Below are 57,671 nucleotides of genomic sequence, written 5' to 3'. Positions count from 1 at the left end.
ACCGCGCTGCGGCTGGGCTGGGAGAGCTACGGAACGGGTGACGACACCCTGTGGTTCGACGACGTGGCCGTCGACTCCTCCCCCATCGGCTGCTGACCGGTCCTGGGGAAGGACCGGAGGGAGGCACCCGGGCAGCGAGAAGTGACCGGAGCCGTATCACGCGGTCGGCGCCGAGTGTTCCTCGGCGTCGACCTGACCCCCACGTCCGCGGCGCGCGGCAGTGCGCGCCGCGGCTACGGTCGGCATGCGAGGGGCCTCGGTCCTCAGCCGGACTCCATCAACTCCTTGAGGCGGGCCAGGTCGGCGGCGACCATACCGGCGTCGCGTTCGAACTCGGCGTCACTCATCTCCGGCCGGCGGCGGAGGGTGAACACCACTTCGCTCCCCGCGCCGTCGGCGATCACGCGGACCGGGTTGTAGACGGTCTCCCCCGTAGGCAGGGTGACGTCGTGGTCGAGCACGCCCAGCTCGTTGCGCGGCGCGAAGGTGACCACCACCCGCCCCATGGGCGAGGATTCCGCGACCCAATGGTCTCCGGCCCTTTCGATGTTCCCTCCCAGGCCGTGGGCCCAGGCCGGCAGGTTGACCGGGTTCGACGCGTAGGCGTAGACGTCGTTGGCGGTACGGTCGATACAGGTGCTGAGATGACGTGATGTCTCACCGGTGTCGTTCATGGCGGTGACGATAACGGACCGCTGCCACCCTCCTCTTGTACGAATCAGACACTCCACGCTCGGTGACGCGGCGCGGGTGCTGCCCAGCGAGGTCAACGGCGTCCGAGCCGTCCTGGCCCCCGAGCCCGGCGCGTGCTGCGTACGACTGGGCCCGGACGACGCCGACAGCGACGACCGGGCGCCCCAGGACCGCTGACCGCTGCGGACCGGCGGCCCCGAGGCCGTGGGCCCGGATTCACCGGTCCGAACCGGGAGGGCGGGCCCTTCGTCAGCCGTGCCGGCGGAAGTCCAGCAGGTAGAAGACCTTGTCGTAGCGGCGTTCGCCCACGGCGACGAAGTCGGGCAGACGACCGTACTCACGGAAGCCCAACGACCGGTACAGGCGCAGGGCGTGGGTGTTGTCGCCACGGGCGTCCAGGGTGAGGACCTCGATCCCCGCCTCCCGGGCATCGGCGACCAGGGCAGCCACCAGCGCCCGGCCCACGCCGCGACCATGGACAGCGGCGTCCACCGCGACCTTCTCCAGATCGGCGTGCGGCCGATGGGTCGGCCGGGTGTAACGCAGCCAGTACCCCAACCCGACCAGCCGGCCGCCGAGATACGCGGCCCGCAGGGACCCGTCCCCGGCCCGCACGGCGCGGACGACTTGGGCGACCAGGTCCGCGACCTCGTCCGGCGAGGGCGGCTCGACCCAGCCCAACGCGGCGCCCCCGCCGACCAGATCCGCCAGAATCCGGTGGGCCGACTCCGCGAACCCGGCCGCCGGCTCCGGATCGGACGTCAGCTCCGCGACGTCGAGGATGGCGGGTTCAGCGGTCGCACCGCTGGTCATGGCCGAATGCATGATCAACAGCCTAGCCAGCCCCAGTTCCCGCGCTCCAGCCACGCCCCCCGGTGAAGGGCGGCCCAGCCGTCAGGCCCGTCGGCGCGCGAACCGCGCCGGTGTCGTCCGGTACTGCATCCCGAACGCGCGGACGACGTGGCTGCTGTCGGTGAAGTGCCGGGTCCTTGGCCGCTCGGGCGAGCGCCGGGGTGAAGGTGGGCTCGCGCGGCCCGGCCGGGATCAGTCGATCCTCTTGATGACCCGGGCGGGCACTCCCGCGACCATGGTTCCGGCCGGGACATCACGGGTGACCACCGCACCGGCGGCCACCACCGCACCGGCGCCGATGGTCACCCCCTGCGTGACCACCGCAGCCGCCCCGATCCAGACGTCGTCCTCGATGACGATCGGCGCGAAGGAGAGATACGCGCGACGCTCGGCCAGGGGCAGTGGATGGCCTCCGGTGATGAGGCTGACCTTCGGGGCGATCATGACGCCGTTCCCGATGCGGATGCCTCCCCTGTCCATGAAGGTGCACCCCTGGTTGACGAAGACGTTCTCCCCGAACGTCGTGTTCAGCCCGTACTCGGTGAAGAACGGCGGGTAGATCGTCACCGATTCCGCGAGCGGGCCACCGAACACAACAGACAGTAGTTCCGCGCGGCCTTCGCTGTCACTGAACGGAAGGACGTTCAGCCGGGACGTCGCATCGGTTACTTCCATGACCCGCTCAACATAGCGCGCGGATTCGGGGGTTTTGACATACATGATCTGCTCGGTACGGGTAGACATGCGCTCATCCCACCACCGTGCGAAGCGCTCGATCAAACAACCGCGCACCGCACCGAGCACAACCAGCGGTTGTGGACGCACGGTGACGAGCGTGGATGTCGAAGCGCTGCGGACTTTCGTGGTCGTCGCCGGGTGGACCGCTTGCGCGGTCAGCGGTGACCCGGCACGTCGATTGATCACGGCTGTCCGACAGCGGGAGGTTCGACCAGCCGCAGTCGGCGGGCAGTTCGGCAACGGGCCGTGACCGGGGACTGCCGCGCCGGGCTGGCTCACCCGGCCATGCCTACCTCCGGGACCACGATCGACGGCCCTGTCCGTCTCGGAGAAAAAGACCTCCCGGATCACCTGTCGATGATCGTAAACTCACTGGCATGGCATTCATGAGCATTCCGCACTGCTGCTTCCTGTGACCGGAAGACGCTGAGGGCGACGCCGGACGGCGCCGCCCTTACCGGTGTGCCCTTCGCGCGCACGACGCCCGCGACGCTGCCCTGCTGTCCGCCGAGGCAGTGATGTCCTGAGCGCGCGTACCGGCACGGTCTCGTCCCTTCACCGCCCTTGCCAGGAGTGCCTCGTGCCCGTGTCGCTTCCCCCTGCCCTCGAACTCTCCCTCGACCTGCTGCGCTGCCCGACGTGCCAGGCACGCCGCCTGCGGCCCCAGGGCGGCGCGCTGTCCTGCCCGGTGGGCCACAGCTTCGACATCGCCCGCCACGGCTACGCGGGTCTGCTGACGGGCGCCCGCGCCACCAGCGGCGACGACACGGCCATGGTCCGGGCCCGGGACCGGTTCCTGTCCACCGGCGCCTACGCGCCGCTCCGCGACACGGCGGCCCGCCTGGCCGCCGATGCCGGGGCCGAGCGGGCCACCGTCGTGGACGTGGGATGCGGCACGGGCTACTACCTGGCCGGTGTGCTGGACCGTCTGACCGACGCCCGTGGTCTGGGCCTGGACACCTCGATACGCGCGCTGCGCTCGGCCGCCCGGGTCCACGACCGGGCCGCCGCACTGGCCTGGGACGTCTTCCGCCCCTTCCCCGTGGCCGACGGCGTGGCCGACGTCGTGCTGGACGTGTTCGCCCCGCGCAACCCGGCCGAGTTCCACCGGATACTGCGCCCCGGCGGCCGGCTGATCGTGGTCCGCCCCACCGGGCGGCACCTGGCCGAACTGCGCGGCACACTGCCCGCGATGGTCACGATCGACCCGGCCAAGGAACAGCGGCTGCACCGGGCGCTCGACCCCTTCTTCGCCGTCGCCGTCACCGAACAGGTGGAGTACTGCGTGGACCTGACCAGGGCCGAATCCCTGGACCTGGTGGCGATGACGCCGAGTGCCCGCCATGTGAGCCGTGCGGCCCTGGAAGGTGAGGGGTCCGTGCCCGGCCGGGTCACTGTCTCCGTGCTGGCCACCGCCTACCGGCGCCGCTGACCGGCGGGGCGGACAGCGCGGCGGATGAAACGCCGTTCGCGGGCGGAGAACCGACGGCGCCTGAGGCGCGGCCGGCGGGGCCGACCGACGGCCGTGGTCAGTCGGCCGCTGGGCCGCCGGGCCGCTCAGGCGATGGCGCGGTCCCGGGCCGAGCCGGTGAGGCGTTCCCAGTTGCGGTGGCCTATGTCGGCCTTCTGCTCCTCGGTGAAGGGCGCGTTCTCCAGGAAGGACCGGGCCCGGCCTTCGCTGGTGTCGACGTAGGGGAAGCCGCCGGGGCGGAAGCCGTAGGTGAAGGGGTAGTCGGTGGAGTACAGCATCCGGTCGGTGCCCATGACCTCGGCGGTCCACCTCAGGTACCGGGGGCTGTTGGTGCCGCTGCCGGCGACCCAGAAGTTCTGCCGGAAGTAGTCGGCGAGCGGCTGGCGCAGACCGCCGGCTTCGGCGAAGAAACCTATGTGGTCGAGGTAGAAGAGGACGACCTCGCCCCAGTGTCCGGCGATGACCTGTAGGCGTGGGAACCGGTCGAAGGTCCCGTTGAAGATCATGCGCAGGTACTGGACGCCCAGGTCGTAGTACCAGCCGATGCCCGCCCCTGCCAATGCGGTGCCGATGGGCCCGAGGCCGGAGTAGTAGGCGTCGATGACCGGCTCAACCGGCATCTGCGGGTGGAAGTGCAGGGGGACGCCCAGGCGTTCGGCGGCGGCGTACAGCTCGTCGTTGGCGGGATCGTCGGCGAGCCGGTTCCCGGTACGGCCGTACAGCATGGCCCCGGGGAACCCCAGTCGCGTCACGGCCCTTTCCAACTCGGCCGCGGCCGCGGCGGGCGACTGCACCGGGATCGCGGCGAACGCCTGGAAGCGGTCGGGGCGGGAGGCGACGATCTGTGCGAGCTGGTCGTTGGCGTCCCGGGCCACGGCGATGGCCTCGGCCTCGGGCAGGTCCTGCACACCAGGGCTCGACAGCGACAGCACCGCCACATCGATGCCCTGGTCGTCCATGTGTGCCCGACAGGGGCGGCACGGCCCCCGTCCGCCACCCCGCCCGCGTGCATCCGTCAGTGATGTACGGCCGGCGGCCTCGCGCGATCCGTCTCGTCCTGCACCAGCAGGGACAGCAGGGAGGCGACGGTGAGACCGGCCTCGGCCGGATGGCGCAGCACCTTGTCCGGCTGGATGCGGTAGGTGTTGGTCCGCCCCTCGCGCGTGTGGGAGAGGTAACCGTCCTGCTCCAGGTCGGAGATGATCCGCGCCACGGCCCGCTCGGTCAGCCGGCAGTGGGCCGCGATCTCGCGGATGCGTGTATTCGGATTGTTCGCGATAGCTGCCAGGACGCGCGCGTGGCTGGTGATGAACGTCCATCCGGTATGTGATTCAGGCACTCCGACCATGACCAGCATCTTAGAGGACATGGTTTGCCAGAAGCTATTTACATGACATAGTTTTCATGCAATAAATGACAAGCGCTCTCGCGGGAGAGCCTCGAGGAGGAGTGGCGAAGGTGCCCTGGGACGAGGCCGCGGTGCCGGCCCTCACGAGCAGCCCCGGCGGAAACCCGTCGGCGGGACCGAGCACCGGTCGCGCCTCGCACCGGCCCGAGGTGTGGCAGCGTGAACAGCCCGGGGGGTTCGTGATCACCGCCCGCGGTTCCTTCGACCTGGAATCCATCAGACCCCTGGCGGACGCGGTGGGCGCCGCGGCCGGGAAGCACCCCGTGGTGGTCCTCGACGCCTCGCAGGTCACCTTCGCGGACTCCTCGTTCCTGAACCTGCTGATCCTCACCCACCGCGCGGGCACCCTGCGGCTGGCCGCGCCCTCCCGCCAGGTCCTCCGCCTCTGCGAGATGACCGGGGTCAGCGGTCTCCTGGACATCCGGGACACGGTCGAGGACGCCCTCGCCTGACAGTCGCGTCACCGGGGCTCGGCCGACCGGTCCGCGACCCCCTGCCGCTGTGCCGGTGTCACGGCGTCGGCGGCTCCTTCCCGTCCGTCCGGGCGCAGGCACTCGATCAGATAGTCGCCCGAGCCGGACGCGCGGGTCACCCCGTGCGTCTCGCTGCCGAAGCCGGGGAAGCGGCGGTCGAAGGACTCAAGGGCACCGAGGTAGCGCAACAGGGGGCCGTCCTGCGCCCCGATGCTCTCGCCCGGCATGAGGACCGGGATGCCGGGCGGTGTCACCGTGACCATCGCCGCGGCGATGCGGCCCGGTGCGTGGGCCAGGGGGACCTGTTCCGTGCCGCCGCGGATCAGGCGTTGGAAGCACGCCTGGGGCACGGCGACCGGTTCCGGCAGATCGGTGAAGGCTCCTTCGAGCAGCTCGGTCAGGCGGGCGCCGCGCAGATGGTCGTGCATCTCCTGGCACAGGGCACGCAGACTCCCTCCCGAGTAGCGCTGCGGGTGCGCGGCGACCAGGGCGGGCAGCACCCGCTCCAGCGGGACGTCGGTGTCGTAGAGGTCCTTGAAGTCCATCAGGGCGTCCAGCAGTGTGCCCCACTTGCCCTTGGTGATGCCCATGGAGAACAGCACCAGCGCGGTGTAGCTGTCGGTCTTCTCCACGACGATGCCGCGTGTGGCGAGGTAGGCGGTGAGGACGCGCGCCGGGATGCCCCAGTCGCCCATCACGCCGGCCGCGTCGAGTCCCGGGCAGGTCAGGGTGACCTTGACCGGGTCGAGCATGCAGTAGCCGTCGGTCAGGCCGGGGAAGCCGTGCCAGTCCGCGTCGGGTTCGAGGTGCCAGCAGGTCGGCTCGGTGCCCAGCAGCTCCGCCGGGGCCTCGTCGAACGGCATCCGTGTCCCGTCCGAGGGATCGGTCACCTCCTCCGGCTGCCACACCCCGAAGAACCAGGGCGGCCGGTCCCCGGCGGTCGCGATCCGGCGCCCGATGCGCACCATCTCCTGGCGGAACCGGACCGCCTCCGTGATCGCCTCGTCGACCAGCCACCGCCCCTGCGGGCCGTCCATCATCGCCGTGGCCACGTCCAGTGAGGCGATCATCGGGTACAGCGGCGACGTCGTGCCGTGCATCATCATCGTCTCGTTGAACCGGTGATGCTCCACCGGTGCCCGCTCCGCGGCCCGGACGTGCACCATCGCGCTCTGGGACAGCGCCGCCAGCAGCTTGTGGGTGGACTGGGTGGCGAAGACCGTCGGCCGGTCGGGGCCCGGGAAGCTCTCCTCGTCCACCGACATCCCGTAGCGGCCCGCGTACAGCGGGTGGAAGCGGGCGTACGCGAACCACGCCTCGTCGAAGTGCAGGCGGGGCGTGCTGGCCGCGAAGGCGCGGGCCACCGCGACCGCGTCGTAGCACAGCCCGTCGTAGGTGGAGTTGGTGAAGACCGCGTACTGGGCGCGCGACGACACCGCCTCTTCGGTCAGTGGGCTCGCCGTGATCCTCGCCGCCGCCGATTCGGCCGCGACCTCGGCGGGCGGCAGCGGGCCCGCCAGTCCGTAGCCGTTGCGGGACGGGACCAGGTACACGGGGCGGGCGCCGGAGACGACCAGGCCGTGCAGGACCGACTTGTGGCAGTTGCGGTCGACCAGGGCGATCTCGTCGCGGGCCACGCTGAAGTGGCCGACCAGGCGGTTGCAGGTGGAGTCGCCGTGCAGGACGAAGTACGTGTTCTCGGAGCCGAAGACCCGCGCGGCGTTGCGCTCCGCATCCCCGATCGGTCCGGTGTGCTCGAACAGCGAGCCGAGTTCCTCCACCGAGACCGACAGATCACTGCGCAGCAGCCGCTCACCGAAGTAGTCGTGGAAGGCCCGGCCCACGGGGGACTTGAGGAAGGCGACACCGCCGGAGTGCGCCGGGGTGTGCCACGAGTACTCGTGGGCGTCGTCGAAACGCCGCAGCGCCTTGAAGAACGGTGGCAGCAGGGCGTCCTGGTAGGCACGCGCGGCGGAGGCGATCCGCCCCGCGAGGAACACGGGGGTGTCCTCCAGCGGCCACACATAGCCCACCACCGTCTGGGACACCCACAGCGGCAGCTCGCACACCCCCTCCCCCGCCATGACCAGGAACACCGGCAGTTCACGGAACCGGCGCCCGATGCGGCGCAGCACCGTCGCGCCCCCCGGTTCGTCCTCTCCCGTCCCGGACCGCAGGTCCCAGGCGACGACCGCGGCGGACACACCGGCCTCCGTGCGCAGCACCGCCTCGGCGTCGGCGGCGCTCACCGCCCACCGCACCCGCAGGCCGCCCGCCCGGATCTCCTCCGCGATCCGCGCCCACTGCCCGGCCGCCGCGCCCCCGTCCTCCGGACGCTCCGCCACCGCCATCAACACCGTGCCGCCGGCCATGCCGCCCCCCTTCCCCGGTGGCCTGCGCCACCTCCGGCCAGTGTTGGCGCTCCCCCTCCCCGGCAGCGGTCCCGGCTCGCGTAAACCACCCCAAGGGGGTATGACCCGCCTCGCTCCCTTGACGCGTCGCCGCCCCGCCCACATCCCGCCCGACGGTGATCGCATACGATCCCGGGATGAGAGACGAGTTGCTCCGCCTCACGGTCCTGGGGTGCGCGACGCCCTACCCGAGCGCGGACAACCCGTGCTCCGGTTACCTGGTGTCGAGCGGGGAGACCCGGATCTGGATGGACGCGGGCAGCGGGACGCTCGGCCCGCTCCAGCGCCATGTGCGGCTGGACCGGCTCGACGCGATCTGGATCTCGCACCTGCACGCCGATCACAGCGCGGACCTGCTCACCGCCTACTACGGTGCCCTGTACGCGGACATCCGCCTCGCCGCGCCCATCCCTCTCTACGGCCCGCCCGGCATCGCCGACCGGCTGGCCGGCTTCCTCACCAACACTCCGGCTCGCAGCCCCATCGAGTCCGCGTTCGCCGTCACCGAGTTGTACGACGGGCACCAGGCAGCCATCGGCTCGCTCCGGCTGACCAGCCGGGCGGTGTCCCACGGCATCCCGGCGTTCGCCGTGCGCGTCGAGGCGGCGGGCGGGTCGCTGGTGTACTCCGGGGACACCGCGCCGTGCCCGAGCCTGACGGAGCTGGCCGAGGGCTGCGACGTACTGCTGTGCGAGGCGGAGAGCGCGCAGGCACCGGCCGACGGCGAGCAGGTGCACCACACGCCCGAGGACACCGGCGACACGGCCCGCGCGGCCGGGGCGGGCCGGCTGATCGTCACGCACGTCGGCCGCTCGCTCACCCCGCGGCAGGCGGTGGCACGGGCCGCCGCGCGGTTCGGCGGGCCCATCGACCACGCCGCCCCTGACGCCACCTTCACGATCGGCCGGCGCCCCTCGGCCGACTGATCCGGCGGAGTCCGAGCACGGCCGGGTCCGGCTCCCGGGCCGGTCCCCGTCGGCCCGGCTCCCCGCGGCGCGGGCACCGCCCCTGCCGGGACACCGGTGGTTTCGCCGATGGCAGCCCCTGGCGTTACGCGGAGACTGCGGTCGGCCCACTGGCACACCTCTTCCGGAGGCATCCCGTGCACATATTCGCCCGGTTGACTCGGCGGTCCGTCACCGCCACCGCTCTGGGGACGCTGCTCTGCGGCGCCCTCCTGGGCACCCCGCTGGCCGCCCCGGCCAGCGCCTCCTCCGCCGCGGCCGCGGCCGCGAACCCCACGATCACGGTTCCGCCGGCCGGCAGCCGCGGCTTCCCGTTCCTCGCCGCGGCCGAGGACCTCGGCTCGTTCGGCTACACCGAGAGCGAGTACTTCTTCTCGGGCACCGCCACCTCCTACGCCAAGTCCAACCTGTGGGCCTCGGACGGCCGCTGGAACGTCCGCGCGTCCGGCACCGCCGCGTACAAGAGCCGCATGCTGGTGCGCCGCCCCGCCGACCCGGCGAAGTTCAACGGCACGGTCGTCGTGGAGTGGCTCAACGTCAGCGGCCAGATCGAACTCTCCCCCGACTACTGGTTCCAGCGGGAGGAACTGCTGCGCCAGGGCTACGCCTGGGTCGGCGTCTCCGCCCAGTCCGTCGGCGTCAACGGCGGGCTCGGCGACATCAAGGGCCTCAAAGGCTGGGACCCCGCCCGGTACGGCACCCTGGTCCATCCCGGCGACGCCTTCGCGTACGACATCTTCTCGCAGGCGGGCCAGGCGCTGCGCAGCCCGAACGGACCCGATCCGCTCGGCGGGCTCCCGGTGCGCACGGTGCTCGCCGACGGCGAGTCGCAGTCGGCGGGCTTCATGACGACGTACGCCAACGCCGTCCAGCCGGTGTCCAAGGTCTACGACGGCTTCATGGTGCACAGCAACAGCGCGGTCGCCGCCCCGATCAGCGGTGAGCTCGCCGACACCCTGCTGATGCCCAACCCGTCCCGGATCAGGACGGATCTGCCGGTACCCACGTTCGTGGTCCTCACCGAGACCGACGTGCCCGGCGCCGCGATCGCACGGCAGCCGGACACCAGCAGTGTCGTGCACTGGGAACTGGCCGGCACCGCGCACGGCGACCAGTGGGCGTACGACCTCGGCCAGCCCACCGTGGTGAAGTCGGCGGGCTCGGCCGCACCGTCGGCCGACTGCGCCGGCGGTTCCGCGCCGTTCAACGACGGCCCCGGCCACTGGGCGATGAACGCCGCGCTGCGCCACCTGGCCTCCTGGGCCCGCGGCGGGGCCCGGCCGCCCAGCGGTCAGCCGCTGAGCACCGTACTGCGCGACCCCGCCACCGGCCTGGCCACCGGCGGTGTGCGCCTGCCGGACGTCACCGTGCCCACCCGTACCCTCACCGGCTTGCGCGACACCACCGACAGCGGCGTGTTCTGCGGTCTGTACGGCGCCCGCGACCCGTGGAACGGTGACAGCGACCCGTGGGACCGGCACAACGACGGCGACCCGTCCGACCCGAACTTCCCGCTCACCGCGGAACCGGACCTCAGCCGCCTCTACCCCACCCACACCGACTACGTGAACAAGGTGCGCACGGCCGCGCAGAACTCCGTCACCGCCGGATACCTCCTGCCCGAGGACGCCACGGCGATCGTCACCGCCGCCCAGGACTCGGACATCGGCGGCTGACCCACCGCCCGGCCACCACCCCGGCGCACCCGGGCCGCACGGGCCACCAGCCCCCGGCCCGGGTCCTCGCCACCGCCCGCCTGTCACCGCCGGCGGGCCGTCGGCTTCCCTGAGGTGCCTCGCGGTTCAGGTCCTCACGCCTGCCACCGCGCCGAGTCGCAGAAGCGGTCGTCACCGGAGCCGGAACCGTCGTGATCGAGACAGACCCGGAAGGTGTAGTAGTCGCCGTCGCCGAGGTTGTACCGGCCGCCGTCGTCGGCGCTGCGCTCGGCGCAGTTGCCGTTGCCGCTGGCACGGAACGCGTAGCGGGTGCTTCCGCTGGAGTCGATGACGTAGGCGACCGCACTCCAGCCGTCCGCCTGGATGTCACATACCTCGGCCCGGTCACCGTCGCTGTCGAACGAGAGCTTGCCGCCCGGGTTGCCGTCGTCGGTCTTCATCTCGTAACCGGCGGCCCGGGCGCCCGTGGCCACGGCCACACAGACGGCGAGGGCCGAGGCCGTGACACCACCGGCCTTGAGCATGCTCCTGATACGCATCGATCTCCGCCTTTCCTGCCGAGAACCCGTCGTCGGCGGGGCCGGCACGGCCCGGGGGCCCTGTCCGCACCCGCCCTCACCCATGTCCGACGAAACAGGCCGGCGAAGTGTGAAGGCTCCCGCCCCCGCACAGGGCCCGGACGGCAGCGGTGCGCGCGAAGGCGGTGGGGCCCCGGCTCCGTGTCGGAGTCGGGGCCCCACCGCTGTCGTGCGGGCACGTCCGCGCCGCTACTTCCCGGACCGGTCCCGCTTCTTCGCGCTGCGGGTCCGCCAGACGCCGATCAGCGCGCAGCCGATGACGATCAGGACGATGGTGACCACTCCGGTCGGCCAGAAGCTGCCGTCACCCTCCGCGGCCAGGTAGAGATTCTCCACGTCTCGGTCCTTCCTTCCTCTCGTCGAGCGTCTATGTCCAGTCCCATCCGCCGATGGCCGCGCCACCGACGTAGCTTCCCGCCTCGTAGCCGATGTCGACGGCGGTGGCGGTCTTGCCGACCGCTCCCACGGCCTTCATGGCCACCCCGACTCCCCCGCTGGCCGCGCTGAGGATTCCGGTGGCGGCGACCTGGCCCGCCGAGTCGCCCTCCAGGATTCCTCCGGCGACGCCGAGGCCGGTGCTCAGTGCCGCCGCGCCGACGGCCACTCCGAGCCCGCCGACGGGTGCCATGGCCGCCACGCCCACCGCGGTGCCCGCGATGCTCAGGGCGTTGCCCCAGCCCTCCTTGTCGAGCCCGAGGAAGTCCAGGCCGCTCGGGTCGAAGTGGTTGACGGGGTCACCGGCGGCGTACGCGTAGGGGTTGCCCTCCTTGCCGGACGGGTCGGGCTGGGTGAAGCGGCCGAGCTGGGGGTCGTAGTAGCGGGCGCCCATCTTGTAGAGGCCGCTGGGGTCGAGGTAGGTGCTGGTGTAGCGGTAGGGCTGGTCGGTGCCGGTGGTGGTGCGGGCCTCACCGTAGGGGCCGTAGCCGTAGGTGGCCGTGCGCTTGCCCGACGCGTCGACGAGGCCGATGACGCTGCCCTGCACGTCGGTGAGGTAGTACTGGCTCGCCCCGCCGGTGGTCATGGCGGTCAGAGTGCCCGAGGGTTCGCGGACGAAACCGGTGGTGTTCTCCCGGGTCATGCCGGTCGCGGCGTTGGTGAAGGCCGAACTGCCCCGGGTGAGGCGGTCGTTGTTGTCCGTCCCGGCGTAGGTGTACCGCGCCGCGGTGCCGGCCGCCGTCAGGTCGGACATCTGGGTGAAGGGGGTCCACTGGCCGTTCGTGCGGGTGCCGGTGGGCGAGGCGGCGGAGGTTTCGTTGCCGTCGCCGTCGTAGGAGAAGTTCGTGTTGCCGTCGAGGGAGGTCAGTTCGTTGGCGTTGTCGTACTCCCGGACGGACTGGGCGTTGTCGCAGGCGGGCAGGCTGGTGCCGGTGGAGCGGCCGGTGATGTTGCCGGCCTTGTCGTAGCAGTAGGCCCAGCCGGCGGTGGTGGAGCCGTTCTTGGTCTCCACCGCCTTGGTCAGGCGGCCCTGGGAGCTGTAGGTGTAGGCGAGGGCGGCGCCGTCCGTGGTCCGCTTGTAGATCTTGTCGCTGTCCTTGCCGGACTTGTTGTAGTCGTAGGTGATCGTGGACAGGACGGTGGAGCCGTTCTTGACCTCGATCTTCTGGGCGCGGCTGGACTTGTCGTAGTCCGTCGTCTGCACGGTGCCGCCGGGGTACGTGGTGGTGGTGCGGTCGCCGTTCTTGTCGTAGTCGTAGGTGGTCCGGGCGCCGCCCGGCTGGGTGAGGGCGGTGAGCTGGTTGGCGTCGTCGTAGTCGTAGGTGACGGTGCCGCCCGCGTCGGTGGCGGTCTTGACGTTGCCCGCGGCGTCGTAGGTCACCGAGGTACCGCCGCCGGCGGGCAGGGTGCGGGTGCGCTCGCGGCTCTGCTCGTCGTAGGTGTAGCCGCTGACGCCGGCGGGGGTGGTGCGGGTGATGATGTTGCCGTCGGCGTCGTAGGTGAAGGCGGCGGTCCTGCCGTCGCCGGTCTGGCTCTTGAGCCGGTCGCGCCGGTCGTAGGCGTAGACCGTCTCGACACCGCGGCCGTCGGTGACGGTCTCGGGGCGGCCCAGGGCGTCATAGGTGTACGTCACGTCGCCCTGCGCGGAGGGCCGGTCGACCTTGACCAGGTTGCCCCGGGTGTCATAGCTGAAGGAGGTCTTGTTGCCTTCGGGGTCGGTGGCCGCGCACCGCTGGCCGGGCAGTCCGCCGCAGTCCATGGTGCCGGACTCGGGGTTGTAGTCGTAGCTCCACTTGGCGCCGTCGGAGCCGTCCGTGGTGTCCGTCTGCGAGGTCATGTTGCCCGAGGTGTCGTACCCGTTGGTGACCTTCTCGCTGCTGGCGGAGGTCAGGGTCTCGGGGTAGTGGCCGCCGGCCTTCTGGGTCCAGGCCATCGTGGCCTGGGCGCCGGTGGGCTGGGTGGCGGTCTTGGGGTTGAAGGCGTCGTCGTACTCGAACTTCACGGTGTTGCCCGGGGTCGTGCCCACGCCCATGCCGTCGACGGCGCTGGTGACGTTGTTGTCCGGCCCCCAGGTCTTGGAGCGTTCCCGGCCCAGGGGGTCGGTGGTCTTGGTGACGCGCCAGCGGGAGTCCACCGTCTTCTGGGTGTTCTTGCCGCGGGGGTCGGTGATGCGGACGACGCCCTCGGCCTCGCTGCCGGGCTGCGGCAGGATGTAGCGGAAGGCGGTGGTGGCGCCGGTGCCGGCGGTCTTGTCGACCACCCGGGTGATCGAGGCCAGCCGGTTGGTGTCCCAGGTGAAGCGGGTTTCGCGGCCCTCGGGGGTGGTCGCCCTGGTCATGCGGTGCGAGGTGTCGTACTCGAAGACGGTCGTCTTGCCGTCGGTGTCGGTGAACGTCTTCAGGTCCTGCCCGGACCATGTGTAGGACGCGAACCGGCCCGTGTTGTCGGTGACCTTGGTGATCTGCTGGCCGTCGTTGGCGAAGGTCAGGGTGCGCCCGGAGGCGGCGGTGATCTTCGAGGTGAAGGCGCCGGAGTACGTGATGGTGGTGGCGTTGCCGTTCTTGTCCTCGACCTTGCTCACCCGGGCGTCACCGGTCGTGCCGGACCGGGAGAACGTCGTCTTCTGCCCGTTCTTGCGCGACGTGAGGGTGAAGGACTTCTTGTCCGAGGACTCGGTCAGGTCCTGCTTGTAGCCGGGCGCCGGGGTGAACTCGGAGCCGTCCCGCTCGAACACGGCGATCGTGCTGGAGGGGCCCTGCACATAGACCGACGTCGTGTTCGGCTCGTGGATCAGGTAGTCGCTGCCGGTCGTGGCCTTCCAACTGGTGTTCAGGCCGTTGTAGGCGTGCCCCAGGGACAGGCCCGGTCCCGCGTCGGCGATGTCGAAGGCGTTCACGGAGACGAGCAGGTTGCCGTTGCCGTAGTTGAGCTGTGCGCCCACCGAGTCCGACAGCGGGGCCTTGAAGAACTCCGACCAGGGGACCTGGCCGAGGCCCAGGCCCTGGAAGGTGGACTGCAGGATGCCGGCCGTCACCAGCTTGCGGTCCTTGCCCGCCGTACCGATGGGTGTGCTCGCGGGGGCCTTGGTGCGGCCCACCGGTGACGCGGCGTCCGGTGGCGGGGACGGTTCGCTGACCGGCGAGGCCAGCGCCTGGGCCGGCAGCAGCGCGACCAGCAGGGCCGAGCCCGCGGCCACGGCGACCACGGCGGTGGCGGCGGAACGTCTGGCGCGTCCGGTCCGCGGGTTCTTGGGCATGACGAAGTGCACGAGGGACTCTCCTCGGAGATCGGAAAGGGGTGCTCGGGGCAGGGTGACGCGGGAGCGGGACCCGGCGGGTGGCAGCCGGTGGACGACTGCCACCCGCGGTCGTTCCGTTGCCCGCGCCGCTGCCGGGCGGCGTCGGGACGGCGCGGCAGTACGGCGCCGCGCCGGCGCGGGTCCGGCCGGCGCGGGGCGCGGTGCGGGGCGCGGGCAGGCCGGCGGCGTCAGGCCGTCAGCAGCGCTTGGACGTCCTGGCGGCGTAGGTGCCCTGCTCGCCGGCGACGGTCAGCGCGCCGTCGCCGGAGGTGCAGTCGTCGACGGTGTCGGCGCCGTTGCCCCAGAACTCCTGGTTGTGCGTGGCGAATTCGTAGCGGGCGCCGAGGAGTGCCTCACGGTCGTAGGACCAGACGCCGACCTGGAGGTCGAAGTCGATGTTCTTGTCCAGGAAGGACTTCCACACCCATACGTAGCCGTAGTTCTCGTCGCACTGGGGCGAGTAGAACTGCTTGACCGAGGCGATCGTCTCCGTGCCCCGGTACGCGTAGGAGGTCGTGCCGATCTGGTAGGCGTCCGAGCACACACCGGCGGCCTGGGCCCGTGCGGTCAGCGGGTTGCCCGCTTCCGAGGGCTCCGCCGAGGCGAGCGGCCGGGCGGCGGGAGCGGGGCTCGGGCCCGTACCCGCGGACGCGGTGCCCGCGCCCGCCAACGTCAGGGCCACGGCGCCGGACGCGGCAACCGCGCACACGGTCGATCTCAGCTTCTTCCGGGCACGCGAAAGGTGCGCACCTTCAGTGCGTCGCATCAAGGTTTTCCCCCCACGGGAAGACAGACCTCGCAGACCCCAGCGGTCACGAAGTAGACACAACCTGTCACAGGAGACACACAAGTTGGCGGAGCTGCCCTCGAAGTCATGATCCACACGGGCAGGAATAAGCCCCTCCCCTTGAGGTGCGAAACCTCTTCGCATGCGGACGAACCATCCTTCTGGCAGCAAGGAAGTCACGTGTAGTACGCACATACGTGGCGGAAAGCCGACGGGGAGTCAGCCGAGGGTGAGGGTCCGCTGTGCGGTGACGGCACGGGAGGAGCGTGCCGTCGCGAAGGTGTAGCCACCTGGGACGAGTGTCGTCGCTCCCGACCTCCGGACGGTGAGGTCCTGGACCGGGATCGTCAGGCCGAGCCGCTTCGTGCCGCCCGCGGGGAGGGTGACCTTCTGGAAGGCGACCAGGCGGCGCGGTTCCGCCGCGGCCGAGGCGGGGATGAGGGACTGCCGAAGAACTCGGTCTCGGCGACGTAGGTCGTCCGCCCGATGCGCCGATGCGGTCGGCCTGCCGGATGCGGCCCGGGAAATTGTGGTGGGTGCCGGGCGCCGTCCCGCGAACCCGTGCTGGGGTCAGACGCCGTCCTTGTGGCCGTTCGCGGCGAGCAGTTGCTCCATGCTCTTGTGGGCGGGGGCGGCTTTGGCGTTGCTCCCGTCGTGGAAGAGCCTGAGGTACTGGAAGAGGACGCGCACGCATGTGTCGCGCTTGTCGTACTCCGCGTTGCCGACGAGGCGGAAGTCCTCGGAGATCTCCAGCGTCCGCCCGTCCGGACCGGTGTAGAGGGGGTGCCAGATCATCTGGACGTTCGGGTTGAGCCGCTGGACCAGCCGCAGCTCCGGGACCTCCAGCCGGATGAGGATGCTGTCGGGATCGTAGGCCCGCACGAAGATGTGCACCGGGCCGGTGGCCAGCGACACGAACGCCTTGGACAGGATGCTCCACATCGGCCCGGTCAGCTTCCAGTCCGGATGCAGTTCCAGGACGTTGAGCACGCTGCCGATCCGGGTCCGCGCCAGCGGTGTGTGGCCCTTCGCGTGCGCGTAGTCGTTGACCTCGATGCCGCCGGCCCACAGGGCCATGGTGGGCGTCTTGATCTCCAGGTGCTTGGTCATGAGCTTGACGAACTCCTGGTACCACGTGTTCGTCGCACGGATCTCGCGCTGCTTCTGGCGGTCGCCCGTCCTCGCCGCCGCCTCGGCGTTCAGCGCGCCCTGTGAGTCGATCCCACCGAGCAGCAGTTGCCACGCGTCGTCGGCTTCGGCCTGGGGAATGCCCGCGGCCTCGGTCAGCTTCTGGTAGGTGTCCCACTCGGGGTGTTCCGTGGGCCTCGTGGCGTAGTGCTCTTTCAAGGCGTCGGCCGGCTTGCGCTGCACCCAGCGGGTCACCGCCGCGTTCCCCGCCTGCTGCTGAAGAGCGGCCAGGCCCGTGGGCGGCGCCCCACGCCGGGCAGCGGTCCGGGGCGCCGGCCGCGGCTCCGTCGCTCTGCGTAACTCGTGCACGCTCTTTCCCCACCCCTCCCGATCGACGCCACGGAGCCTAGAACGGCGGCCACGACAGGGCGATGTACAGGAGGGCAGCCTCGAAGGCACATCACCGAAAGTGACTGTCCCGCTGCCACCACCAGGGGTGTCACGCACCCCGCTCCGGCTGTCACGCCGGGGTGTCACTCGCCCGCCCTGCCCGCGGGACCGCGTGCGGGGGTCAGAAGCTGCGCGGAGTCACCAGGCCGGATTCGTGGGCGAGGACCACGAGCCGGGCGCGGTCGCGGGCGTGGAGCTTGGCCATGGCCCCGTTGATGTGGGTCCTGGCAGTCGCCGGGGTGATGACCAGGCGGTCGGCGATCCCCTCGTCGGACAGACCGTGCGCGGCCAGGGCGACCGCCTCTCGTTCGCGGCCGGTCAGTTCCTCCGGCCCGCCGCCGATGCGGGCGGGCGGCGGCCGGGTCCGTCCGTCCTACTCGATGTCCTTGGCGGAGTGCCGGGGCGTCTTCTTGTCGCCCTCGTCCGCACGCCGGGCGGGAGCGGTCCGGGAGCCCAGGAGCCGGGCGACGGCGTTGTTGCCCGCCGAGCTCTGCAAGGAGAGCGTCCGGGACACCGCGGTGGGGTCGGTCGCCCGCTGTACGGCGCCGAGTGCCGAACCGCCGAGCCGGGTGGTGAGGGAGGGGGCCGTATCGGCGCCCGCGGCGAACGCGGCTCCGTCGGCTGCGGCCGTCCGCTCGGAACTCTGTCCGGGGGCGGTGACGCGGACTCCGGCACCGTTGTCGTTGCCTGTTTCCCGGTCTCCTCTCAAGTTCTTGTCGACGTGCCCGAGTTCGTGGCCCAGGACCTCCCGGTCGGCGGCCGCGCCCCGGCCCAGGAAGACGTGGGTTCCCACCGTCATGGCCTGTGCGCCGAGCGCCTCGGTCGCACGCTGGGCGAGGGGGTCGTCGTGGATGCGGGCCGGGGAGAAGTCGTTCCGGTAGAAGGAGTCCGCCTCGGCACGCAAGGCCCCGGACAGGGGCCGGCTCGGCGAGGACAGGGCGGAGTTCAGCAGCGCGCTCTGCGTGGCGGGATCGGGACCCCCGGTACCGCCGTGGCCGCACCCGGCGTCGTGGACGTGCTGGTCGCCGGCGGCGGCCGTGGGGCCTGCCAGACGCTGGATCGATGTGAGGTCCGCAGAGGTCAGCGGATGCGGCGCGGGCGCACTCCGGGAGGGAACCCCCCGGCGGTCACCCGGACTTGTGCCGTCTGTTTCTTCCGATCGCGACCGCATGCGGTCCCACTTCCTGAGTCTGAACGGAGTTTGGCTCTCCGTCCATCTCTGCACTCGTGAAGCGGCGACGCCAGGGACCGGGAGGCGCCGACACAGGCAGAGATTCTGCCCTCGCGTGCCCGTCACACCGGTTCTTCACGGCCGACGGCGGGGGCGCCGGAGGCCACTTGCACGGCAAAAACGCAACTTCGACATGGGGCCGCGACGGCAGCTACCTTCACCTGGCCGTCGGTGGTCGCACCCGGGTCTGTCCGAGCTGAGCCACCCGCGGCGGCGCGAGGCGGTCACACCGCACCAACACCCGTCCCCATGCCTGTGCCACCGGACCGGGTCCACGCCAGGCACCCCGACCAGGGAGAGACGCATGCCCCAGCTTGCTCTGTACACGTTCGGCGTCCTGAAGTCCCCCCTTTCCGATCCCGCGCCGCTCACCCGCGAGTTCTACGCCGTCGGGGAGACCGTCTACCGGAGGATCAGCCGGCATCCCGGCTACCTCGGGCACGCCGAAGCGGCGGACGGTGTCCGGGGCTCGCTCTTCGAGGCGGACTGGGGCGCGTGGGGAGAGTTCGCCGTACCGGCCTGGTACGGCAAGGGCCGTACGGCGGAGACCACCGCCCTGGCCGCGACCCTCTCGCTCTGGACCGGTCTGCGTCCCGCCTTCGACGCCGTCTACACCGGCCGGCACCGTGAGGCGCTGAACCGGCGTCACGACTGGTTCGAGAGGACCGGACACCCCAACTACGTGTTCTGGTGGGCCTCCGACGATGTGACACCCACCTGGCGGGACGGGGTCTCCAGGCTGGAACACCTCCACGACCACGGCTCCACGCCGCACGCCTTCACCTTCCGCCACCCGTTCGCCCCGGACGGGACTCCGGCCGGGAGCGCGGGCGTCGGGCCGGAGCGCGGCCGAGTTCGCCGACAGGGGCGTCCGCACGACGGCCGGTGACCGGGCCCGCGGCACGGAGATCCGCCCACGCGTCCGGCGAGCCGCGCCTGGTGGCCGAGTCCTCCGCGCGGCGCAGCGGTGGCCTCGCGCTGGACGGCGCGGGGGCGGCATACGTCGGTGGCAACTTCTCCCCGCTCGGCGTCACGCTGGACAGCGTCCATGAGGTCGTCTACGTGAGCGCCTGCGAGGGCCAGTTGTGGCGGTTCTCGCTGCGGGTCCTCCAGAGCCCCGAGCCGATCGAGATCAGGACAGGGGTGTAGGGGCGCCGCCCGGTGGGCGGCTCGGATCACACCGTGAGCTTGACCGCCTCGATCCACGATTCGTTGTCGTGGGTGCCGGCGTAGGTGAAGTCGTACCCGGTCCCCGGTTCGTCGCACAGCAGGCCGATCCAGGCGTCGTCGTGGACGTAGGCGTTCTGACAGACGGCACCGGCGCCGGCGTCGACGTTGATGGTGAAGCCCAGCATGTTCGGGGCTCCGTCCTTCGTGCTGCCGACGTAGTTGTCGACGCCGTCCGCGGCGTTCGACCACGGGTCGGGGAAGTGTCCCTCGCCGTTGGTCGACGCGGGGTCGTGGACGTAGGCGCCACCGGAAGTGCCCTTGGAGCCGGACACGGCGATGTTGACGGCTCTGAGCGGCGTCCCTCCGCCCGGCTCACCCGCCGTGTCGCCGTCGCACGCGACGTCGGACCAGCCCTTGCCGGCCGCGTAGACCCGGTAGCAGATGTGCGGTTCGCCCGGGTTGTCCGCGGCCAGTTGCTGGACGACGGTAGCCGCGGTCTTCTCCGGTGCCTTCTTCTCCTTCTCCTTCTCCTGCTCGGCACCGCCGCCCCCGCCCCCGTCCCCGGCGCCCGCCCCGGCGCCGGCTCCGTCCGCCCTCGGTGCCCGGGTGGCGGCCGGAGGTACGGAGGCTTCGGCGGACGGGGCCTTCGGCAGCTCGGTGGCCGCCGGGGCGGACGAGGGCGGCAGGGTGCTGACGTCGGCGACCTGGGCCTGCGCGGTGGCGGCACTGCGGACCTGGGGCTTGTAGGCGAGCCACAGCGTCAGGAAGGTGATCGCCAGCGCCATGAACACACCGAGGAAGGCCAGCAGCCAGCGCGGCAGAAGGCCCCGCTGCACATACGTCCCCTCCACACCCAGCGGCGTCACGCCCGACCGCTGCACCGCCAGGGTGTAGGGCCGCTGTTCGGCCGACCCGAACCAGATGATCTGCCGTGGCTTCAGCGTGGTCCGTACGAACGCCGCCCGGCCCGGTTCGATCTGCACATTGCCGGGACGGATGTCGTACGACAACTGGTCGCCGTTGTCGCTGCCGCTCACCGACGCGGTCACTTTGGTGTTGCCGAGGTTGTCCACGGCCAGTTTCGGACGGCCCCGGAAACGGCCCTTCACCGTCGGCGGCACCAATTCCGCCCGGACTTCGGTGAACGGCGTGATGGTGAGGTTGCCCTCCGGGACCGTCGTCGCCTCGGGGTGTTCCGTCGGCGTGATCCGTACCGCGTACGGGTTCGGCCCCGCCGTCGCGTCCGGCGAACGCGGCGGCGCGAAGGTCAGGTCCACCGAGCCCGTCGTCCCCGGATACAACCGCAGCGACTGCGGCTCGACGACGGTCCAGGGCGCGGCCGGGCCGACCACCTCGAAGCGGTACTCGTCCACCACGTCACCGGTGTTGCGCAGCCGCAGCCGCACAGTCGTCCTACCGCCCGGGTCCACGGTCGCGGAGGCGGGCTCAAGAGAAGTCCAGAGGCTCACTCCCGGACGCTAAACGCGACGATGACGCCAAGTCAGGAAGCCATCGGGCACGTTCGGTGCCCGAACAGGCAGGAACGGCTGCCCATGCTCGGGCGGAGCGTCGGCGGCTGGGCATCGTCGCGTCGAGGCCCGGATCGGACCCCGAGGAACCGGAGGCGGGCCCCGGAGCCGGGTCCCGGAGAGGATCGGCCGACGGTTCGGCGTCGGCCCGGCGCCGGGACCGGCGCGGTGGAAACGGCGCCCGGGGGGCGTCGCCCGTCCCAACAGGCACTTGTTCGTTCCTGCGGAAAACGTTGGTTTTCGTCCGGGCACCCCCCTGTTGACGCGCTCAAGACAACGCCCCTACGTTCCGAGGAAAGCGCTTGCTGTCGAGTGAGCCGACATCTGCTCAGCACAGCCCCGGTAAGAGCACCCTCTTCGGCGTATCCGAATGACGGTACAGAAAGGGCTATCCCTCCATGCGATTATTCAGACGCCGTGCGTCCCGAGCCGGACTGATCGCCGCCGCGCTGATCGTCTCCGTCCTCGCCACCACCCCGCCGGCCGGCGCCCTCCCCGCCTCGGCTGTCTCCCCCTCCTCCCCCGCGCCCGCCTCCGCCTCCGCCTCCGCCGACGGATTCGCGTCCGTCGGCGCACTCGGACAGAACGGGACCACCGGTGGCGCGGGCGGCGCGGTGGTCACGGCGACCACCGCCGCGCAGTTCCTCGACTACATCTCCCGCCCCGAACCCCTGACCGTGCAGGTCAGCGGCACGATCACGCTGCCCGTCGGCTCCAGCGACGGCATGCACCCGGTCGCCTCGGACAAGACCGTCCTCGGCCTGGGCGGCACCGCCCGACTGACCGGCGGAGGCCTGCGCATCGGCCTGCCGGTCAGCGACCGGGTGACCTCGCCTCCCGCCGACGCGGTGCACAACGTCATCATCCGCAACCTGTCCTTCGACGGGGCCACGGACGACCTGATCAACATCCAGATGTTCTCGCACCACATCTGGATCGACCACAACGACTTCTCGAACGGCGACGACGGCGCCGTGGACATCAAGCGCGGCTCGGACTTCGTCACCGTCTCCTGGAACCGCTTCCACGACCACGACAAGACCCTGCTGCTCGGGCACGACGACGACAACGCCGCCCAGGACCGCGGACGGCTGCGCGTCACCTACCACCACAACTACTTCGACGCCTCCGACCAGCGCAATCCGCGGGTGCGGTTCGCCGAGCCGGTGCACGTCTACAACAACTACTACCGCGACAACAGTTACGGCGTCGCCTCCACCATGGACGCCGGTGTGGTGCTGGAGGGCAACTACTTCTTCAGCGTCAACAACCCGGCCCGCGTGGACTTCAGCGGTGATCTCGGCCGCCTGGTCGCCCGCGACAACGTCCTCGTCGACTGCAACCACCCCGTCGAGACGCGGGGCCCGGTCGTCGAGCCGCGCACGTACTACGCCTACACCCCGCACCGGGCGGCCGAGGTCCCGGACGTCGTCCCGGCCGGGGCCGGACCCGGCAGGATCTGAGGGACGGAGCCGACGATGAGCGACCTTCCTCCCCTCAGCCGCCGAGCCCTGCTCACGAGCGCGGCCACCGCTGCCTTCGCCGCCCTGCCGGCCACCGGAGCGCACGGCCGTACGCCGGCCGCCTCCCGCACGTCAGCACGTCGGGCCACCGTGGCGGCGCGGACCGCCGACGGCTTCGCGGGCGTCCCCGCACTGGGCCTGTCCGGCACCACCGGGGGCGCCGGCGGTCCGGTGGTCACGGTCACCGACCCCGACACGTTCCTGGACTACTGCGACCGCAACGAGCCCTACGTCATCCAGGTCGCCGGCACTCTGCGGATCAGCAGCAAGCAGGGCCTGCGCTCGAACAAGACCGTCGTCGGGCTGGGCACCGACGCCGAGATCACCGGCGGCGGCCTGGATATGTACCGCAGACAGAACGTGATCATCCAGAACCTGCGGTTCACCGGCGCCGACGACGACGCCCTCAGCATCCAGCAGTCCTCGCACCACATCTGGATCGACCACTGCACCTTCAGTGCCGGCGCGGACGGCCTGATCGACATCGTGCGCGGCGCGGACTGCGTCACCGTGTCCTGGAACCACTTCCACGACCACAGCAAGACCATGCTGATCGGCCACTCGGACGCCAACGGCGCTCAGGACCGGGGGAAGCTGCGGATCAGCTTCCACCACAACTTCTTCGACGGCACGGCCCAGCGCCACCCGCGCGTCCGCTTCGGCGAACCCGTGCACGTCTACAACAACTACTACCGGAACAACACCCTCTACGGCGTGGCGTCCACCGAGGACGCGGGCGTGCTGGTGGAGGGCAACTACTTCGAGGACGTCCCCCACCCGATCTACTCCGGCTACGACGAGAGCGGACCCGGCAGGGTGGTGGAACGGAACAACGTCTATGTGCGGTGCGGGACGCCCGAGACGCTGGGCACCGTGATCGAACCGCGCACCTTCTACCCGTACGTCCTCGACGCCCCCGCGGACCTCCCCGCCCTCGTGACCGCCGGCGCCGGCGCCGGCCGGATCTGAAGGAGCCCTCGTGTCAGAAGTGTCCCCGATCACCCGTCGCCGCCTGCTCGCGGGCACCGCCGCCACCGCGGCGGCCACCGCCCTGCCGGTGGTCGGCGCGGCCCCGCACGCCTGGTCCGCCACCGGCCCCGGACGGCTCGCCGCCATGGCGGCGCAGAGCGCCGACGGCTTCGCGAGCGTCAGCGCGTACGGTCTGACCGGCACCACAGGCGGTGCCGCCGGACCCACCGTGACCGTGAGCACCGGTACCCAGCTCGCCGACTACGTGGGCCGCAACTCCCCCTGCACCGTGCTGGTCTCCGGCCGGATCGAGATCGACGGCATGATCACCGTGGTGGCCGACAAATCGGTCCTCGGCATCGGCTCCACCGCCGAGATCACCGGCGGTGGTCTGCAACTCGGCTCCACCACCAGGCCCGGCAACAACGTCATCATCCGCAACATCCGCTTCACCCACGCCTCCGACGACTCCGTCAGCGTCACCAATCGCGCCCACCACGTGTGGATCGACCACTGCGACTTCTCGCAGGGGTACGACGGACTGCTCGACATCAAGCGGGAGTCGGACCTCGTCACCGTCTCCTGGAACCACTTCCACGACCACAGCAAGACGTGCCTGCTGGGCCACAGCGACAACTACACCGCCGACCGGGGCAAGCTGCGCGTGACGTACCACCACAACTTCTTCGACGGCACCGATCAGCGCCACCCGCGCGTCCGCTTCGCCGAGCCGGTGCACGTCTACAACAACCACTACCGCGCCAACCGGCTCTACGGCGTGGCCTCGACCGAGAACGCCGGCGTGCTGGTGGAGGGCAACTACTTCGAGAACGTCCCCCACCCGATCTACTCCGGCTACGACGACAGCGGACCCGGCAGGGTGGTCGAGCGCGACAACCTCTACGTCGGCTCCGGGGCACCCCAGACGCTGGGCACCGTGATCGAACCGCGCACCTTCTACCCGTACGTCCTCGACGCCCCGTCCGCCGTCCCCACCACCGTCCCGGCCGGCGTCGGCGTCGGCCGGATCGCCTGAGACCCAGGAGGCACACGATGCACCGCAGAAGCACCCTCCTCCTCGCGGCACTGGCCGCGCTGACCGGCACGGCCGCCACCCCCTCCCCCGGCACCACCGTCCCGGCCGTACTGGCGGAGCCGGCACCCGCCGGGTTCGCGAGCGTCGACGCGTGGGGGCAGAACGGCACCACCGGTGGCGCGGGCGGACCCACCGTGACCGTCTCCACCGCCGCCGACCTGATCGCCGCCGTCAAGGCCGACGGACCCCGGACCGTCCGCGTCAACGGCATGATCACGCTGCCCGCCGGGATGTACGACGTCAGCTCCGACAAGACGATCGTCGGCGTCGGCGCGAGCTCGGGCATCACCGGCGGGGGCCTCAACATCGGCCTCCCGGTGAACGACAGCGTCACCGCACCGCCCGCGAACGCCGTGCACAACGTCATCGTCCGCAACCTGACGTTCAAGAACGCCAGTGACGACTCCATCAACGTCCAGATGTTCTCGCACCACGTCTGGATCGACCACAACGACCTGTCCGCCGGATACGACGGGCTGCTCGACATCAAACGGGGCTCCAGCTACATCACCGTCTCCTGGAACCACACCCATCACCACGCCAAGAACATGCTGCTGGGCCACTCCGACAAGAACTCCGCCCAGGACACCGGCCGGTTGAAGGTGACCTACCACCACAACTGGTACGACCGCACCCCGCAGCGCAATCCGCGCACCCGCTTCGGCGACCCGGTGCACATCTACAACAACTACTTCTTCGACAACAGCGACACCGGCCCGGCCTGCAACGCGGACTCCGGCTGCTTCATCGAGGGCAACTACTTCGAGGACGTCGAGGAGCCCATGACCAACAGTTACTCGGGGCCCGAGGGCAGCATCGTCGAGCGGAACAACGTCTTCGCCGGCGACACCGGCGAACCGGTCACGGGCGGCAGCGTCGAGGACCCGGCGGACTACTACGACTACACGGTCGACGATCCGGGGACCGTCAAGGACGCCGTGACGCGCGGCGCGGGACCAGGCACCATCGGCCTCTGAACACCGCCCGGTACGGTCCGGAGCGAGACCGGACAGGGGCCGGCGGTCGAGGGATCACCGCAGTCCCGGCGGTGCCCGCTGACGCCGGCCCACAGGCTCAGTCGACGCAGAACTCGTTGCCCTCGATGTCCAGCATCGGGATGCACGCGTCATTGCCGTCGTACAGCGTCCGCACGTGTACCGCGCCGAGCGCGACCAGTCGCGCGCATTCGGCCTCGAGTACGGCGAGGCGTTCCTCGCCCACGAGTCCGGTGCCGACCCGCACATCGAGATGCACCCGGTTCTTGACCCGCTTCCCTTCGGGGACGCGCTGGAAGTAGAGCCGCGGGCCCACGCCCGAGGGGTCCACGCAGGCGAACCACGAACCGCGCTGCTCGGGAAGCTGCGAACGCGTGTAGTCCTCCCAGGTGTCGAACCCCTTCGGTGGCGGCGGCACGACGTACCCCAGCACCTCGCACCAGAAGCGTGCGAGCCGCTCGGGTTCCGCGCAGTCGAAGGTGACCTGGAATTTCTTGATCTCCGGCATCGGCGCACCGTACCAAGAGGACCGTCGGCCGGTCAGCCCGCCGCCGGGCCCGGCGGGACCTGTGCGCGCGTGAACCCGTGGCTCCGCTCCACCTTCGCCACGTGCAGGGTGTAGCTCCGGTACCACTCGGCCCGCCCGCGCTGCTGTGCCGCGCGGTGCTCGGCGTCGTTCCGCCACTCGGCGAGGGCCTCGGCGTCACGGAAGTACCCGACGGTGATGCCCAGCCCGCCAGGAGTCTGCGCGTGGTCCATCCCCAGGAAGCCGGGGATGTCCTTCACCAGTTCTTCCATGCGGGCGTTGGTCTCGCCGTAACCGCTCTGCTCCTGGGTGCGCACCGTGCTGAAGACGGCGACGTAGTAAGGGGGTTCGTACGCCTCGACGGGCGCGACAGGTGCTTCCGGGTGATCACTCATGGCGTCACCATAGGGCGGGTCGCGCCCGGTGATCCAGGGACCGGGTGCGTCCTCGGAGACTGCGGGAGGGGTCCCGTCACCCGTCTGGCACGGTACTCCCGCATGTGGTGCACCGTCTCAAGGTGCCCCACCGCACGGTCATCGACCACAACCGTCCGGCCCCGGAGCAGCCGTCTCGGCCGACCGGGGCCGTCGATCGAAGCGAGGCCCTATGAGAGGCATGTTCCACGCGCTGTTGGCGGGTGCGGCCGCCGTCGGAGTGTCGGGTGTGTTCCACCCGGTCGCGTCGGCCGCCGCCCCCGCTCCGCTGGAGGTCAAGAGCGTCACGGCGAGCGCCGATGACGGCAACGTCCCCGCCAACACCATCGACAACAATCTCAGCACCCGCTGGTCCGCCGAGGGCGACGGGGTGTCGATCCGCTACGACCTCGGCTCGGTGCGGACCGTAGGGTCGGTGTCGGTCGCCTGGCACCAGGGGGACAGGAGGAAGAGCACCTTCGACGTCCAACTGTCCGCGGACGGATCGTCGTGGAGCACGGTCGTGAACCGGAAGGCCAGCAGTGGCAGCACGCTCGAGCAGCAGAGCCACGACTTCGCCGACGCCCCCGCCCGCTACGTGCGGATCGTCGGCCACGGCAACACGTCCAACGACTGGACCAGCATCACCGAGACGGACATCTACGGGGCCGACGGCGGCGGAGACGATGGCGGCGGCTCCTGCGCGTACCCGGCCGACGTGCTGGACCTGACGAACTGGTACGTCGGGCTGCCGGTGGGCGAGGAGGAGTCCCCCACCAACGTCTATCAGCCCGAACTCGCCACGTACGCGAACGACCCCTGGTTCGTCGCCTCCGACGACTGCTCGGCCGTCCGGTTCCGGGCCCCGGTCAACGGGGTGACCACCAGCGGCTCCAGCAACCCCCGTTCGGAACTGCGGGAGATGACGGACTCCGGCCGGACCAAGGCGAGCTGGTCCTCCACGTCCGGCACTCACACGATGGTGATCGACCAGGCCATCACGGACGTTCCCGAGGAGCGGCCGTACGTCGTCGCCGGGCAGATCCACGACGCCGATGACGACGTCACCGTCTTCCGTCTGGAAGGCAGCAGGCTCTACATCACCGACGGCGACACATCGCATCACCACCTGGTGACGGACGACTACGAGCTGGGTACGAGGTTCCAGGCGAAGTTCGAGGTCAGCGACGGCAGGACCAAGGTCTACTACAACGGCGAGCTGCAGACCACGCTGTCGAAGGACTACTCCGGCGCCTACTTCAAGGCCGGCGCCTACACCCAGGCCAACTGCGGCAACTCGGACCCGTGCAGCGACGACAACTACGGCCAGGTGAAGATCTACGACCTGGACGTCACGCACGGCGACGGCGGCGACGGCGGCGACGTGGGCGGCGGGAACGGGACCGAGGCCGCCGAGCGGTACGGCTGGGGCACCCCGCTGCCCGTCTCCGACGAGTTCGACTACACCGGCGCGGTCGACCCCTCCAAGTGGGCAGTGCCCACGGGCGAGGTCGGCGGCACCGAGGGATGCTGGGAAGGGCACGCGGGGAACGGCCGCCGATGCGCCAAGAACAGCACCGTCGCCGACGGCCTGCTCACCATGCGCGGCGAGGCGAACGGCGATACGGGGTGGCTCAGGCAGCAGCGTGACGCCCAGTACGGCCGGTGGGAGATCCGTTCGCGTGCACGGAACACCGGCTCGGACGGCGGGCTCTACCATGTGCTGCACCTGATCTGGCCCTCCGCGGGCAACCGGCTGGAGAACGGGGAGTACGACTGGGTCGAGACCTCCGACCCCGCCGCGCAGTGCCTCACCGCCTTCCTGCACTACCCGAAGAGCCCGTCGGACGAGAAGGAGCACAACGACCTCTGCCCCGTGGACATGACGCAGTGGCACAACTTCGCGTTCGAGTGGTCGCCGGACGCGTTGGTCGGATACGTGGACGGCGTCGAGTGGTTCCGGGAGTCGGGCGGCGCGGACGCCGGCCGGGGGGACATCCAGACGATGCCCTCGGGACATCTGAACATCCAGCTCGACAACTTCACCGGCGGCAGCGGTCTGCGCCCGGCCGTGCTGGAGGTCGACTGGGTCCGGACGTACGGCATCGAGCCGGCGGGTGAGGACCCGACCGATCCCGGCGGCGGCTCGCCGGCCGAGGTCGTGGGCGTCTCGGCGAGTCCCGATGACGGCAACGTGCCCGCCAACACGCTGGACAACGATCTGAGCACCCGTTGGTCGTCCGAGGGCGACGGGGCGTGGGTCCGCTACGACCTGGGATCGGTGCGCACCGTCGGGTCGGTGTCGATCGCCTGGCACCAGGGGGACAGCAGGAAGAACACCTTCGATGTCCAGTTGTCCGAGGACGGGTCGTCGTGGAAGACCGTCCTGGCACGGACGACCAGCAGCGGCAGCACCCGTGAGCAGCAGGAGTACGACTTCGCCGACACCCCGGCCCGCTACGTGCGGATCGTCGGCCACGGCAACACCACCAACGACTGGACCAGCATCACCGAGACGGACATCTACGGGGCCGGCGGCGGCGGAGACGGCGGAGGGCCGGACCCCGGCCGCACGGTCCGCGTCGCCGACTCGGAGGCGCTGAAGGGCGCGTTCGCGGACGCGCGGGCCGGGGACCGCATCGTGCTCGCGGACGGCACCTACTCGATCGGCAGAATGACCGGCAGGAACGGAACGGCCGCCGAGCCCGTCACCGTCGTCGCCGAGAACCGCGGCAAGGCGCTGATCGACGACGGACAGTTGGAGGTGGCGAACTCCTCCTACGTCACCTTCGAGGGGCTGAAGTTCACGAACAGCGCCACACTGAAGATCACCAGCTCGAACAACATACGGCTGACCCGCAACCACTTCCGCCTGACCGAGGAATCCTCGCTGAAGTGGGTGATCGTCCAGGGCGCGAACAGCCACCACAACCGGATCGATCACAACCTGTTCGAGGAGAAGCACCAACTCGGGAACTTCATCACCATCGACGGCTCCGAGACCCAGCAGTCACAGCACGACCGCATCGACCACAACCGCTTCAGCGACATCGGCCCGCGAGCGGACAACGAGATGGAGGCCGTCCGGGTCGGCTGGAGCGGAATATCCCGGTCGAGCGGATTCACCGTCGTCGAGTCGAACCTGTTCGAGAACTGCGACGGTGACCCGGAGATCGTCTCGGTGAAGAGCAACGACAACGTCGTCCGCTACAACACCTTCCGTGCCTCCCAGGGCGTGCTGTCCCAGCGGCACGGGAACCGCGGCGAGTTCTACGGCAACTTCTTCCTCGGCCAGGGCAAGGCGGGGACCGGCGGAATCCGCCTCTACGGCCAGGACCACAAGGTCTACAACAACTACTTCGAGGGTCTGACCGGCAGCGGCTACGACGCCGCGCTGCAGATCGACGGCGGTGACGTGGACACCTCCGGCGCGCTGAGCGCGCACTGGCGTGTCTACCGGGCGACCGTCGTGAACAACACCTTCGTGAACAACGTGTCGAACATCGAGATCGGCGCCAACTACGGTCTCGCACCGGTCGACTCGGTCATCGCGGACAACGTCGTCACCGGCAGCCGGGGCAAGCTGATCAACGAAGTCAGGAAGCCCCAGGGCATGACCTACGCCGGGAACATCGCGTGGCCGACCGGATCGGCGACCCTCGGCGTGTCCGTACCCTCCGGCTCCGTCAGGGCGGTCGACCCGCTGCTCGCCTCCGACGGATCGCTGTACCGGCTCGGCGCGGAGAGCCCGGCGATCGACACCGGTACCGGCGGCCACGCCTTCGTGACCGACGACATGGACGGCCAGACCCGCACCGGCGGTGTCGACGCCGGAGCCGACGAGCGGTCGGCGTCCGCGGTCGCACGGGCTCCGCTGACCGCGGCGGACGTCGGCCCCGGCGCCGCGTAGGACGGGATGTGCCCCCGTCCGGCGTCACGGCTGCCCCACGGGGGTTCCGTCCGGCCCGCCGGGGGCGACATCCATCAGGTCCAGGTCCGGCGGCACGAGCGTCGTCGACTCGACCAGGCCCTTGAGCAGGTTGTGCAGCAGGCTGTTGTCGGAGGGGCGTTCCTCGGATCTGTCGTGCATCAGCGCGTACTTGAAGCCGGTGCCGTGCAGCCGGCGGCGTACCGCCTCTATCCGGTACTCGATCCTGCGCTCGTTCCAGTTGCCGTCCGGGCGCAGGTGGACGAGCTGCCGGGCGGCCATGGAGTACGTCAGGGGCCGCGGGTCCTCTTCGTAGAGCAGGTAGCGCTGGCCGAGGACGACGAGGAGCAGCCGTTCGTCGTCGTCGAGGGCCCAGGTCTGCGGCCGCAGGGTGTCGGCCCGGCGGCGGGAGACCGGGCCCCGGTCGTCGTAGTCGGCCACGTACAGCTCGACCAGGTGCTCGCGGTAGCCGGAGCCCGTGACGAACAGGGGGGTGTATCCGGTCGTGAGCGGCACGGGCTCGGTGGTGGTGTGCATCCACCGGCCGCGCGGCAGCCGCACGAGCTGGAGCCCGGTGTTCCGCAGCCACCAGCGGTTCTGACGGAACGTCAGCTCTCCGTGCCGGCGGCTCACCCGGAGATCGTCGACACCGACCTCCAGGTCCACGTGGGGGGGCTCGCCCCGCCCGAAGCGGACGGTCCGTCCCGGGCTGGGCGGTACGCGGAGGTCGCCGGTGACCGTGCGCGCGTGCAAGGTTCCGGGCTCGGTGGGCGCGACGCCGCGCGCCAGGCTGGTGGAGAAAGGCATCACTGGTCTCCTCGGTGCGCGGGGCGTGCGACGCCGGCGGAACGGCACGGTGGGGCCGCGGTCGACCGGCCCCGGCCCCACGCGCCCTCCAGCCTGCGCCGACCGGTCCGGGACCCGTCCCGAAAGCGCCGGGGCGCAGTCAATCGGCGGGCAGCTTCGCGGCCGCGGCGGCGGCGAGGCCGGTGACCATGTCGCAGAGTTCGGCGGCGGGCCGCAGGCCGCCGACGTACAGGCGCAGCATCTCCGCGGCGGTCTCGGCGTCGTGGCCGCTGTACTCGCGGTAGAGGACGAAGGCGGTGCAGGTCCGGTCGCCGTTGCCCGCCGGCACCACGACGGCGTCTCTGCCGCCCAGCCGGACGGGGTCGCCGTCACGCGCGGACTTGGGCTGGTCGCGGAAGAAGGCGATCCCCGCCTCCAGGTCGTCGATGTCGCTGAACCACTCGCAGCTCCAGTTCGCCACGCCCGCCTCGGGCGTGCCGGCGCTGATGCCCGGCACGGCGGCGGACAGCGCCCTGGCGTCGAGCAGCCCGCAGGCGTCCGCCCAGGCCAGGGAGTCGGCCGGGTAGCCGGGTCGGCGGCGGGGCAGCGGGCCCCGGTTGAGCGCGTCGGCGGCACTGCGGGCGGCGGCTTCGGCGACCGTGCACAGCGTGGCCGCGCCGCCGGCCACCGTACCCTCGCCCACGTCGACGCGGACCCGGACGACATCGCCCGCCTCGCCCCGCTTTCCGTGGGACAGCAGGAGCCCGCACTCGTCCTCGGCCGGCGGTTCCTCCCGCACCGCGATCTCCCCGATGGTCCGGGAGGGCAGCGACACCTCCGGGGGCGAGCCGTCGCGCAGTTGGAACGACACATCGATGCGGTTCCTGTCATCGGTCTGGACGAGCACGTCACAGCGGTCGAAGTTGCCGTAGTCCACATCCACGTGGCTCTTGCCGAATCGGTCGAACGCCGCGGTGTCGGCCAGGGCGCACACGTCGGCCGTGTGCGGATCGCCGACCAGGGACCGCGCCGCGCCCGGTGAGGGGTCACCGGGAAGCTGCCGCTGGGCGGAGCCGCGGCCGGCCCCGGTCACGGCGTCGTCGTCCCGGTCGGCCCGGCCGCCCGGGACGGTCAGCAGCGCGGCCGCCACCGCGGCGCTCACCGCGAGCGCCGCGGTGAGCAGCCACCGGCGGCCGCGGGGGCGCCGGTCCCCGCGTTCGGCCACGGCTGCCAGGAGCCGCCCCGCCTCCAACGCGTCCGGGCGTCGCGCCGGATCGCGTCGCAGCATGGCCGAGAGCACGGGGTACAGGGCGCCCACGGCACGGGCGTCGATCTCCACGACTCCCTGTTCCGCTTTCCAGCACGTCAGCCGTTCTCCGTCCTCGCCTCCGGTCCGTCCTTCCGCGTCCCCACGCGGTGGTGCGCCGGTGACCAGCGCGTGGAGCGTGGCGGCCAGGCAGAACACGTCCGAGGCGGGCCGGGGGACGTTCCCGCGGGCCAGTTCGGGAGCGGCGTAGTCGGGGGTGAAGCCGTACGGGCGGTTGGCCGTGATGGTCTCGACGCCGCCGACGCGGTACGCGGCGCCGAAGTCCAGCAGCTTGGCCTTGCCGTACCGGGTGAGGCCGATGTTGGCGGGCTTGACGTCGCAGTGGACGACTCCCGCCTCGTGCAGTGCGGCCAGCGCGGTGGCGAGCTGGGCGCCGATACGGGCCGCCTGCCGGGGCGGCAGCGGCGGCTTCCGGGCCAGGCCGCCGGGCACGTACTCCATGACGAACCAGTACGTCGTGGCGGTGTCCTGCGCCGGCGCCTCGGTCACGACGTCGAAGAGTGTCACGACGTGGGGATGGTCGCGGAACTTGGCCAGCGCCCGCGCCTCGCCCAGCAGTTGCAGCGCGGTCTCGCGGTCTCCCTCGATCCGCTCGGGCTTCAGGGCGACGTCCTGCCCCACCACCGTGTCGTGGGCGAGCCACACCTCGCCGCTCCGCCCCGTGCCGATGACCTCTTTCGCGACGTAACGGCCGGCCAGTTCGTCTCCGGGACGCACCGTGTTCCTCCCCATCGCGCCGGTCCGGAAGGCGCGCGGCCCGTGCTGTCCGCGCGGGGACGAATCTACTGCGTGAGGGAGAGGTCACACACGGTTTCCGCAGAGCCGCGGACTTGAGTCGGAAGCCATCGATTTGTCACAGCTCCGACTTGTCGATCAAAGCCCGGTTGCGTTATACGGAAGTGGGCCGTCTGCGGGACGGGACCGCAGGCGCAGTGCCCGTGTCACAGCGAAGGGAGAAACAGGCATGCTTGCGCGTACCGGCGCTCTGGGGGAGCTGGACCGGCTCACGCATCAGCTCACGCGTGCGGGCAGTTCGGTCATCCCGGTGGACGCCTGGCGCGACGACGAGGCGTTCTACCTGCAGTTCGACCTGCCCGGCATGGACCGCTCCAGCATCGATCTGACCACGGAGGGCACCTCGCTCACCCTGAGCGCCCAGCGCCCCTCCCCCGTCCCGGCCGGTGCGCGGCCGGTCCTCACCGAGCGTCCCGCCGGACGGTTCACCCGCCATCTGACCCTGTCCGACGCCCTGGACACCGCGGCGGCCGAGGCGGCCTACGACAACGGTGTGCTCACCCTGCGCATCCCGCTGGCCGCGCACGCCAAGCCCCGCAGGATCACCGTGTCCGGCGGCACTCCCAAGCAGCTCACGCCCTGACCGGGTTCGCCCGGGAAGCCGTCCGTCCCCCTCACATCCATGAGCGCCGACGACAAAGGCAGGGAGTTTCCTCTCCCTGCCTCTCCCAACGTATAGCACGCATGGGGGCTTGCCACAAGCCCCGGGCGGTGCCGCAGAATCGTCCGCCGTGGCCACCACCTGCGTCAACGACGGGAACGTCAGGACGAGCGGTGCGGCCACGGACGAGGACGGCGCCGGGCACAGGTTCCCCGGATCTCGGGCGCCGGGAGTTCCATCGACCGGTGCAGTGCGGCGGGGCACGGCTGCCATGGAGGTATCGCATCACAATGACCGAGCAGTACGTGCTGGATCTGCGGGAGGCCGCCGAGACGCGGACCGAGGTCGTCGGCGGCAAGGGCGCGCATCTGGGAGCGCTGTCCCGGCTCGACGGCGTCCGGGTGCCGGACGGGTTCTGCGTGACGACGGACGCCTTCCGGCGGATCATGGCGCAGGAGCCCGCGCTCGACGACCGCCTCGACGAGCTGTCGCGTCTTGACCCGGACGATCTGGAGGGCATCCGCACCCTCGGTTCGCAGATCCGCCGGACCTTGGAGGGCATCGCCGTCCCCGGCGGCATCGCGGCGGCGGTCACCCGGGCGCTCGGCCGGCTCGGCGACCGTACCGCGTGTGCCGTCCGGTCCAGCGCGACGGCGGAGGACCTGCCGACGGCCTCGTTCGCGGGCCAGCAGGACACCTATCTGAACGTCGTGGGGCCGGCGGAGGTGCTGCGGCACATCAGCCGCTGCTGGGCTTCGCTGTTCACCGAGCGGGCCGTGGTGTACCGGCTGCGCAACGGCATCGACCACCGCACGGTCCGGATGGCCGTGGTCGTGCAGCGGATGGTCTTCCCGGACGCGGCCGGCATCCTGTTCACCGCCGACCCTGTCACGGGCCACCGGAGGACCGCCACCGTCGACGCCGGTTTCGGCCTCGGGGAGGCCCTGGTGTCCGGGCTGGTGAACCCGGATGTCTTCACGGTCCGCGACGACGAGATCGTCGCCCGGACCATCGCCGCCAAGCGGCACGCCGTCCAGGCACTGCCCACCGGCGGCACGCGGGACGTGCCGATCGACCCGCGGCGGCAGCGACTGCCCGCGCTGACGGACGAACAGGTGGTACGGCTCGTCCGGCTCGGACGGCGGATCGAGGCATACTTCGGCCGCCCGCAGGACATCGAGTGGTGCCTGGCCGGCGACGAGTTCCAGATCGTGCAGAGCCGGCCGATCACCACGCTGTTCCCGGTGCCCGAGACCGACGGCACGGCCCCGCGCGTCTACCTCTCCGTCGGTCACCAGCAGATGATGACCGACGCCATGAAGCCCCTGGGGCTGTCCATGTGGCGGATGACGGCCATGGCGCCGATGCACGAGGCCGGCGGACGGCTGTTCGTGGACGTCACCGCGCGCCTGGCCGCACCCGCCGCCCGCGCCGGCCTCCTGGACCTCATCGGCAAGGGCGATCCGCTGACCAGGAACGCCCTGGAAACCCTCCTCGACCGCGAGGATCTGCTGTCCTCCCTGCCCGACGCGGGCCCGGCCGGGCGGCCGGGCGCCGGTCACGGCGGAGCACCGGCCGGCGGTCCGCCCGCGCCCGTCGACACCGATCCGGCCGTCGTCACCGAACTGATCGCCCGCAGTCAGGCGTCCATCGCCGCCCTGGAACGCGACATCCGCACCCGGAGCGGACCGGCGCTGTTCGACTTCCTGCTCAAGGCTTTCGAGGAGCACAAGCGCGTCCTCAGTGATCCGCTGAGCATCAAGGTGATCATGGCGGGGATGGAGGCCACCTGGTGGCTCAACGACAACCTGCGCCAGTGGCTGGGCGAGAAGAACGCGGCCGACACCCTCACCCTGTCCGCCCCCGGCAACGTCACCTCGCGGATGGGACTGGAGCTGCTCGACGTCGCGGACGCCGTGCGCCCGCACCCGGAGGTGGTGGCGTTCCTGGAAGGCGTCGAGGACGACGGCTTCCTGGACGAGCTGGCCGGGCTGCCCGGCGGTGGCGCGGCGCGCGACGCCATCGAGACCTACCTCGGCCGGTACGGCATGCGCTGCGTCGGCGAGATCGACATCACCAGGCCCCGGTGGGGTGAACACCCCGCCGCGCTGGTGCCGTTGATCCTCGACAACGTACGGGCCTTCGAGCCGGGCGCCGCCGAGCGGCGCTTCGCGCAGGGGCAGCGCAGGGCGCGCGAGAAGGAGCACGAGGTGCTGTCCCGCCTCCGGGCCCTGCCGGACGGAGACCGGAAGGCCGAGGAGACCAAACGGATGATCGACCGGGTGCGGACCTTCATCGGGTACCGGGAGTACCCGAAGTACGACATCGTCAGCCGCACCTACCTGTACAAGCAGGCGCTGCTGCGGGAGGCCGAGCAGCTCGTGCGGTCCGGGGTGCTCGCCGAGCGGGAGGACGCCTTCTACCTCACCTTCCCGGAACTCGGCGACGCCGTGCGCTCGCACCGGGTGGACGGCGACCTGATCCGGCGGCGCAAGGACGACCACCGGGCCCACCGGGCGCTCACACCGCCGCGGGTGCTCACCTCCGACGGCGAGGCCCTCGACGGCACGTACCGGCGCGACGACGTGCCGGCCGGCGCCCTGACCGGCCTGCCGGTCTCCGCGGGCACCGTGGAGGGGCGGGCCCGGGTCGTCCACGACGTGGCGCGGGCCGACCTGCGCCCCGGCGACATCCTGGTCACCACCTTCACGGACCCCAGTTGGTCGCCCCTCTTCGTCGGGATCGCGGGCCTGGTGACGGAGGTGGGCGGTCTGATGACCCATGGCGCGGTGATCGCCCGCGAGTACGGTCTGCCCGCCGTCGTGGGCGTGCCGGAGGCCACCCGGCTCATTCGCGACGGACAGCGGGTCCGCGTCCACGGGAGCGACGGCTACGTCGAGATCCTGCCGCCGGAAGGGCGGTGACGGGCCCGAGGCCGTACGGCTCGCCCTGACGCCGCCGCCGGGCAGCCGCCGTTCGCCCGCATGGCCGTCCTTCAGCACACGGGTACATCCTGTCGCCCCGCGCGTCCGCACCGTCCGGCCCTCGCCCGCGTGCCGCCGCTCGCGGGCGGTCCGTGCCGGGCGGGCGGGCGGCGTGAGCGGAGTGCCGGATGACGCCGAGGACGATGGAGACGGCACGGCTGGGCGCCGAGGTGGCCGCGGACGCGCCTGCCGAGGGGATTCCCCGGCGGATCTGCGCGGCGGTTTTCGGCCAGCGGCGAGCGGTGGACGGGTGGGGTGTGACCGGTGGGCACGCGGATGAGGGACGGCCGGGAGTGCGGGATACGGACAGGTGTTCCCGGTGGCTCCCTCCCCGCGGCGGTACGCGCTAGCTTGATCCCGCCGATCGAATCCTCGTTCGGCAATCCGGCCGGGGACACGGAACGTCCGTGTCCCGCGCGGGAGTTGACGTCGAGGCGGGGGCGAGAGGAGCCGCACGGTGGCGCACGCACACGCACACGCACAGGAACGGGAGGCAGGCCGGCTGCTGCTGGTCGAGGACGACCGGGACCTGGTCGGGATGCTCTCCGAGGTGCTGCGCGACGACGGGTACCACGTCGACACCGCGGCCGACGGACAGCGCGGGCTGCACCTGGGGCTCACCCGGCAGTACGACGTACTGGTGCTGGACCGGCGGCTGCCGGTGCTGGACGGCCTGGACCTGCTGGCCAGGCTGCGGTCGCGTGCGGTGCGCACACCGGTGCTGCTGCTGACCGCGATGGGCACCGTGCACGACCGGGTCGACGGCCTGGACGCCGGCGCCGACGACTACCTGGTCAAACCGTTCGAACTCGACGAACTCTCCGCCCGGCTGCGCGCCCTGTGCCGGCGCGCCCTCGACGTCACCGACGTCCTGCGGATCGGCGCCGGCAAGCTGTACGTCGGCCCGCGCGAGGTCGAGCTGCCCGACGGGGAGCGGATCGCCCTGGCGGCCCGGGAGTTCGCGCTGCTGTGGGCGCTGGCTTCCCGGCCCGGCATCGTGTACTCGCGCACGGAGCTGCGCCGGATGGTCTTCCAGGAGGCGCCCGCCTCGTCCATCGTCGACACCTACGTCTACTACCTGCGCCGCAAGCTGGGCCGGCAGGTGGTGCGCACGGTCCGCGGCCTCGGCTACGAGCTGGGGGCGCTGTGAGGTTCTCGCAGTTCGCGGAGCGGACGGAGGTGCGGCTGGCGCGGCTGCGGATCGCCGTGATCACCGCGGCGATCATCACGCTACTGATGGTGATGGTCGGCCTCGTCGCGGACGCGGTGATGACCCGCGCGCAGAGCGACCAGGTGTGGCGGGAACTGCGCTACGGCGCCTCGCGCGGCGACCTGTCCAGTCCGCCGGTGTGCACCTGGCTGTACGCGGACGACGTCACCCCGCTCGCCAACGCGCCGAAGGGGTTCCCCGTCCGGGCCGACCTGGAGACGGTGCGCCGCACCGGCGAGGCGGTGGAGCGGGTGGTGCACCGGGCCGGCACGGTCTACCGGGTGCGCAGTCAGCTCCGCGCGGACGGGGACCTGGTGCAGGCGGTGTTCGACATGCGCTTCCAGCTCGCCGACCGCAGGCACCTGTGGTACGCGCTGGGTGTCGCGGAACTGGTGGGGCTGATCGCCGCGACCGTCACCGGCACGGTCCTCGGCAGGCTGTCGGTGGCGCCGCTGGCCGAGGCGCTGGCCCGGCAGCGGCGGTTCGTCGCGGACGCCAGTCACGAACTGCGCACCCCGGTGACCCGGGTGTACACCCGCGCGCAGGTGCTGTCCCGGCAGGCGCGGGCCGCGGGGCTGCCGGCGGAGCACCGCGACGGGCTGGACCGGCTGGTCGGTTCCGTGGGGCGGCTCGGCGCGGTCCTGGACGACCTGCTGCTCTCCGCGAGCCTGACGGCGGACCCCGCGAGGCCGGCCGAGCGGGCGCCGGTGGACCTGACCGCGCTGGCCGAGTCGGTGGTGGCCGAGGAGGCGGAGCGGATCGGGGACCGTGGTCTGACCGTCACGGTGGACGGCGCGCACCGCGCGCTGTACGTCGGCGGGATCGAGTCGGCGCTGCGCCGGGCCGTCGGCGAGCTGCTGTCCAACGCGATCAGCCACACCCCGGCGGGCGGACGGATCGAGGTGGTGCTGACCCGCTCGGGTCCGCTGGTCGAGCTGACGGTGTCGGACACCGGGCCGGGTTTCCGGCCGGCCGAGGCGGAGCGGCTGTTCGAGCGGTTCCACCGGGCCGGGGACGGCGGCCGGTACGGGCTGGGGCTGGCGCTGCTGCGGGAGGTCGTCACGGGCCACGGCGGCACGGTCACCGCGGCGGGCCGGCCGGGGCACGGCGCCCGGTTCACCATCCGGCTGCCGCCCTGCGCTCCCCCGCCCGTGCCCGCCAAGTCCACGCCGGTCACGGCAGGTCACGGGTGAGCAGCAGTCGGGCGGCGGCGCGTACGTCGGCGTCCAGCGGGCGGTCCGGTTCCACCGGGGCGATCTCCCCCTCCAGCGTCTCCAGGAGGGCGGCGCACCGGGGTGCGGTGGGCCGGCGGGCCCCGGCGTGGGCGGCCTGGCGCAGGCCGAGCGCGAGCGACCCGACGAGCAGGCCGAGCAGGCCGGCCGTGTCGTAGGAGCGCAGCGCGGCCTGGGTGCCGAAGGGGACGACGTCCTGGTTGTGCAGGTTGGTCGGCAGGCTCTGGGCGGCGGCCGGCGCGGCGTTGCGGCGGATCTCCGCGACGAAGGCGGTGGTGGCGAGCTGGACGCCCTGCAGGCCGTGCTGGACGCCGGGGGCGGTGGTGAGCATGGGCGGCAGGCCGCCGTTGCGAACCGGGTCCACCAGCAGGTCGAGCTGGCGCTCGGCGAGGTTGCCGAGCTGGGCGGTGACGGAGGCGAGCAGGTCGGCGGCGAACGCGGCGGGCTGGCCGAAGAAGTTCCCGCCGTGCACCACCTTGCCGGCCGTCCCGTCCGCGGCGAAGAACAGCGGGTTGTCGCTGATCCCGCCCAGGTCGGCGGCGACCACCCCGTCGACGTACGCCAGGGCGTCCTCGGCGGCGCCGAGGAGTTGCGGGGAGCAGCGGATGCTGTACGGCTCCTGGAGCGGCCGGGTGCCCGAGGGGGTGGCGCCGGTCAGGGCGTGCCGCATGCGGGTGCCGACGGCGGCGGCGCCGGGGTGGCCGTAGGCGCGCAGCAGGTCCGCGTCGAGGAAGCCGGGGTCGCCGCCGAGGAGGTCGGTGAGCAGGCAGGTGAGGTCGGCGAGGGCGCGATGGGCGGCGCGGACCGTGTCGCGGGCCAGGGCCAGGGCGGCGGTGGTGACGGAGGTGCCGTTGACGAGGGCGAGCGCGTCCCGGCCGTCCAGGGTGAGCGGGGTCAGCCCGGCGGCGGTGAGCGCGTCGGCGGCGGGCATCCGGCGGCCGTCCAGGTAGGCGTGGCCCCGGCCGCGCAGGGCCTGGGTGGCGTAGGCGAGCGGGATGAGGTCGCCGCTGGCGCCGACGGAGCCGTAGCGGGGGACGGCGGGGGCGAAGGTGGTGGCGAACATCGCGGCGAGCCGGTCGACGGCCTCGGCGGAGACACCGGAGTGCCCCTGGGCCAGGGACCAGGTGCGCAGCAGCAGGGCGCCGCGGGCGATGTCCGCCGGCAGGTCCGGGCCCTGGCCCGCGCCGAGGTGGGCGAGGGTGTTGTCGCACTGGTCGGCCTCGTCGGCGCGGCCCGCGTAGCCGGCCAGAGCGCCGAAGCCGGTGGTGGCGCCGTAGACCGGGCCGTCCTCGCGCAGGGCGCGGAAGAGGCGCCGGCCGCGCTCGATGCGGGCGCGGGCCGCGGCGTCCACGGTGACGGTGAGCGGTGTCGCCGCGCGGCGCAGGGCGACGGGGTCCAGGGGGCCGGTGAGGGTGACGGAGTCGGTGGCGGTGGGCACGGTGACGAACGTAGGCGGGGAATCTCAGAGCCCTCTGAGTTGCGGTGGATAGCTTCCGGGCCATGGCGCACGACTACCTGATCATCGGAGCGGGGCCCGCGGGACTGCAACTCGCCGCCGCCCTGGAACGTGACGGTGCCGACTACGTGGTCCTGGAGCGCGGCGGCGTTCCGGGCGCGTTCTTCCAGCGGTTCCCCCGGCACCGCACCCTCATCTCGACCAACAAGGTGCACACCGGATACGACGATCCGGAGCTGCGGCTGCGGATGGACTGGAACTCGCTGCTGAGCGACGACCCGGAGCTGCTGTTCACCCGGTACAGCCGCCGCTACTTCCCGCCGGCCGACATCATGCTCCGCTATCTGTCGGACTTCGCCGCCCGGACCGGGGTGCGCGCCCACTACGACACGGCCGTGGAGCGGGTCTCCCGCGACGCCGACGGCTTCACCGTCACCGCCCGCGACGGCCGGACCTGGCGGGCCCGGCGGGTGGTGGCCGCCACCGGGGTCTTCCTGCCCAACGTCCCGGACATCCCCGGCGCCGAACTGGCCGAACGGTACGACTCCTTCGACCCCGACCCGGAGTCCTTCACCGACCAGCGGGTGCTGATCGTCGGGCGGGGCAACTCCGCGTTCGAGACGGCCGACAGCCTGATGGAGCACGCGGCGGTCATCCACGTCGTCGGCTCCGGGTCGCTGCCGATGGCCTGGCGCACGCACTACGTCGGACATCTGCGGGCGGTCAACAACAACTTCCTCGACAGCTACCAACTGAAGTCGCAGAACGCGCTGCTGGACGGCCGGGTGCTGGAGATCCGCAAGGCCGAGGACGGGTTCCGGCTGCCGGTCGCCTTCGAACGGGCCGACGACGTCGTCAAGGAGATCCGCTACGACCGGGTGATCCTCGCCACCGGCTTCCGCGTCGACACCTCCCCCTTCGACGAGAGCTGCGCGCCGGAGCTGACGGTCGGCGGCCGCTTCCCGGCGCTGACCGCCGTCGGCGAGTCGGTCAACGTGCCCGGTCTGTACTTCGCCGGGACGCTGATGCAGGGCCGGGACTTCAAGAAGGCCACCACCGGCTTCATCCACGGCTTCCGCTACACGGTCCGCGCCCTGCACCGCACCCTGCGGCAGCGCTACGACGGCGAGCCGTGGCCGGTGACCGTGCTGGGCACCGACCCGGAGCGGGCGGTGGAGGCGGTCATCACCCGGGTCAACCGGTCCTCCGCGCTGTGGCAGCAGTTCGGCGTCCTCGGCGACCTGCTGCTGCTCGCCCCGGACGGCACCTGGCGCTACGCCGAGGAGGTCCCGGTCGGCCATGTGCCGGACGCGGTGGCCGCCGGGGAGTTCGGCCGGGCGGCGGGGCACGCGGTGATCACCCTGGAGTACGGGGAGGGCCACGACCGCGTCGACCCCTTCGACGTCACCGCGGGCCGCAAGTCCCAGCAGGACACGGCGGGTCTGGACGGCCGCTATCTGCATCCGGTCGTGCGCTGGTACCGGGGCGGCGCGTTCGTCGCGGAGTACCACCTGGCGGAGAACCTGGAGAACGAGTGGGACAGCGAGTCCTTCCACCGCGCCCCGCTGCGCGCGTTCCTGGCCGCCCACCGCTCCCCCGCCGCACCGGTGACCCCGTGATCCTGCGCGACCTGCACGCGAAGGCGCGGCAGGCACTGGACCCCGTCCACTACGACTACGTGGCGGGCGGGGCCGGCGAGGAACGCGTCCTCGCCGACAACGAGCGGGCCTTCGACCGGTATCTGCTGCTGCCGCGGGTGCTGTGCGGCGGCGAGCGGCGGGACACCGCCGTGGACCTGCCGGGTGCGCCGGGGACGTCCCCGGTGTTCGTGGCGCCGACGGCGTTCCACCGGCTGCTGCACCCCGACGGGGAGGCGGCCACGGCGCGGGCCGCCGCGGCGGAGGGCGCCGTGCTGGTGACCGGGGCCGCCTCGACCACGCCGGTCGCGGAGGTCGTCGCGGCGGCCCGGGGCCGGGACCGGGCGGCGGCCGTCTGGTTCCAGACGTATCCGCACCCGCGCCGGGAGGTCACCCACGCCCTGGTGCGGCGGGCCGAGGAGGCCGGCTGCACGGCGCTGGTGGTCACCGTCGACTCCCCCGTCTTCGGCCGGCACACCCGCGACCTGCGCAACGGCTTCACCGACCTGCCGCCGGGCCACGCCGCGGAGAACATGCGGGACCTGCCCGGCGCCCCGCCCGGCGCGCTCACGGACATCCCGATGTCCCCGGCGGTGTCCTGGGCGGACGTCGACGACCTGGTGCGGCGGAGCACGCTGCCCGTGCTGCTCAAGGGGGTCCTGCACCCGGCGGACGCCCGGCTCGCCGTCGAGCACGGCGTGGCCGGTGTGCTCGTCTCCAATCACGGGGGCCGCCAGTCGGACGCCGTACCGGCGGCCCTGGACTGTCTGCCCGCGGTCGCCGCCGCCGTCGCGGGCCGGGTGCCGGTGCTGCTGGACGGCGGGGTGCGCCGGGGCAGCGACGTGGCCGTGGCCCTGGCGCTCGGCGCGAGCGCCGTCGGCGTGGGACGCCCGGTGGTGTGGGGGCTGGCCGCCGAGGGCGAGCCGGGGGTGCGCCGGGTCCTGGCGGCGCTGCGCGACGAGTACGACCACACCCTCGCGCTGTGCGGAGGCCGCCGGAACACCGATCTGACCGGCGACATGGTCGTCCGCAGGGGCGGTCCGTGGTGAGCGGCCCGGCGGCGCGGGGCTGGTGGCTGCCGCGGACCGTGGTGGCGCTGCGCGGGCGCATCTTCGAGAAGGTCAACGGCGACCGCGCGGTGACCCTGCCGGACGCCACCCACGGACCGGAGGTGTTCGAGCGGGTCTACGCCCACCCGGCGGCGGACGGCCGCAGCGCCGGGGCGGGGCTGTCCGACCTGTTCTGGTACTGGCTCGCGCCGGGCCCGGAGGTGCACCAGGAGCACCTGGAGCCGGGCGAACGGTACGAGGAGGTGGCCGCGACGACGCGCCGCTTCCTGGCCGGCGGGTCGGCGGCGCTCACGGCGGCGGCCACCGGCGCGATCGGCCGCGCCCTGGACGCCGTACCGGATTCCCGGATCACCGCGGTGCGGCTGCGGGACCTGGTGATGCCGGCGTGGGCCGAGTTCGCCTACGAGCTGGTCTTCGAGGAGCCCTGCCCGGCGCACGCCCGGGACCTGATCACCGCGCACGCCGAGGATGTGATCGACGCGCTGAAGTGCACGGGGCTGCGGCATCCGCGGCGCCGGGCGAGGCTGACGGCGTACCTGCGCCGGCGGGTCGCGGCCGGGGACGTGCCGCACCGGCTGCCGGCCTCGCTGTCGCTGCCCGAGCAGGTGCACTACCTCCAGGGCACGTTCTTCAACACGGCCGTGGTGCAGCTCTCGGAGGCGACCGCGCACGTCCTGCTGGCGCTGGCCCGCCACCCCGAGGCGCAGCGCAGGCTGCGGGACGACGCCGGCGACGACCGGTACCTCACCCGCGTCCTGGACGAGACGATGCGGCTCTACCCGCTGTTCGGCATCGCGCACCGCATCACCACCGGGGAGATCCCGCTGGACGAGGAGACGGTGCTGCCGGCCGGTTCGGTGGTGTGCTTCAGCTATCCCGACTACCACGCCACGGGCTACGACCGGCCCGAGGTGTTCGACCCGGACCGGTGGGAGGCGCTGTCCGTACGGGACGCCCACCACATCCCGTTCGGCGTGGCGGCCAACCGGCCGTGCCCGGCGTGGCGGCTGTCGCCGCTGGTGCTGCGGGCCGCGGTCCGCGAGGTGCTGCGCCGCTACCGCCTGGACTCCACCGCCTCGCACACCCGGTCCAACCCGCACCGCGCCCCCTGTCTGCTGATCCCCCGCGGTCTGTCCCCCGGGCCGCGCCTGGCGCTGCTGCGCCGGTTCGTGCGACTGCGCGACGCGGTGGAGGACGTCACCCGCGGGGTGCGGCAACTGGTGCTCGGCACGGTGATGGTGCTGCACGCCCGGCACCTGCGCCTGGCGACCCGTTATTTCGAGGAGCATCCCCCGGCCGGGCGCTGCCCGGCCGCCCACCCGGAAGGAAAAGGCAGATGAGCGCCACGGATCTGGCCCCCGCGTTCTTCCTCGCCGTCGTGGTCATCCTGGTCGTGTGCCGGGTGGTGAGCCGGCTGCTGGCCCTGGTCGGGCAGCCGCCCGTGGTCGGCGAGATGCTGGCCGGAGTGGTCCTGGGCCCCTCGGTGCTGGGCGCGCTGCTGCCCGGCGTGGAGTCCGGGCTCTTCCCGCAGGACCTGCGGCCGGTGCTGTACGTGGTGGGGCAGATCGGCCTCGTCGCGTTCATGTTCCACGTCGGCTGGGACTTCCGGGTCGACCGGCTGCGCGGGGTGGCCCGCCCGGCCGGGCTGGTCTCGGCCGCCGGGGTGCTGGTGCCGGTGGCGCTCGGCGTGCTGCTGATCGTGGCCGTCGGCGAGCGGACCGGCGCCATGGCCCCGGACGTCTCCCTGACCGTGTCGGCGCTGTTCGTGGGCGTCGCCCTGGCGGTGACCGCGTTCCCGATGCTGGCCCGGATCATCGCGGAGCGGAACCTGGCGGGCACCCGGCACGGTTCGCTGTCGCTCGGGGCCGGCGCCGTCGACGACGCGGTGGCCTGGGTGCTGCTCGCCGGGGTGTTCAGCATCGCGGGCGGCAGCGCCGGGCTGGTGTCGCTGGCGGTCGGCGGCGGCTTCGGTCTCCTCGCGATCCTGGCGGTGGTGGCCAAGCTGCGCGGACGCACGGTGCTGGCCGCCGAACGGGCCACGCCGGAGAGCCTGCTGCTGGTGCTGGTCGGCGTGCTGTTCCTGGTGGCCTGGTACGCGGACGAGATCGGCCTGTACGCGGTGTTCGGCGCGTTCAGCCTGGGTCTGGTCTTCCCGCGCTCACGGCAACTGGACCGCAGCGTCGAGACGCTGGAGCCGGTGGGGCGGCTGTTCCTGCCGCTGTTCTTCACCTACTCGGGGCTGAACACCGACTTCACGCTGCTGGGCTCGGGGCCGGTGCTGCTGTTCACCGGCGGGTGCGTCCTGGTCGCCATCGCCGGGAAGTTCGGTGCCTGCTGGCTGGCGGCCCGGATCGCGGGCGAGCCGAACCGGGTGGCGCTGCGGGTCGGGGCGCTGATGAACGCGCGGGGCCTGATGCAGCTCATCGCGCTGAACCTGGGGCTGGCGGCGGGCATCGTGACGCAGGCGATGTTCAGCGCGCTGGTCGTGGTCGCCATCGTCACCACCGTCATGGCGACGCCGCTGCTGACGTGGATCGACCATCGGGAGCGGCCCCGCGGCGAGCGGGACGACCGCCCGGACCCGGCGCCCGTCGTGGCGGCGGAGAGCCACTGAGAAAAGGCCCGGCCCCCTCGGGGCCGGGCCTTTCTCCAGGTCAGCTCCGCTCGGCCAGGCGCCGTCGGTCGGGTTTCCCGGCGGGGGTGAGCGGTACCTCGTCGATCAGGGTGAGCCGGGCCGGGGCGCACGCCTCGCCGAGCTGCTCGCTCACCAGGGCGCGCAGCTCGGCGAGGGCGGGGGCCCGGCCGGCGGCGGGTACCACGAAGGCGTGCACGGCCTCCCCGGTGCTGTCGTCGGGGACGGCGGTGACGTACGCCTCGGCCACCGCCGGGTGGGTGCCGAGCAGCCGTTCGACGGGCCCGGTGTAGTACACGTTGGCGTTGACGATGACCACGTCACGGGTGCGTCCGGTGAGCCAGAGCCGGCCCGTGCCGTCGAGATGTCCGAGGTCGCGGGTGCGGACCCAGCCGTCTGGGGTGAACACCTCGGCGGTGCGGGCGGGTTCGCGCCAGTAGCCGCGGCTCTGCGACGGTGTGCGGACGTACAGTTCGCCGTCGGTGCCGGGCGGGACGGGCCGGCCCTCGGGGTCGCGCACCTCCAGCTCGACGGGCGGCACGCCCAGGGAGCCGGGTTCGTCGGCGGGGGTGGCCATGGAGATCATGCCGGTCTCGGTCTGGCCGTAGCCGTGGAAGACCACCGGTCCCAGCACCTCGGCGGCCTCCCGCAGCCGCGCCGGTCCCGGCGGGGACCCGGAGACCATCAGGGCGCGCAGCGAGCCGAGGTCCACGGGGGACCGGCGCTGGGCCGCCACGAGCGCGGTCAGCCGGGCGACGGTGATGACGCTCGCGGTCGCCCGGTGCCGTACGAAGGCGTCCGGGAAGACGGGCGGGTCGGCGGTGACCAGGGTGCCGCCGGCGGCGAGGGTGAGCAGCCCGTACTCCATCATCACCTGGCTGGCGAGGGTGCCGAAGACCAGGAACCGGTCCAGGCGGCCGGCCAGTTCGCGGACGGCGGGCGGCCAGGCGTCCGGCCGGAGCGCCCAGGCCGCGGTCATCGCCGCGTAGGTCTGGGCGCACGCCTTGGGCAGGCCGGTGCTGCCGCTGGTGTGGATGAGCCGGGCGACGTCCCCGGGCCGGGCCGTGACCCGGGGGCGTACGCCGTCGTCGGGGTCCGACAGCAGGTCGGCGAGGCGCAGGACGGTCCCGGGCGGGCTGCCGGGGTCGTCGTCCGTGCGGTCGGTGACGCGGTGGGTGACGTCGGTGAGGAGGTGGGCCTGCTGCCGTTCGGTCAGCCCCGGCCGTACGCCGACGACGCGGGCGCCCACGGTGTGGGCCGCGACGACCGCGGCGAACGCCTCGGGGCTCACGCCCAGCAGCAGGGCGACGCCGTCGCCGGGGCGGACGCCGCGCCGCCGCAGGCCGTGCGTGACCCGCCGTACGTCCGCGAGGAGCGCGGCGCCGGTGACCTTCCTGCCGAGGTGCTCGAAGACCACGCGGTCGCCCGCCGCGCCGAGCAGGTCCAGGAGGGCTCCGGGAAACGGCTCAGTCAAGGCACTCCTTCACGAACGAGGCGAGCGGCTGCCGGTGGACGGCCGGGATGTCCCAGTCGTTCTCCAGGTTCTCCGCCAGGTGGTGGGTGCCGTCGAGGACGCCGTCGCGGTAGTGGCGGACCACGGGGTGCAGGTAGACGGAGTCGCTGGCGTGCTCGGCGTCGTTCTCCACCACCCGGGGGACGCTGACGTCGAACGGGTCGACGTGGTCGTGTCCGGGCCCGTACTCCAGGTCGACGACGAACCGGTGCTCGGCGGGGCCGAGTCCGCCGCCGGCGACCAGGTCGAGCGGGACCTCCTCCTGGTACACGGCCCGGTCCCCGGCCACGCCGACCACGTCGCCGAGGAACCCGAACTGCTGCCACAGCCCGGAGGAGCGGTTGACCCGCTCGACGACGGCGTCCGCGATCGCCTCCGGTGCGGCGGGCAGCGGCCGGGCGGGCCAGGGGATGTCGTGGTACCGGGCGTCGAGGACGCGGTGCAGGGCCCGTACGCCGTAGCGGAAGCCGTGGATGAAGCCGTTGGTGGACTTCTTGAAGTCCCGCTGCTGGGTGAGGGTGCCCGCGAAGTAGAGGTCCGGGACGTTCACCGACTCGTAGGCGGCGGTCTGTTCGGGGAACCGGTCGTCGATGACGAGCGCGGGGCGGCAGGTGTCGTCGAAGGCGCTCGCGTCGAAGCGGAAGCCGGCGGCCAGGATGATCCGGTCGTAGTGCAGTTCGCGCAGCTTCTCCGTGGTGCGGGCGTAGCGGAACAGCACCCGGTATCCGCCGCCGGGGGCCTTCTCGACGCTCTCCACGGTGCCGTCCAGGACGGCGTTCTGCGATTTGAGCTGGTAGCTGTCGAGGAAGTTGTTGTTGACCGCCCGCAGATGGCCGACGAAGTGGGTCTGCCAGGCCATCTTCAGCGAGTGCGGGCCCGCCACGTGGATGACGGCGGCCTTCGCCATCAGGGATTCGGCGGTCTCGAACGCCGAGTTGCCCTTGCCGACGACCAGCACCCGCTGGTCGGTGAAGGAGGCCGGGTCGGTGTCGAAGTCGTCGTAGCGTTCGGCCAGTCGGATGCCGGGGATCGGCGGGACGTTGAGCCGGGAGACGCCGGTGGCCACGATCAGCCGGCGGGTCCGCCAGGTCCGGCCGTCGGCGGCCTCGACGGTGAAGACGCCGTGCGGGCGGGAGACGCGGACGACCTCCGTGCCGTACTCGGCGCGGACGCCGGTGCGTTCGGCGTAGTCGGTGAGATAGCGCACCAGGTCGTCGGCGCGGGGGAAGTAGTCGTCGGTGTACCGGGTGAACAGCAGTTCCGGGTCGTCGGCGAGCAGCGAGTTCCAGTCCATGCGCAGGCGCAGTTCCGGGTCGTCGTACCCGGTGTGCACCTTGTTGATGGAGATGAGCTGCCGATGCCGGGGGAAGCGGGTGAAGAAGGTCCCCGGGCCGCTGCCCCGTTCCAGGACGACGTAGTCACGTCCGTCGCGTTCGAGTGCCGCGGCGAGCTGCAGTCCGGCCGGTCCGGCCCCGATGATCAGGTAATCGCGCACCATGCACGGGACGCTAGCCGCGCCACCTCAGAAGGCTCTGAGATTGGCGGCCCCGGCCCCGGCCCCGGCCGGTCACCAGTCGAAGGCGGCCCGCCGGTCGACGGCGCAGCGCTCGGGCTTCTCCACGCTGTTCGCGCCGGTGACGAACGTGCGCTGGGTCACCGTGCTGTGCGCCGGGACCCGAACCTGCGCCATGATGACCGTGTCCCTGACGGTGGAGCCGGTGCGGGACCTGAAGTTGATCCGCGCGGTGAAGACGCCCTCGCGTCCGTTCGGATTGCGTACCCCGACGGTGGCGTACGGGTCGTCCATGGTCGCGCAGCGCACGAGCACGGCGGTGCCGTCCTTCCTCCGCACGGAGGGGGACGCCGTGGGGGTGGGCGAACGGCGGGCGGGTCCGGTGCTGGTGCTGGTGCTGGTGCTGGTGCTGGTGCTGGTGCCCGAGCTTGCGGGACTTCCCGACGGCTCGCCGTCGCGCACGGCCGGTGCCGAGGAGCCGTCGTGGTCCTGGCGGGAGGCGCCGCAGCCGCTCCCGCCACCGCCGGTCGTGAAGCCGGTCAGAGCCAGCGCGGTCACCGCCGACACCGCCGCGAACCTGAACGTCCGCTTCCACATGTACATGCCGTCACTTTAACCAGGGCGGTTGCGCCCGCTCGCACCGGTAGCGAGCGGGCGCCCGGCCCGGTCAGGTGCCCGGCTTGCGGCCGTACACGTACACGTCGTCGCCCGTCTTCAGCAGCGACCAGTACTTCTTCGCCGCGGTCTTGGTCATGTTGACGCAGCCGTGCGAGCCCGGCGGGTTCCACATGCTGACGCCGACCGAGTGGAACGCCTGCCCGCCGTCGAAGAACTGGCTGTAGGGCATCGGCACGTCGTAGATGGTCGAGTGGTGGTCGATGTGCCGCCAGTAGATCTTCTTCAGGCCGGTGCGGGTCTCGTAGCCGTCGCGGCCGGTGCGCACCGGCACCGGGCCGTACACGAGGTCCTTGCCGTCCTGGACCCAGCTCAACTGGAGGGTCAGGTTCACGCAGGCTATACGGCCCTTGTTCGTCGGGCACTTGCCCGACTTGTTCGGTTTCTTGCCGACGGCCTTCTGCTTCTGCATCAGGTCCATCACGCCCCAGGTGACGGGGCCCGCGTAGCCGTAGTTGGGCTGGATGCCGTGCTTGGTCTGGAAGGCGCGGATCGCCTTGCAGTCGGCGGCGGACTGCTTGCCGTCCACCGGACGGCCGAGGAACTTCTCGACCTTCTTCTGGTACGGGCCGGTCTGCGTGGTGCAGCTCGCCGCCTGGGCCGGCGCGGCGCCGAGCGCCAGCGTGAGCGGTGCCATCAGTGCGGTGACCCCGAGTACGACGGCACCCCTTCTGCCTGTGTCTCCCATGGCCGGTCAACCCCTCCCTCTGAGACTGTCGAAGCGGGCGGAGGACCGCCCCTGGTGAAACTCCCGCCTGTCAGACCATCGTCCCGCACCTTCGGTTGCCCCGGCCCCGCATCACGACGAAACAGTGACAATCACTGTCGCCGCCCCGCCCCGCCGGGCGGCCGGCGCCGGCGGGGGGGCGGACGGGAAGACCGTCCGCCCCCCGCTCATTCTCGCCGCGCCTATACGACGGCCACGGCGTCGCGCAGCGCCTCCCGTATCACCTCGATGACCTCGGCCGCACGCGAGCTGAGGTAGAAGTGGCCCCCGGCGAAGACCTGGAGGTGGAACCCGGCTGTGGTGTGGGCCCGCCACGCCTGTGCCTCCTCGACCGTCGACTTCGGGTCCGCGTCGCCCACCAGGGCGGTGATCGGGCAGTCGACGGTCGCCTCCACGGGACCGTACGTCTCGATGGCCCGGTAGTCGCTGCGGATGGCGGGGAGCACCATCCGCAGCAGTTCCTCGTCGCCGAGCACCTGGGCGTCCGTGCCGCTCAGGGCCTTGAGTTCGGCCACGAGCCCGTCGTCGTCCCGCTGGTGCACGGTCTCGACGCGCCGCGTCGACGGGGCGCGCCTGCCGGAGGCGAACAGCAGCGCGGGCGTGTGACCACTGCGTTGCAGCCGGCGCGCGACCTCGAACGCGATGATCGCGCCCATGCTGTGCCCGAAGAACACCACGGGCCGGTCGAACAGCGGCGCCAGCTCGGGCGCGATCCGGTCGGCGAGCGCGCCGATGTCGTCCACGTTGGGTTCGGCGCGCCGGTCCTGACGGCCGGGGTACTGGAGGGCCGTCACGTCGCAGTCGCTCGCGAGCGCGGCCGAGACGGGGAAGTAGAAGCTCGCCGATCCGCCCGCGTGCGGGAAGCACACCAGCCGGGCCGGGGCGTCGGGGGCGGGGTGGAACCGGCGGAGCCAGAGGTTGCTGCCGTCGGCAACTGTCATGGTCGTCGTCCGTTCTGCTGTGGTGGTGTCGTCGTACTTGTACTTGTACTTGTGCTCGTGCTTGTACTTGTACTTGTGCTCGTGCTTGTACTTGTGCTCGTGCTCGGGATGAGCGGTCGTCTCAGTCGGCGTCGCGGTCGGCGGTCAGCCAGGCCCGCACGGCGAGTGCCGTGGACTCGGAGTGCTGCTCCATGATCGTGAAGTGGTCACCGGGCACGTCGGTCTCCTCGTGCGGGAACGGCCACTGCGGCTGCCAGTGGTCCTCGGTCTCCAGGGCCGCCGACTCCCCGGGCGGGAAGGTGGCGTGCACGAACAGTGTGGGCGTCTCGACCGGTTCGGGCTCCCAGTCGCCGAACACGCGCAGATAGCCGCCCTGTCCGGTCAGTTGCGCCCCGGTCATCAGCTCGAACGCCTGGTCGGTGGCGGCGCGTTCCCGCAGTGCCGTCTCCAGCCGGTTCTCGAACGAGTTCGTCGCGATGTAGGTGTCCAGCAGTACGACCGCCGCGGGTGCGCCGCCCTGCTGTTCGAGGAGTGCGGCGACGGCGTTGACCATCCATCCGCCCGACGAGTAGCCGACGAGCACGTACGGCCGGTCGCCCGCCTGCCTCCGGACGGCCTCGGCCTGGTAGCGGACGATCGCCTCCCTGGTCGCGGGCAGTGCCTCGCCGGCCGCGAAGCCGGGGTGGGGCAGCACGGTGACGTCCCGCTCGCCGGCGAACACGGGGGCGAACCGGGCGAAGTAGTGCGGGCCGGAGGGCGCCATCGTCGGCGGGAAGCACAGCAGCGGGACCCCCGGTCCGGTCGCCAGGGTGACCGGCGGCAGCGGCTCCGCCTGGTCCGGCGTCTCGAACACCGGGCGGACCAGCGAGGCGGCGTTCACCATGTGCCACCCCTCCTCGTACAGACCGAGGTCGCATGCCTGCCGGTACAGGCCGGTGAGGGTGTCCTCGGCCGCCAGGGCGGCCGTGCGGTCGGGGGCGCCGCCGCCGGTCCCGGAGGCGAGTTCGCGCCGCAGGTGCGCGGCGAGCGCCGGGCCGGTCGGCTGGTCGAACACGACGGTGGTGGGCAGCTTCAGCCCGGTCGCGCCCGCGAGCCGGTTGCGCAGTTCCAGCGCGGTCAGGGAGTCGAGGCCGAGCTGGGCCAGGGAGCCGGTGACGTCGAGTCCGTCCGCCGCGTAACCGAGCACGGCCGCCGTCTGGTCGCGGACCAGCCGCAGCAGTTCCCGGTCCTGCTCCTCCTGCGTCAGCCCGGCCAGCTTCCGCGCCAGTTGCTCCTCGCCGGCGTGGCCGGCCGCCCTGGTGGCCCGCCGGCGCGCGAAGCCGCGCAACAGCGGGGGCACCTCGTCGGGCGCGGCACCGCGCAGGGCCCCGACGTCGAGCCGCATCGGCAGCACGACCGCGTCGCCCGCCGCGCATCCGAGGTCGAACAGGGCGAGGCCCTCCTCCGCGGTGAGGCCCGCGACACCGGAGCGGGACATCCGTGCCAGGTCGGCGCCCGCGAGTCCGTCGGTCATCGCGCCGGTCGACTCCCACAGGCCCCAGGCCAGTGACGTGGCGGGCAGCCCGGCCGCCCGGCGGTGCTGGGCGAGCGCGTCCAGGAACGCGTTGGCCGCCGCGTAGTTGCCCTGTCCGGGACCGCCGAGGGTGCCCGCCACCGAGGAGAACAGCACGAACGCCGTCAGGTCCAGGCCGCGGGTCAGCTCGTGCAGGTTCCAGGCCGCGTCCACCTTCGGCCGGAACACCGTGTCGATGCGCTCCGGGGTCAGTGAGCCGATGACGCCGTCGTCCAGCACGCCCGCCGAGTGCACCACGCCGGTCAGTGGATGGTCGGGGTCCACCGCGGCCAGCAGGTCGGCCAGCGCACCGGGGTCGGTGACGTCGCAGGCGGCGAGCGTGACCCGCGCGCCGAGGCCGGTGAGTTCCGCGCGGAGGGCGTCGGCGCCGGGCGCGTCCGCCCCCCGGCGACTGGCCAGCACCAGGTGCCGGACGTCGTGCCCGGTCACCAGGTGCCGGGCGACGAGCCCGCCGATCATGCCGGTGGCGCCGGTCACCAGAACGGTGCCGCCGGGCGCGAACGCGAGCGGGACCTCCTCGGCCGACGGCCGCGACGGGGTGATGCGCGGCACCAGCGGGTCACCGGCACGCACCGCCAGTTGCGGCTCGGAACCGGCGAGGACGGCGGGCAGCGCCGCCCAGGACGCGTCGTGCCCGTCCACGTCGACCAGCAGGAACCGGCCGGGGTTCTCGGACTGCGCCGACCGGATCAGGCCCCACACCGTCGCGTCGGCGATGTCGGACGCGTCCTCGTCCGGGCGGGTCGCGACGGCGCCCCGGGTCACGAAGACGAGGCGGGAGTCGAGGAACCGCTCGTCGGCCAGCCACTCCTGGGCGAGCCGCAGCGCGCGGCGGGCGGCGGTACGGGCGGCGGAGACCGGCTCCGCGCCGTCCTCGGCGCACGAGACGACGACGAGTTCCGGCACTCCCGCCTCGGCGAGGGCCGCGAAGTCCCGGTGCTCCCCGACGACGACACCGGCCGCGGCGAGGCCCGCACCGGCCTTCAGCTCGTCCGGGCCGACGACGGCCAAGTCGCGCACGGCGGCGTCCGCGGAGGCCGGCGCGGCCACCCACTCCAGCCCGAACAGCGATTCGCGGTGCCGCGCACCCCACTGCTCCGCGGCGATCGGCCGCAGCACCAGCGACCCGACCGACGCCAGCGGATCGCCCTGTACGTCGGCCAGTTCCAGGGTGACGGCATCGGTTCCGGCCGGGGTGATCCGCACCCGCGCCGCGGTCGCGCCGGTCGCGTGCCACCGGATGCCGCTCCAGGAGAACGGCAGCCGGGGGCGGCCGGCGTCCTCAAGGAGGCCACCGAGCATGCAGGCGTGCAACGCGGCGTCCAGCAGCGCCGGATGCAGGCCGAACGACGCGGCATCCTGGTGCTGGGCCTCGTCCAGCTCGACATCGGCGTAGACGGCGCCCTCGGCACGCCACGCCGCCCGCAGGCCCTGGAAGACGGGTCCGTACGCGAACCCGTTCTCCTCCAGCGCGTCGTACAGTCCGTCGACGCCGACGGGTTCCGCTCCGGCGGGCGGCCACTGCGTGATCGCGGGCGGAGCGTCCGGGGTTCCGGTGGTGAGGAAGCCGGTCGCGTGCCGGGTCCAGTCGGTGGCGGCCGGATCGTCCGGGCAGGAGTCGATGCTCAGCGTGCGGCGGCCGGAGCCGTCGTCGCCGCCGACCGTCACCCGCAGCCGCACCCCGCCGCGCTCGGGCAGCACCAGGGGCGCGGCGAGCGTCAGCTCGTCCACCTCGTCGAGGCCGAGCCGGCCGCCCGCGGCGAGCGCGAGTTCCGCGAACGCCGTCCCGGGCAGCAGGGTCGTCTGCGCGACGGCGTGGTCGGCGAGCCACGGGTGGGTGTCCGTACCGAGCCTGCCGGTGCAGACCAGGCCCTGACCGTCGGCGAGATCCACGGCGGCACCGAGCAACGGGTGGCCCGCGCCCGCCAGGCCGAGCCCGCCGGCCGCTTCGTCGAAGCTCACGTCACGGGGAGCGTCCAGCCAGTAGCGCTGGTGCTGGAAGGCGTACGTGGGCAGGTCCACCCGCCGGGCGCCGCTGCCCGCGAAGAACGCCTCCCAGTCCACCCGGACACCGCGTACGTGCAGATGACCCACGGCCAGGGTGGCGGCGGCCGACTCCGGCCGGTCCCCGCGCAGCACCGGCACGAAGGCGGCCTCGGAGGCCGACTCCTGGCCCAGCGCGGACAGCGTGCCGCCCGGACCGACCTCGACGAACGTGCTCACGCCCTCGGCCGTGAGCGTGTGGACGGCGTCGGCGAAACGGACCGCCTCGCGTACGTGCCGTACCCAGTACTCCGGGGAGGTCAGCTCCTCGGCCGTGGCCCGGACGCCCGTGAGCGTCGACACGATCGGCACCGAAGGCGCCTCGTAGGACACGTCCTCCAGCACCGCGCGGAAGTCGTCCAGCATCGGGTCCATCAGAGGTGAGTGGAACGCGTGGCTGACCTTGAGACGGGTCACCTTGCGGCCCGCCTCGCGCCAGCGTTCCGCGACCGCCTCCACATCGGCCTCGACACCCGAGATCACCACCGACGACGGACCGTTGACCGCCGCGATGCCCACGGTGTCCGGCAGCTCCGGTGCGACCTCGGCCTCCGACGCCCGGATGGCGACCATCGCGCCGCCGGTCGGCAGCGCCTGCATCAGCGTGCCGCGAGCGGCGACCACCTTCGCGGCATCGGCCAGCGACCACACGCCCGCCACATGGGCGGCGGCCAGCTCGCCGATCGAGTGCCCGGCCAGTACGTCGGGACGGATACCCCACGACTCAAGGAGACGGAACAGCGCCACCTCCACCGCGAACAGCGCCGGCTGCGTCACCCCCGTCTCGTTCAACGCGTCGGCGTCCTCACCGAACAGCGCCTCGCGCACCTTCGGATCGAACGCGGCCAGCACCTCGTCCAGGGCCTCGGCGAACACCGGGTGGCGGGCGGCCAGTTCACGGCCCATGCCCAGCCGCTGCGAGCCCTGGCCCGAGAACAGGAAGCCCACGCCGCCCGTGGCGACGGTACCTGCGAGGAGGCCGGCGGAGGGACGTCCCTCGGCCAGCGCGGTCAGCCCTTCCAGCAGTTCCGCGCGGTTCTGGCCGACTACCACCGCCCGGTGGGCGAACGCCGACCGGGTCGTCGCCAGCGAGTAGCCGGTGTCGACGGGAGTGTGCTCGTCCACGACCGACATCAGACGCTCGGCCTGGCCGCGCAGGGCACCCTCGTCGCGTGCCGACAGCACCCAGGGCACCGGACCCTCGTGTACCGGCTCCGGGGTCTCCTCCCGCTCCGTCACGGGGGCCTGCTCGATGACGATGTGCGCGTTCGTCCCGCTGACGCCGAACGACGACACACCGGCCCGCCACGGCCGGTCCACCGTGGGCCAGGCACGCTGTTCGGTCAGCAGCTCCACCGCGCCGGCCGACCAGTCCACGTGCGACGAAGGGCTGTCCACATGCAGGGTCTTCGGCAGTACGCCCTGCCGCATCGCCATGACCATCTTGATGACACCGGCCACACCGGCGGCGGCCTGCGTGTGCCCGATGTTGGACTTCAGTGATCCGAGCCACAGGGGTTCCCCGGCCCGGTCCCGGCCGTAGGTGGCGAGGAGCGCTTGTGCCTCGATGGGGTCGCCGAGTGTGGTGCCGGTGCCGTGTGCTTCGACCGCGTCCACCTCGGACGGGGCCAGCCCCGCGCTGGCGAGCGCCTGGCGGATGACCCGCTGCTGCGACGGACCGTTCGGCGCGGTCAGACCGTTGGACGCGCCGTCCTGGTTGACGGCCGAACCCCGCATCACCGCCAGCACCCGGTGACCATTGCGACGGGCGTCCGACAGCCTCTCCAGCACCAGCATGCCCACACCCTCACCCCAGCCCGTACCATCCGCGCTGTCCGAGAACGCCTTGCACCGGCCATCAGGAGCCAAACCCCGCTGACGGCTGAACTCCACGAACGCCGCCGGACTGGACATCACCGTCACACCACCCGCCAACGCCAGCTCACACTCCCCCGACCGCAACGCCTGCGCCGCCAGATGCATCGCCACCAACGACGACGAACACGCCGTGTCCACCGTCACCGCCGGACCCTCCAGCCCCAGCACATACGACACCCGGCCAGAAGCCACACTCCCCGAACTGCCGAACCCCAACTGCCCCTCAAACCCCTCCGGAGCCCGCCGCAACCGCGAGGCGTAATCGTTGTACATCACCCCCGCGAACACCCCCGTCGCACTCCCCCGCAACGACCGCGGATCGATCCCCGCCCGCT

Annotated in this window: 46 protein-coding genes and 1 pseudogene (1 of these 47 running past the window's edge); 21 read left to right on the top strand and 26 right to left on the bottom strand. The window is 72.1% G+C overall.

Annotated features, from left to right (window positions below; translation table 11 throughout):
* On the top strand, positions 1–96 hold the end of the coding sequence (locus ACFY32_RS29840; RefSeq protein WP_390675893.1) for a cellulose-binding domain-containing protein. Its footprint begins 1,104 nt before the window's first position; the window shows 96 of its 1,200 coding nt (coding positions 1,105–1,200); its start codon lies beyond the left edge, outside the window; the stop codon is at positions 94–96.
* 167 nt (positions 97–263) lie between these two features.
* Here ACFY32_RS29840 and ACFY32_RS29835 read toward each other — a convergent pair whose 3' ends face one another.
* Entirely contained in the window at positions 264–674 is a 411-nt protein-coding gene (locus tag ACFY32_RS29835) for an SRPBCC family protein (RefSeq protein ID WP_390675892.1), read from the bottom strand.
* Between ACFY32_RS29835 and ACFY32_RS29830 the strand changes: the two genes are divergently transcribed.
* The gene (locus ACFY32_RS29830; RefSeq protein ID WP_390675891.1) at positions 673–870 is read left to right on the top strand and encodes a hypothetical protein; all 198 of its coding nucleotides are present in this window, start codon (positions 673–675) and stop codon (positions 868–870) included. The genes ACFY32_RS29835 and ACFY32_RS29830 overlap by 2 nt on opposite strands.
* 72 nt (positions 871–942) lie before the next feature.
* Here ACFY32_RS29830 and ACFY32_RS29825 read toward each other — a convergent pair whose 3' ends face one another.
* Both ACFY32_RS29825 and ACFY32_RS29820 read right to left on the bottom strand, forming a co-directional pair.
* Entirely contained in the window at positions 943–1,518 is a 576-nt protein-coding gene (locus ACFY32_RS29825; protein WP_390675890.1) for a GNAT family N-acetyltransferase, read from the bottom strand.
* A 219-nt stretch (positions 1,519–1,737) separates the two neighbouring features.
* Positions 1,738–2,265 (bottom strand): sugar O-acetyltransferase, encoded by a 528-nt coding sequence (locus ACFY32_RS29820; RefSeq protein ID WP_390675935.1) that lies wholly within the window; start codon positions 2,263–2,265, stop codon positions 1,738–1,740.
* Positions 2,266–2,863: 598 nt separating this feature from the next.
* Here ACFY32_RS29820 and ACFY32_RS29815 point away from each other — a divergent pair.
* Positions 2,864–3,715 (top strand): putative RNA methyltransferase, encoded by an 852-nt coding sequence (locus ACFY32_RS29815; RefSeq protein ID WP_390675889.1) that lies wholly within the window; start codon positions 2,864–2,866, stop codon positions 3,713–3,715.
* Between the two features lie 125 nt (positions 3,716–3,840).
* On the opposite strand, the gene ACFY32_RS29810 is transcribed toward ACFY32_RS29815, so the two are convergent.
* Complete coding sequence (locus ACFY32_RS29810) at positions 3,841–4,713, bottom strand: amidohydrolase family protein (RefSeq protein ID WP_390675888.1); 873 nt, start codon at positions 4,711–4,713, stop codon at positions 3,841–3,843.
* A gap of 56 nt (positions 4,714–4,769) precedes the next feature.
* Positions 4,770–5,102 (bottom strand): helix-turn-helix transcriptional regulator, encoded by a 333-nt coding sequence (locus tag ACFY32_RS29805; protein ID WP_390675934.1) that lies wholly within the window; start codon positions 5,100–5,102, stop codon positions 4,770–4,772.
* A gap of 101 nt (positions 5,103–5,203) precedes the next feature.
* Between ACFY32_RS29805 and ACFY32_RS29800 the strand changes: the two genes are divergently transcribed.
* Positions 5,204–5,614: an STAS domain-containing protein gene (locus ACFY32_RS29800; RefSeq protein WP_390675887.1), complete on the top strand. Its 411-nt coding sequence runs from the start codon at positions 5,204–5,206 to the stop codon at positions 5,612–5,614.
* 8 nt (positions 5,615–5,622) lie between these two features.
* On the opposite strand, the gene ACFY32_RS29795 is transcribed toward ACFY32_RS29800, so the two are convergent.
* Complete coding sequence (locus tag ACFY32_RS29795; RefSeq protein WP_390675886.1) at positions 5,623–8,007, bottom strand: Orn/Lys/Arg decarboxylase N-terminal domain-containing protein; 2,385 nt, start codon at positions 8,005–8,007, stop codon at positions 5,623–5,625.
* Between the two features lie 176 nt (positions 8,008–8,183).
* Between ACFY32_RS29795 and ACFY32_RS29790 the strand changes: the two genes are divergently transcribed.
* Together ACFY32_RS29790 and ACFY32_RS29785 are read left to right on the top strand one after the other, a co-directional pair.
* The gene (locus ACFY32_RS29790) at positions 8,184–8,972 is read left to right on the top strand and encodes an MBL fold metallo-hydrolase (RefSeq protein ID WP_390675885.1); all 789 of its coding nucleotides are present in this window, start codon (positions 8,184–8,186) and stop codon (positions 8,970–8,972) included.
* Between the two features lie 176 nt (positions 8,973–9,148).
* Positions 9,149–10,687, top strand: a complete 1,539-nt coding sequence (locus tag ACFY32_RS29785) for an alpha/beta hydrolase domain-containing protein (protein ID WP_390675884.1) — start codon at positions 9,149–9,151, stop codon at positions 10,685–10,687.
* Between the two features lie 134 nt (positions 10,688–10,821).
* Here the strand turns inward: ACFY32_RS29785 and ACFY32_RS29780 are convergent, their stop codons facing one another.
* The 8 genes and pseudogenes from ACFY32_RS29780 to ACFY32_RS29745 form a co-directional block, all read right to left on the bottom strand.
* A complete protein-coding gene (locus ACFY32_RS29780) occupies positions 10,822–11,226 on the bottom strand; it encodes a hypothetical protein (protein WP_390675883.1) in 405 nt (134 codons plus the stop codon).
* 228 nt (positions 11,227–11,454) lie between these two features.
* Complete coding sequence (locus ACFY32_RS29775; RefSeq protein WP_390675882.1) at positions 11,455–11,601, bottom strand: hypothetical protein; 147 nt, start codon at positions 11,599–11,601, stop codon at positions 11,455–11,457.
* A 31-nt stretch (positions 11,602–11,632) separates the two neighbouring features.
* Positions 11,633–14,968: an RHS repeat-associated core domain-containing protein gene (locus ACFY32_RS29770; protein ID WP_390675881.1), complete on the bottom strand. Its 3,336-nt coding sequence runs from the start codon at positions 14,966–14,968 to the stop codon at positions 11,633–11,635.
* Positions 14,969–15,194: 226 nt separating this feature from the next.
* Positions 15,195–15,707, bottom strand: a complete 513-nt coding sequence (locus ACFY32_RS29765; protein WP_390675880.1) for a hypothetical protein — start codon at positions 15,705–15,707, stop codon at positions 15,195–15,197.
* A 297-nt stretch (positions 15,708–16,004) separates the two neighbouring features.
* Positions 16,005–16,223 (bottom strand): fibronectin type III-like domain-contianing protein, encoded by a 219-nt coding sequence (locus ACFY32_RS29760; protein WP_390675933.1) that lies wholly within the window; start codon positions 16,221–16,223, stop codon positions 16,005–16,007.
* Between the two features lie 132 nt (positions 16,224–16,355).
* Positions 16,356–17,168, bottom strand: coding sequence for a hypothetical protein (locus ACFY32_RS29755; protein ID WP_390675879.1), 813 nt, complete (start codon positions 17,166–17,168; stop codon positions 16,356–16,358).
* Positions 17,169–17,484: 316 nt separating this feature from the next.
* A pseudogene (locus tag ACFY32_RS29750) lies at positions 17,485–17,697 on the bottom strand (LuxR C-terminal-related transcriptional regulator); the annotation flags it as partial.
* 39 nt (positions 17,698–17,736) lie between these two features.
* Complete coding sequence (locus tag ACFY32_RS29745) at positions 17,737–18,534, bottom strand: DUF4157 domain-containing protein (RefSeq protein ID WP_390675878.1); 798 nt, start codon at positions 18,532–18,534, stop codon at positions 17,737–17,739.
* Between the two features lie 364 nt (positions 18,535–18,898).
* Between ACFY32_RS29745 and ACFY32_RS29740 the strand changes: the two genes are divergently transcribed.
* Both ACFY32_RS29740 and ACFY32_RS29735 read left to right on the top strand, forming a co-directional pair.
* Entirely contained in the window at positions 18,899–19,483 is a 585-nt protein-coding gene (locus ACFY32_RS29740; RefSeq protein WP_390675877.1) for a DUF3291 domain-containing protein, read from the top strand.
* A gap of 50 nt (positions 19,484–19,533) precedes the next feature.
* Complete coding sequence (locus tag ACFY32_RS29735; RefSeq protein WP_390675876.1) at positions 19,534–19,743, top strand: hypothetical protein; 210 nt, start codon at positions 19,534–19,536, stop codon at positions 19,741–19,743.
* A 26-nt stretch (positions 19,744–19,769) separates the two neighbouring features.
* Here the strand turns inward: ACFY32_RS29735 and ACFY32_RS29730 are convergent, their stop codons facing one another.
* Entirely contained in the window at positions 19,770–21,233 is a 1,464-nt protein-coding gene (locus tag ACFY32_RS29730) for a hydrolase (RefSeq protein WP_390675875.1), read from the bottom strand.
* Positions 21,234–21,691: 458 nt separating this feature from the next.
* Here ACFY32_RS29730 and ACFY32_RS29725 point away from each other — a divergent pair, with 458 nt between their 5' ends.
* From ACFY32_RS29725 to ACFY32_RS29710, 4 genes are read left to right on the top strand one after another with little or no spacing between them, the layout of a single operon-like run.
* Positions 21,692–22,756 carry a polysaccharide lyase family 1 protein gene (locus ACFY32_RS29725; protein WP_390675874.1) on the top strand — a complete coding sequence of 355 codons (1,065 nt, stop codon included), beginning with the start codon at positions 21,692–21,694 and terminating at the stop codon, positions 22,754–22,756.
* A 15-nt stretch (positions 22,757–22,771) separates the two neighbouring features.
* Complete coding sequence (locus ACFY32_RS29720) at positions 22,772–23,785, top strand: polysaccharide lyase family 1 protein (RefSeq protein ID WP_390675873.1); 1,014 nt, start codon at positions 22,772–22,774, stop codon at positions 23,783–23,785.
* Between the two features lie 10 nt (positions 23,786–23,795).
* Positions 23,796–24,821, top strand: coding sequence for a polysaccharide lyase family 1 protein (locus tag ACFY32_RS29715; protein WP_390675872.1), 1,026 nt, complete (start codon positions 23,796–23,798; stop codon positions 24,819–24,821).
* A 17-nt stretch (positions 24,822–24,838) separates the two neighbouring features.
* Positions 24,839–25,858 carry a polysaccharide lyase family 1 protein gene (locus tag ACFY32_RS29710; protein WP_390675871.1) on the top strand — a complete coding sequence of 340 codons (1,020 nt, stop codon included), beginning with the start codon at positions 24,839–24,841 and terminating at the stop codon, positions 25,856–25,858.
* A gap of 97 nt (positions 25,859–25,955) precedes the next feature.
* Here the strand turns inward: ACFY32_RS29710 and ACFY32_RS29705 are convergent, their stop codons facing one another.
* Together ACFY32_RS29705 and ACFY32_RS29700 are read right to left on the bottom strand one after the other, a co-directional pair.
* A complete protein-coding gene (locus ACFY32_RS29705) occupies positions 25,956–26,384 on the bottom strand; it encodes a VOC family protein (protein ID WP_390675870.1) in 429 nt (142 codons plus the stop codon).
* 32 nt (positions 26,385–26,416) lie between these two features.
* A complete protein-coding gene (locus ACFY32_RS29700; RefSeq protein WP_390675869.1) occupies positions 26,417–26,797 on the bottom strand; it encodes an antibiotic biosynthesis monooxygenase family protein in 381 nt (126 codons plus the stop codon).
* Between the two features lie 220 nt (positions 26,798–27,017).
* Between ACFY32_RS29700 and ACFY32_RS29695 the strand changes: the two genes are divergently transcribed.
* The gene (locus tag ACFY32_RS29695; protein ID WP_390675868.1) at positions 27,018–30,725 is read left to right on the top strand and encodes a chondroitinase-B domain-containing protein; all 3,708 of its coding nucleotides are present in this window, start codon (positions 27,018–27,020) and stop codon (positions 30,723–30,725) included.
* A 24-nt stretch (positions 30,726–30,749) separates the two neighbouring features.
* Here the strand turns inward: ACFY32_RS29695 and ACFY32_RS29690 are convergent, their stop codons facing one another.
* Together ACFY32_RS29690 and ACFY32_RS29685 are read right to left on the bottom strand one after the other, a co-directional pair.
* Positions 30,750–31,550, bottom strand: a complete 801-nt coding sequence (locus ACFY32_RS29690; protein WP_390675867.1) for an FHA domain-containing protein — start codon at positions 31,548–31,550, stop codon at positions 30,750–30,752.
* A gap of 139 nt (positions 31,551–31,689) precedes the next feature.
* Positions 31,690–33,573 (bottom strand): serine/threonine-protein kinase, encoded by a 1,884-nt coding sequence (locus ACFY32_RS29685; protein ID WP_390675866.1) that lies wholly within the window; start codon positions 33,571–33,573, stop codon positions 31,690–31,692.
* A 247-nt stretch (positions 33,574–33,820) separates the two neighbouring features.
* Here ACFY32_RS29685 and ACFY32_RS29680 point away from each other — a divergent pair, with 247 nt between their 5' ends.
* From ACFY32_RS29680 to ACFY32_RS29665, 4 genes are all read left to right on the top strand, one after another.
* Complete coding sequence (locus ACFY32_RS29680; RefSeq protein WP_390675865.1) at positions 33,821–34,234, top strand: Hsp20/alpha crystallin family protein; 414 nt, start codon at positions 33,821–33,823, stop codon at positions 34,232–34,234.
* Between the two features lie 308 nt (positions 34,235–34,542).
* Positions 34,543–37,176 (top strand): rifamycin-inactivating phosphotransferase, encoded by a 2,634-nt coding sequence (rph, locus tag ACFY32_RS29675; protein ID WP_390675864.1) that lies wholly within the window; start codon positions 34,543–34,545, stop codon positions 37,174–37,176.
* A gap of 517 nt (positions 37,177–37,693) precedes the next feature.
* Positions 37,694–38,386: a response regulator transcription factor gene (locus tag ACFY32_RS29670; RefSeq protein WP_390675863.1), complete on the top strand. Its 693-nt coding sequence runs from the start codon at positions 37,694–37,696 to the stop codon at positions 38,384–38,386.
* Positions 38,383–39,639, top strand: a complete 1,257-nt coding sequence (locus ACFY32_RS29665) for a sensor histidine kinase (RefSeq protein WP_390675862.1) — start codon at positions 38,383–38,385, stop codon at positions 39,637–39,639. Before ACFY32_RS29670 ends, ACFY32_RS29665 begins: the two co-directional genes overlap by 4 nt.
* On the opposite strand, the gene hutH is transcribed toward ACFY32_RS29665, so the two are convergent.
* Positions 39,620–41,116, bottom strand: a complete 1,497-nt coding sequence (hutH, locus tag ACFY32_RS29660; protein ID WP_390675861.1) for a histidine ammonia-lyase — start codon at positions 41,114–41,116, stop codon at positions 39,620–39,622. The two genes, ACFY32_RS29665 and hutH, sit on opposite strands and share 20 nt — an antisense overlap.
* A 62-nt stretch (positions 41,117–41,178) precedes the next feature.
* On the opposite strand from hutH, the gene ACFY32_RS29655 reads away from it, so the two are divergent.
* From ACFY32_RS29655 to ACFY32_RS29640, 4 genes are read left to right on the top strand one after another with little or no spacing between them, the layout of a single operon-like run.
* Complete coding sequence (locus tag ACFY32_RS29655) at positions 41,179–42,753, top strand: NAD(P)-binding domain-containing protein (protein WP_390675860.1); 1,575 nt, start codon at positions 41,179–41,181, stop codon at positions 42,751–42,753.
* Positions 42,750–43,820: an alpha-hydroxy acid oxidase gene (locus ACFY32_RS29650; RefSeq protein ID WP_390675859.1), complete on the top strand. Its 1,071-nt coding sequence runs from the start codon at positions 42,750–42,752 to the stop codon at positions 43,818–43,820. Before ACFY32_RS29655 ends, ACFY32_RS29650 begins: the two co-directional genes overlap by 4 nt.
* A complete protein-coding gene (locus ACFY32_RS29645; RefSeq protein WP_390675858.1) occupies positions 43,814–45,181 on the top strand; it encodes a cytochrome P450 in 1,368 nt (455 codons plus the stop codon). Before ACFY32_RS29650 ends, ACFY32_RS29645 begins: the two co-directional genes overlap by 7 nt.
* Positions 45,178–46,455, top strand: coding sequence for a cation:proton antiporter (locus ACFY32_RS29640; RefSeq protein WP_390675857.1), 1,278 nt, complete (start codon positions 45,178–45,180; stop codon positions 46,453–46,455). The genes ACFY32_RS29645 and ACFY32_RS29640 overlap by 4 nt, the downstream gene beginning before the upstream one ends.
* Before the next feature lie 40 nt (positions 46,456–46,495).
* On the opposite strand, the gene ACFY32_RS29635 is transcribed toward ACFY32_RS29640, so the two are convergent.
* The 6 genes from ACFY32_RS29635 to ACFY32_RS29610 all read right to left on the bottom strand — a co-directional run.
* Positions 46,496–47,947, bottom strand: coding sequence for a class I adenylate-forming enzyme family protein (locus ACFY32_RS29635; protein ID WP_390675856.1), 1,452 nt, complete (start codon positions 47,945–47,947; stop codon positions 46,496–46,498).
* Positions 47,940–49,484, bottom strand: coding sequence for an NAD(P)-binding domain-containing protein (locus tag ACFY32_RS29630; protein WP_390675855.1), 1,545 nt, complete (start codon positions 49,482–49,484; stop codon positions 47,940–47,942). The genes ACFY32_RS29635 and ACFY32_RS29630 overlap by 8 nt, the downstream gene beginning before the upstream one ends.
* Before the next feature lie 69 nt (positions 49,485–49,553).
* Positions 49,554–50,102, bottom strand: a complete 549-nt coding sequence (locus tag ACFY32_RS29625) for a hypothetical protein (protein WP_390675854.1) — start codon at positions 50,100–50,102, stop codon at positions 49,554–49,556.
* 64 nt (positions 50,103–50,166) lie between these two features.
* A complete protein-coding gene (locus tag ACFY32_RS29620; RefSeq protein WP_390675853.1) occupies positions 50,167–50,862 on the bottom strand; it encodes a L,D-transpeptidase family protein in 696 nt (231 codons plus the stop codon).
* Positions 50,863–51,083: 221 nt separating this feature from the next.
* Positions 51,084–51,842, bottom strand: coding sequence for a thioesterase II family protein (locus tag ACFY32_RS29615; RefSeq protein WP_390675852.1), 759 nt, complete (start codon positions 51,840–51,842; stop codon positions 51,084–51,086).
* Between the two features lie 121 nt (positions 51,843–51,963).
* Positions 51,964–57,671, bottom strand: a 5,708-nt coding sequence (locus ACFY32_RS29610; protein WP_390675851.1) for a type I polyketide synthase, incomplete at its 5' end; no start/stop codon positions are given.

It is taken from the genome of Streptomyces sp. NPDC000134 (assembly GCF_042899225.1).
Taxonomy (GTDB): Bacteria; Actinomycetota; Actinomycetes; order Streptomycetales; family Streptomycetaceae; genus Streptomyces.
The sequence above is the reverse complement of the archived record's forward strand: the minus strand, read 5'-3'. Positions and strand labels throughout refer to the sequence as shown.

What these genes read in the sequence shown, in the direction of transcription:
- ACFY32_RS29695 (WP_390675868.1), top strand. Translation starts at nt 27,018, where the DNA reads ATGTTCCACGCGCTGTTGGCGGGTGCGGCCGCCGTCGGAGTGTCGGGT.
- ACFY32_RS29655 (WP_390675860.1), top strand. Translation starts at nt 41,179, where the DNA reads ATGGCGCACGACTACCTGATCATCGGAGCGGGGCCCGCGGGACTGCAA.
- ACFY32_RS29690 (WP_390675867.1), bottom strand. Translation starts at nt 31,550, where the DNA reads ATGCCTTTCTCCACCAGCCTGGCGCGCGGCGTCGCGCCCACCGAGCCC.
- ACFY32_RS29745 (WP_390675878.1), bottom strand. Translation starts at nt 18,534, where the DNA reads ATGCGGTCGCGATCGGAAGAAACAGACGGCACAAGTCCGGGTGACCGC.
- ACFY32_RS29820 (WP_390675935.1), bottom strand. Translation starts at nt 2,265, where the DNA reads ATGTATGTCAAAACCCCCGAATCCGCGCGCTATGTTGAGCGGGTCATG.
- ACFY32_RS29835 (WP_390675892.1), bottom strand. Translation starts at nt 674, where the DNA reads ATGAACGACACCGGTGAGACATCACGTCATCTCAGCACCTGTATCGAC.
- ACFY32_RS29705 (WP_390675870.1), bottom strand. Translation starts at nt 26,384, where the DNA reads ATGCCGGAGATCAAGAAATTCCAGGTCACCTTCGACTGCGCGGAACCC.
- ACFY32_RS29700 (WP_390675869.1), bottom strand. Translation starts at nt 26,797, where the DNA reads ATGAGTGATCACCCGGAAGCACCTGTCGCGCCCGTCGAGGCGTACGAA.
- ACFY32_RS29625 (WP_390675854.1), bottom strand. Translation starts at nt 50,102, where the DNA reads ATGTACATGTGGAAGCGGACGTTCAGGTTCGCGGCGGTGTCGGCGGTG.
- ACFY32_RS29720 (WP_390675873.1), top strand. Translation starts at nt 22,772, where the DNA reads ATGAGCGACCTTCCTCCCCTCAGCCGCCGAGCCCTGCTCACGAGCGCG.
- ACFY32_RS29790 (WP_390675885.1), top strand. Translation starts at nt 8,184, where the DNA reads ATGAGAGACGAGTTGCTCCGCCTCACGGTCCTGGGGTGCGCGACGCCC.
- ACFY32_RS29640 (WP_390675857.1), top strand. Translation starts at nt 45,178, where the DNA reads ATGAGCGCCACGGATCTGGCCCCCGCGTTCTTCCTCGCCGTCGTGGTC.
- ACFY32_RS29830 (WP_390675891.1), top strand. Translation starts at nt 673, where the DNA reads ATGGCGGTGACGATAACGGACCGCTGCCACCCTCCTCTTGTACGAATC.
- ACFY32_RS29630 (WP_390675855.1), bottom strand. Translation starts at nt 49,484, where the DNA reads ATGGTGCGCGATTACCTGATCATCGGGGCCGGACCGGCCGGACTGCAG.
- ACFY32_RS29810 (WP_390675888.1), bottom strand. Translation starts at nt 4,713, where the DNA reads ATGGACGACCAGGGCATCGATGTGGCGGTGCTGTCGCTGTCGAGCCCT.
- ACFY32_RS29780 (WP_390675883.1), bottom strand. Translation starts at nt 11,226, where the DNA reads ATGCGTATCAGGAGCATGCTCAAGGCCGGTGGTGTCACGGCCTCGGCC.
- ACFY32_RS29795 (WP_390675886.1), bottom strand. Translation starts at nt 8,007, where the DNA reads ATGGCCGGCGGCACGGTGTTGATGGCGGTGGCGGAGCGTCCGGAGGAC.
- ACFY32_RS29725 (WP_390675874.1), top strand. Translation starts at nt 21,692, where the DNA reads ATGCGATTATTCAGACGCCGTGCGTCCCGAGCCGGACTGATCGCCGCC.
- ACFY32_RS29615 (WP_390675852.1), bottom strand. Translation starts at nt 51,842, where the DNA reads ATGACAGTTGCCGACGGCAGCAACCTCTGGCTCCGCCGGTTCCACCCC.
- ACFY32_RS29680 (WP_390675865.1), top strand. Translation starts at nt 33,821, where the DNA reads ATGCTTGCGCGTACCGGCGCTCTGGGGGAGCTGGACCGGCTCACGCAT.
- ACFY32_RS29805 (WP_390675934.1), bottom strand. Translation starts at nt 5,102, where the DNA reads ATGGTCGGAGTGCCTGAATCACATACCGGATGGACGTTCATCACCAGC.
- ACFY32_RS29620 (WP_390675853.1), bottom strand. Translation starts at nt 50,862, where the DNA reads ATGGGAGACACAGGCAGAAGGGGTGCCGTCGTACTCGGGGTCACCGCA.
- ACFY32_RS29825 (WP_390675890.1), bottom strand. Translation starts at nt 1,518, where the DNA reads ATGCATTCGGCCATGACCAGCGGTGCGACCGCTGAACCCGCCATCCTC.
- rph (WP_390675864.1), top strand. Translation starts at nt 34,543, where the DNA reads ATGACCGAGCAGTACGTGCTGGATCTGCGGGAGGCCGCCGAGACGCGG.
- ACFY32_RS29740 (WP_390675877.1), top strand. Translation starts at nt 18,899, where the DNA reads ATGCCCCAGCTTGCTCTGTACACGTTCGGCGTCCTGAAGTCCCCCCTT.
- ACFY32_RS29710 (WP_390675871.1), top strand. Translation starts at nt 24,839, where the DNA reads ATGCACCGCAGAAGCACCCTCCTCCTCGCGGCACTGGCCGCGCTGACC.